Below are 57,671 nucleotides of genomic sequence, written 5' to 3' on the forward strand. Positions count from 1 at the left end.
CGCTTACCAATGCTAAAGATTGTAAAGCCCTTGGTCCCATTCCTTTTAAAAGCAGCAATTCTTCAAAATCTTCCGGTTTATTTTCGTGAGTAGTCCAAAGCATGGCGCCCAGTCTTTTCATATTGACATCTTCCATTCTCACATCATGATGCGTGGCCATAGAAAGATGCTGCATTTCTTTTATGATTTTAACGGGCGATTCTTTTACCAATTCTAAAATTCCTTCTCGAGATTTTGTCGCCGCATTGGCAGTAAGATTTAAAATAGTGCCTTGGTTTTCGCCATAAATAAATGTATGAGGTTCGTTTATAAAAGATTTTAAATCTTGCGAATGCCAATGGTATCTTCTCGCAGTTCGAGAATCAGGATTCATTCCTTGCTGAATAACAGCCCATTGTCCCTTATTATCCACAATAAAATTATGTTGATACAATTGAAATCCGTCCTGAATGGCGGTGTTATCTACTTTTGCGGTAAGTCGGCTGCAGCTCGCAAGATTAATTCCATCAAGACCTGTTTTTTCGCCAACAAACAGAAGTTCCTGTGGCGTTGCCATAGAATGCTTTCCTTTGCCTCCGCAAATATAAATTCCCAGTTCTTTTGAATGCGGATTAACCGATTTTTTTAAAGCTCCAAGCACCGAAGTGGTAATTCCAGACGAATGCCAGTCCATTCCCATAACTGCTCCAAAACTTTGAAACCAAAACGGATTACTTAATTTGCTGATAACTTCAGCAGTAGAAAATTCCATGGCAATGGTTTCAACAATAGCAAAACCAAGTTTAGACATTCGTTCAGCAAGCCATAACGGAACATGTCCATAATGTAGAGGAAGATCTGCCGTGCCTGAACGTTTCATTTGCGAGGAATTATAATCCTGCAAAAATACTTCTTTTAATTGTTAATTGTAAATGGTGAATTGTTAATTCAAGTGTAAAATGTGAAATGTGAAAAGTAAAAGGTACTCTCATTTCACATTTCACATTTCACAATTAACCATCAACAATTAACCATCAACAATTAACCATTTACAATTAACAATTAACAATTAACTAATCTCAATATCTTCTGCTGGTTCTGCAACGGGTTCTGCATTGTCGTCTAGCCAAGCAATAAACAGTTTATACCCTATTGAAAATACGATTGGACCAACAAACAGACCGATAAAACCAGACATGATAAAACCTCCAATTACACCTAAAAAAATGACAAGCATTGGCACAAGAGCACCTTTTCCTAGTAGTAGTGGTTTTAAAACGTTATCTGATAATCCGCTAATGATGAAGAATACCGTCCAGAAAAGAGCATAACCAGAATCTCCGGTTGAGAAAAGATAAATAATAACTCCGATATTAATGATAATAGGGCCAATCTGTAAAATAGAAAATATGAGGCAGATTAAAGTCAAGATTCCCGCGTACGGAATATCAGCACAAAACAATCCGATTGCCTGAATAAGGGTCTGAATAACCGCAACACCCAATATTCCTTTTACGACTTGATAAATGGTAGAAACCGAAATCGTCATAATTTCTTCTGCTTCATTTCCTGCAATTTTTTTAAGGAATTTCATGAAAAATGCTTTTGAACTTGGAGATACCAATAAAATACCCGCAATAATAATTGACAAGATAAACTGTAGAAATGCGGCACCCGAACTCAAAATACTGCCCATAATTTTAGTGGTCAATTCTTTTATCTGATCTTGGTATTTCACAACGCCTTGTTCTAAATCTGTCGACATCGAAAGTAAAAACTCGTAAAGCGGTTTACCAATTATTGGCCATTCTTTTATGGAAGGCCCAGGAGGGCTAATCTTTAAAGTCCCTGCCTCAAAACTCTCTTTCAATTCTAAGAAATTCCCCGTTGCCGCTTTCAAGAAATAAATCAGCGGAACTAGCATTATAGCGATAATCAATATGGTAATAACCACCGAAGCTAATGCTTTACGCCCTTTTAATATTTTCTGCAAGGAATTAAACAGCGGATAAAATACCACCGACAGAATCACAGCCCAAAGAATAGGCATAAAGAAAGGCAACAGCAGTTTAAGGCAAAATCCAACAATGAGAAAAATAAAAAATAACTGTAAAATCGTTTCAAAGAGCTCTTTTCGCTTATTCGAAGTAGTTGTTGTTTTCATGGTTATATATTTTAATTGTGAATGTTTTTTTTAATTGTGAATTGTTAATGGTAAATTGTTAATTATCAAAGTTTACTTTACACTCTTGCTTCTTTCTTCTTTCTTCTCACTTCTCACTTCTTACCAGTCCCAAAATTCGCATCCGAGACTAGTCTTCCAATCAAGATAACAGGATATAGAACACCCGTAAGCACTTCAATCTGAACAAGAGAACGCGCCAAAGGATGCAGAGGCACTATTTCTCCAAACCCTGTTGAAGTCATGCTGATATAGCTGAAATAAATAAAACTAGCCTGATTGCTATTACTGGCAAATTTTGACTCGGCAATCTGAAAAGAACCCTCAATATGTTCGTACACAAATAGATAAAGCGTTGACCAAAAATGAACTAAAAGCATGTATACGACAATTGACCCGATAATGCGATAGGTTGTTACTGGACCTGGCTCTAAAACTTTGACTAAAACCAAAGTAATGAGAAGCAGCATAATCGCAACCGAAAAAATAAGATCGGCAAATAGAATAAAGACATTATGATTTAAATAATTGATCCATTGCACGATAAGAAATAAAACAGGAATTATGGAAAGACTAACAGCCTGCTTTTTATGTTTGGATAATGCTAAAATCCCCGCAAAGAGAAAAAGCATCCAAAATATATTGACCGCCACCATAAAATGAGATTTGCTTCCAAAAAACGGAATAGCAATAAAATGCATAATACAAAGCAGTATTAACATGCCGCTAAGTCCTTTTTCTTGAGTCCAAAAGCGATATAAAAAACGGTCTTTTTTTGCTATCATAATTTTTAAATTCCAAAAATTAAAAAATTCCAAAAACTAAATTCCAAATTCCAATCTCGAAGCCTAAAAGGCAAATTCCAAAAAACCAAATCCCAAATTCCAATCCGAAAGCCTGAAGGCAAATTCCAAAAACCAAATCCCAAATTCCAATCCGAAAGCCTGAAGGCAAATTCCAAAAGCTAAATTCCAAATTCCAATCCCAAAGCCTGAAGGCAAATTCCAAATATTAAACTCCAAATTCCAATTCCGAAACCAAAAGGGCAAATTCCAAATTCCAATCTGGAAGCCTCAGAAAAAATTCTACATTCTTTAATCTTGCCTCTTACTTCTTACTTCTTACTTCTTACTTCTTTCTTCTTACTTCTTTCTTCTTACTTCTTTCTTCTTACTTCTTTCTTCTTACTTCTTTCTTCTTACTTCTCTAATCTCAAATCGGTATCGGCTCCACTTCTACTCTTCCTATTGGTCTACGCCAAAGTTTGAAAAGCAGAATAATCAAAATGGGCAGAAAACAAATTGCCGACATGACGAGATAAATATCTTTGTACGCCAATAAAATAGAGGCTTGAGAAGTTTGATTGGAAAGGCTTTTTTCTGCTTTTTTCTGCGCCTCTGCATCGGATAAACCCATAAACAAAAACTTCTTTTTTGAATTTTCCAGCTGATTTTCGGCTTGCTTGTTTATGGCGCTTAACTGCTGACTTAAACCTGTTTTATGCTGTACATTCATATTCGAAATAAAAGTTCCTAAAATGGCTCCACCCAATAAAGAAGCAAAAATGGCCTGAGCAATAATTCCGGTCATCATGCGTGAAGTACTTAATTGCGGAGGGACACCTTCTGAGATATAAAGCAGTGAGACAGGAAAAATAAATCCCATTCCTAATCCTTTAAAAATTAAGGGCAGATAAAAATCAGAAGCATCAATTCCTGGATAAAATCTGAAAAAGAGCGTAATATGATAAATTCCATAACAGGCAAAACCAATCACCCAAATCGTGGCCAGATAAATGCGTTTGTATAAAAGGTAAGTTGAAAGCGGAATCGAAATACACAATCCAATCAGCAATGAAAGATGTGTTACTGCTCCAAGAACGGGATCAAAGCCTAAAACATTTGTCATATAACCTGTAACCACGCTTCCCGTACCGTTCATGATTCCGATATAAAACATTAAAAAAGCGCCTGCAATAACGTTTTTAAACTTATAAACATCTGGATTAATTAAGGGTTCTGCCGTAAAACGAACATGAAGCATATAAATTCCTGCCGTAATAAATAAAAATGCGAAAGCCAGATTTATTTTAGGATCGTTAAACCAATTTCTAGTCTGTCCTTCTGCACATAAAAAGAGAATGATCGTAAAAAATAAAATCAGGATCATCCAACCTCTCCAATCAAACTGAAATTTGGTTTTAAGAGGCGCAACATCGGCTTTATAAAAATACCAAGCCAGAATAATGCAGATTAAAAAATTGGCATTTAAGAAATAAACTCCGAACGTCCAGTTATGAAAACTCACAAAATGTGCTCCCAAATATTGATACAAATGCTGACTCCCTTTTTGTATAAACTGAAAAATGCCATACATCAAAGCCATATTTAATGCTGGATTGTATTTTAATAAAATAGGCACCATCGAAGCAAATATTCCAATAATCGAAACAATTGCCAAAAGAGAGCGGCACAAAACAAACCATGCGATAGTAGGCGCAAACAATGAAGCGGTATTAAATAGCAATGATAAAAATGAAACCGATAAAATCATGGTGCGCACTTTGATTTGTTTTCCTAATTTTAATCCTAAAGGCAAAAAAGCCAACATTGCAAAAATGGGAATGTAAACGGCATAACTAAAAGCAGTTGTAGAAGGTCCGAAATGGCCTAAAATCTGCGAGTTATCATAAGTCGTAACATTGAGCCCGTTAAAAAAAGGAATCGTCAGGATATACAATCCTGTTAGGGTAAAAAGACTCCTTTTTTTTCCTGCAAACATCTTTTATTTTTTTACTTCAACTGTTACATTCATTCCTGGCCGTACTTCCTGAAGCTCTTTTGACGGAGTTTCAAATTCAATTTTAACGGGAATGCGCTGTGTGATTTTTACAAAATTCCCTGTTGAGTTATCTGGCTCCACCATAGAAAATTTGGCTCCCGTAGCAGGAGAAAAACCAGCTACTTTTCCTTTAAACTCTTTTCCGTCCAAAGCATCGATGGTAATGGTCACTTCTTGTCCTTGTTTGATTTTTTCGATTTGGGTTTCTTTAAAATTGGCCGAAATCCACAACTTTTCAGTCAAAACCATTGTAGCAATAGTCTGGTTGGCATTAATTAATTCGCCAATAGACAAATTTCGTTCGCCAACAAAACCATCTGCAGGTGCCAGAATTGCGGTATAAGAGAGCTGCAATTTTGCCGCGTCTAAATCTGCTTTCTTTCTAGCAACCGTTGCTGTGGCTGCTTCTAGATTAATCGAACTTTGTTTGGTAATCGAACTGCTGGCTTCCAAGCCTTTTCTTCCCGCATTTACATAAGCTTCTTCCGATTTCAATTTAGAAATAACCTGATCGTACTGATTTCGTGTTACGGCCGAATCGGCATACATATTCTTGAAACGCTGGTAATCTTTTTGAGCTTTTTCTAAACTTGCCAAATCTCCCGCCAGTCTTTCTTTTCCCGAAGCCTGATTAGAAACCGATGTGGTGATGTTTTGCTGCAGCGAATGCAGATTTCCTTCGGCAATGGCCAAATCTGCTTCTGCTTGTTTTACTTTAATGCGATATTCTTCATCGTCTAAAACAACCAATGTGTCACCTTTGCGGACATGCTGATTAGACTCAAATCGTATTTCCTTGATATGTCCCGTAGCTCTTGCGGCGATATTGTTTAGATAAGCTTCTACTTGAGCATTATTTGTAGTTTCATAAGAACTAAAATCAAAGAATAAACTTAAAATCCACAATCCGCCTGCAATTAAAAAAACAAAAGACAGTATGGTGAGAACGCTGTTTCTCCTTTTTTCACTTTTCTGAATGGCTCCGTTTTGTGTATCTGCTTCGCTCATAACAAGATATATTAAAGTTTTCCCATTGCGTATTGAAGGGAGTAATATTGAATAATCAAATCTAAATTGGCATTTACCAGTGAAATTCGGGAGTTATTCAATTGTAATTCTGCATCGACAATTTCGCTGATTAAAGCAAAATCGTTGTCATAACGGCTTTTTACAATTTTATAATTGCTCATAGAGAGCTCGACATCTTTTTTGTAGGTTTTGATGTTTTCTTTGCTTTCAGCATATCGCACATAAGCGTTTTTAACCTCTGTAGAAATCTGATCTTTGGTAACTTCTAGGGCGATATTGCTCTTATCAATTTCTAGTTTATCGCCACTTATGCGATGCTTTAAAGTATAGAAACTAGAAATATCCCAATTAAGAGAAAGCCCTGCCGCCCAGTAATTCAATACATTCACATAATTAGGCCATTGTGCCGGATATTCGGTGTTCAGAATAAGATTTGCATTTAGATTGGGTTTAAATCCGCTTTTGGTCAAGCTCAATGACGATTCAGACAACTTGATTTTTACAGCCGCACGTTTTATCTCTTCTCGGTTCTGAAAAGCTTCTTCCAGACTTTGCTGCAGATTCATGTTTTCTGTCGGAATCATACTTTCTGCCACTTCTGGTTTCAGAATCGTATTATTTGGAAAACCGATTAAGATATCAAGATAATTGCTGATGAGCTCAATAGTATTGGTGCTTCTAAAAACCGAAACCTTAAAATTGGACTGCTGCAATTCGGTTCTTAAAAGGTCGCTCGTCAAGTTTTGGCCATTCTTTACACGAGATTTCAATTGATTGATTCGTATATCGGTATTTATAATATTCTGTTTGGTAACCTCAATCTGACGGTATAGTTTTTCGAGCGTGAAATATTGTTCTGTTATGGCGTTTTTAACGTCAGCTTCAGTCATTTTTACAGCAGATTCCTGCATCTGATGAATTAATTCCTGTTGATTAATTCTGGTGTTAATGGCATTTCCTGTATAAATAGGGAGAGACGAAATGATATTGGCAAATGCTTGATGGTTGTAATAATCGACCGTAATCTGGTTTTTATAAAATCCTTCATACAGTTTAGGATCGCCGATGTAATTGTATCCGCCATTTAAACCAATTCTTGGCATTTTTGCAATTTTAGCCTGATCGACATTTTCATTGGCAATAGCCAAATCGGCATTAGCCAGTTTCAATTGCCGGTTGTTTTTAATGCCCAATAAAATTGCCTCGTCGAGCCTTATTTTTTTTGCAGAAGACAGACTGACGGTATCTTGCTGCGAAAAGCTTAAGTTACCGCTACAGCATAATAAAATTAGAGCTAAATATTTTACATTTAAAACTCTACATTGCCAATAACTCATTCGATTATATTGATTTAATTTTGCTTTTTTGGGAACTTGTAATCAATATTGTTTAGCAAATATTTCAGGGAAATTTTAAAATTCACCTGCTTAAAAGTATCGGTATGGCTTTGAAATTTGCTTTAAGGCAGTTATTTAAGAATTAAATTTAAACAATTATTAACCAACATTTTAAGGTATAAATACTCAAAGTGGTTTCATTTTATAAAATGAAACCACTTTGAGACGTTTTTAAGAATATCCTAAGACAAAAAAAATTGCAACAATCCTAAAGTTCATTGCAATTTTCAATTAAATCAAAATCTAACTATCGGCGTATAATTCTATTTTTCCGTTTTTGCATCTAGTAAAATAGCCAACTGAATACACGGTGTATTTGACCGATTGCTCCAAGCATGATTAGTTCCGCGCTGAATTACAATATCTCCAGCTTTCAGGAGCGTTTCTTCTTCCTCAACAATCAGATAAATTTCGCCCGAAATGATGATGATATAATCTAAAGTATCAGTCTGATGCATTAAAGGATGTGGTTCTCCTTCTGGAGCTATCACTCCTAAATCTTTATCGGGCGGAATCTGCACATAGCGAAAATAACTTCCGCTTTTGGGCGTATTTGGAAATGCGGTATTTTCAATAATTTTTTCTTCAAATTTTGCTGGTGTTGAATCTGTCGACCAGATATCTGAGATAATCAGTCCCGGAAAATGCTCTGAAACATTCGTCACAATTTCATCTTGCTCTATAATAGATTTTCCGTTTCGTAAGCCTGTTACAATTCTTCTCGGTATCGTTCTCATTCTTTATCAATCTGCATTATTAATTTTCTGCCATTGGTTTTGTTTTCTCTCAAGATAGAAAGCGCCTTATCAACCGTTTCTTTATTTAATTCGCCAACTACCGAAATATTTGGCGGACTAATTGTTTCGTTTTCTAGCAAATGGCTCAATTCTGTCAATCCATTTTTATAGTAATCGTATTGTTTTTCAATTCCATACGCATAATTTGAAATATTATAAATGGAAGCTCCTCTCGAAAAAAGAATTCCACGAGATTCTGGAGTTGAAAAATTCGTGACATCAATATAAATTCCGTTTACTTTCAACAGTTTTGCTGCAATTTCAACAACCTTATTTCCAACCAAATCAACTGCAATATCAAATTTTTGATTTTCGTTTAAAGAAAGTGCTGTTTCATAAATATCGTCTTTTTTGTAATTGATGATTTGTTCTGGTTTTACTCCGAGATTTGTCAAAGAAATTATACTTTCTTCGTTTCCAGCTGTAACTACAAAATTGGTAAAACCTTTAGCGACAAGCAGTTTAACAAAAATGCTTCCCACTCCGCCAGCCGCGCCTGTAATCAATATCGAATCGGTCAAAGAAGCATTCATTCGTTTAAAAACCTGCAAAGCAGTAAGTCCAGCCGATGGAATTCCGGCTGCTGCTTCAAAAGAAATATTCTGAGGTTTCTTAACTGCAATGTCTTCTGGAACACAAATATATTCGGCATACGTTCCGTTCGAACCCATACTCCCCGATCCGCAGAAAACGGCATCTCCAATTTTCAATTGGGTTACCTCAGCGCCAACTGCTGTAATTATTCCCGAAAATTCACGGCCTAGAATCGGCGAATGAATGAGCTTTCTTTCAGAGCCGTTTTCGGTCATTTGATAATCTATCGGATTAAAACCTGAAGCCATAATCCGTACCTGAATCTGATGGGCTTCGGGCAATGGAATTTCTACTGTTTCCAATCTAAATTCTCGATTTTCCTGTAATACTATTGCTTTCATTTTTATCATTTTAGTTTACAAAAGTATCGCCGTAATATTTTATTTTTGTTATGGGTTAACCCAAGGTAACCGGTTACCAAAGAGAAACTAGTATGGCAAAAATTAATGATAATGGAGTGCTTCGCGAAGCCAATTGCTCTGAAGAACTAATGGCAATGCGTGACAGCCTTGATGTTTTAGGCGGAAAATGGAAATTGATGATTCTAAGGTTTTTAACCAATAGAACGCATCAGGTTATTCATTTTAAAAAAATGCAGCGCGAAATTGACGGCATTTCGGCTAAAATGCTCAGCAAAGAACTTAAAGAATTAGAAACCAACTTACTTATCTCCAGAACCGAGCAAGATACTAAACCAGCGACCGTAATTTATGCTATTACCGAATATGGCAAATCTGTTCTTCCAGTTACAGAAACTTTAGTCAATTGGGGATTGACCCACCGAGAAAAAATTATAGAATCGCATAAATAATGGGATTTTAAAATTGAATTTCATTTTATATTTAGTGTCACTACTTGCTATTCTACAAAAAGCCTTACACTGCTTAACATTCTTGTAATTCCCTAAAGCTCCATTCATTACCAAAAAAATCAATTCTTAAAAATAATTACACAATCGGTTGTTTAATTTACTTTAATTGTTAAATTAGCAGTAAAAAACTTACTCATAGTGAGTAAGCATATTTACTAACTAGTTAAAACCATTTAAGTTATGAAAAGATTTCAAAAATTATTTTTTCTTTTTTTAGTGCTTATTCCCTTTACGCAATTGTTTGCGTGGCCAGGAATGCCATTGCCTCCTCTGCATATAGAAGGCAAAAATTTAAAGGATCCGTGCGGAAAAAACGTTCTACTGCATGGTGTTGCCATAACTCCTAGTCCTTGGTTTAATGGCTGTTCGTACAACCAATGCCGTTGGGACAATTACAATGTTCAAGGCTGTCTAAATTACAATAATGCTGTTATGGACGCGCTTACCAACACAAGTAACGGATGGAAATTAAATTATATAAGGCTTCATATTGATCCTTATTGGACCAATACGCCAGGCTGTTCGGCAGGAGAAAACGACATTTCGTGCTTTGATTACAATAGATTGGTAACGTATGTAAATCAGGTTATAATTCCTTTAATTGATCATGCTAGAAGCAGAGGACTTTATGTTGTGCTTCGCCCTCCTGGAGTATGCCCTAATCGAATTGCTTATGGAGACAATTACCATAATTATTTAAGAACGGTTTGGCAATATTTATCGAACCATCCTAGTTTAAAAAATGTAGATAATGTAATGTTTGAATTAGCCAATGAGCCTGTAGAAATACTGGGAACAAATGGAAATTGGGGCGCTACTGGCGATGAGCATTTTGCCGCTTTACATAATTTCTTTCAAGATTTAGTAAATAAAATTAGAGCCAATGGCGCAAATAATGTTTGCTGGATACCAGGAACAGGATATCAATCTAATTACCAAGGATATCCAAATCATTTGATAACAGGAGGCAGTATAGGCTATGCTGTTCATGTTTATCCAGGATATTGGGGAGCTAATGCAGAAAATACCACTAGTTTTAATAATGCCTGGAATGCTAACGTGCAACCAATTGCTAACGTAGCACCTATTTTGATAACAGAAACAGATTGGTCTCCTAATGGTGTCGGAACATGGGCTACTGGCACAACAAGTGGTTTTGGTGTTAATCTAAAAGGCAGAATTGATGCTACTGGAAATTGCGGTTGGAATTTACTTAAACCAGAAGAGTTAATAACTAACGGGGATCCATATAATGTTACAACTGCTTTCAACAACAATTGGGAGGCTTGCGCTGCGCCAGCTAAACAGTGGTTTTCTGAATATGCCAATAGCAATATTCCATCTCTAAGCTGCAACACCTTAACAAACAATACCGTTTATGAAATTGAGTTTAAAACAAACTCTAGCAAAGTATTAGATCTTAAGTATGGAACTAACGCAAATGGCACAGTGATTCGTCCTTGGGATAGATTAGGCGGAACACCACAGCAATGGATTGCTGTTGATGCTGGAAACGGCTATTGGCGTTTTAAATCGAATGCAAGTTCTACAGGACGTGTAATCGATCTTGAGAGCGCAGATGCAACAAATGGAAAATCGATAAGACTTTGGGATGATTATAGCAACGATGCACAAAAATGGCTGGTAACCGATGTTGGAAATGGCTATTATAGCATTAAATCGGCTGTAAATACATCAAAAGGTTGGGACACTGCCAATTGTAATATGGACGGCACAGCAAATCTTCAGCTTTGGGATTATTACGGGACTTCATGCCAATTATTTAAGTTCAATAAAGTAGGAACTACTGCAAAAAGTGCCATTGAGCAAAACATTGCAGCAAATGATAATCAAACCGTTACTGATGTTCAAGTATATCCAAATCCATCTAGAGGCGGAGAATTTAATATTTATGTTCCTTCGCAATCAGAAGAAAATTATTCTCTAGTGGTATACTCAAGTACTGGTGAGGTATTATACGAAACAAAAAATCTAAAATCGAATACTAATCAAGCCGTTAAAACTAGACTTCCTAAAGGGGTTTATTTGGCTAAGATTTCTCAAAATTCGACCGCAACAACCAAAAAGATCGTAATTGAATAGCCTATTCTAAAAACAATACCTATAGATTTGAGATTAACTTTATAATCTTATTCAACAAATAATGTTGAATACAAAAACCACTATTTTAATCTTAAATTAAAATAGTGGTTTTACTTTTCTAACTAATGTACTTTCGATGCGAGAGCAAGTCATACTATTGGCTTATGATTTCTTTTCTGAAATGACTGCCCCAGCTAATCAATTCGTCTAACATTTTTCTCATAGACATTCCTAATGGCGTTAGAGAATATTCAACCGTTATTGGCATACTGTCATAGAGGGTACGCGTAATTATTTTATTCATTTCTAAGGCTTTTAATTCCTGTGATAACATTTTTGGAGAAATATCAGATATATCTCTTTGTATTTCACCAAATCTTTTATTCCCACCTATTAATGAAATAATAATTGGCAACCGCCATTTTCCTTGGATTATTTCTAATGCATCTCTCGAAACCATTAACTTAAACTGGCAAACTTCTTCCTTTTGACTCATATCCATCTGATTTACAACACACTTTCCTGAATGTAACTACTTACCAATAGGTAACTGCTATCTTATAGATAGTAAAACTAATTAATTTTGTGTAATAAATAAAATTATAAAAAATGGAAAATTCAAAATCTTGGGTTATAGACCCTTTGCACTCTGAAGTGCTTTTCAAAATTAAGCATTTGGCTATTTCAACTGTTACTGGTTCTTTCAGAACATTTGAAGGAACTATCGTTACTGAGAAATCCGATTTTAACAACGCCAAAGTATTCTTCACAATTGATGTTAAAAGTATTGATACTAATCAATCGCAACGAGATGAGCACTTACAAAATGATGACTTCTTCTCTTCTGATTTATATCCGAAAATAAATTTTGAATCCACTTCATTTATAAATACTAATGGAAATAATTATAAAATGAGCGGTGATTTAACAATGAAAGGCATCACTAAAAATGTAGAATTAAATGTAGAATACGGTGGCTCAGAATATAGTGCCCAAGGGCAATTAAAGCATGGTTTCGAAATTACTGGAGTTATCGATCGAAAAGAGTTTGGAATAGCTTGGAACATTCCTATAAGATCAGGAGTTTTGGGGCTGGGAGAAGACATCAAACTGGCAGCAAACATTCAAGTCTCTGAATTAGCGTAATCGGAAATTAATTAAATTACTTGAAAACAGTGAGCCTTTGTAAAAGCAAAAAATCACGAAAGGATTTTTCCAAGCATAAAAAAAGCCTGAGAATATGGATTCTCAGGCTTTTTAGATTAACTCAAACTAACTTAAACCATTCATTTACTTCTTTTTCGATAGTATCTTCAATTTTCGGATTTTCAAATTCATTTGAAACGGGATTATATTCATAATCTTTTTTCCATTCTTTATAATTCAAAGCCACTTTTTCAATGGCATCGCAGATATAAAAAAGCTCTTCATTACTCATGATCGGATGCAATGATAAACGAACCCATCCTGGCTTATTAGTCTGATTACGCTTTAGTAATTCAGTTGTAATTTCTGCCGATTTCTCTTCGCTGATGTTGAACAGATAGTGCGCATAAGTGCTTGCGCAAGACCAGCCTCCGCGAACTTGAATGCCAAAACGGTCATTCAAAAGTCTAACGATCAAATTATAATGAATATCTTCAATTACAAAAGAAACGCAGCCTATTCGCTCTGTGGTTAAATCTCCCAAAATAGACAATCCTTTTATTTTTTGAAGTCTCGAAAAACAAAGATCAAGGAGTTCGTTTTCTCTTTTTTTGATATTCTCCACTCCCATTTGTTCTTTTAATTCTAAAGCCAGTGCGGTTCTAATAACTTGCAAAAAACCAGGAGTTCCTCCATCTTCTCTCACTTCTATCACATCGCTGTAACAATATTTTCCTAGCGGATTGGTCCATTTTACATTTCCTCCGCCTGGATTATCAGGAAAATCAGATCGGTATAATTTTTCATTGAAAACCAAAATGCCACAAGTTCCAGGGCCACCCAAAAATTTATGAGGCGAAAAGAAAATCGCATCCAATTGTTCTTCTGGGTCTTTTGGATGCATATCGATTTTGACATAAGGCGCCGAAGCGGCAAAATCAACAAAACAAAGTCCGCCGTTTTGGTGCATTATTTTGGCTAATTCATGATAAGGCGTAATAATTCCCGTAACATTCGAACAGGCTGTAAACGAACCTATTTTTAAACTTCTATCAGCATATTTTTTAATTTCATTTGAAAGAACTTTTGGATCGACTAAATTGTTTTCGTCGGGAGAAAGAATCACAACATCTGCATTAATTTCATACCATGGAACTTGATTGGAATGATGCTCCATGTGGGTGATAAAAACGACTGGTTTATCGGTTTCTGATTCGTAATTTTTTCTTACTCCAATAATACGCTGCAATTTGGATAAAGCTGCCGTCATTCCGCTTCCCGTTGTCACCAAAACATCCGATTCGCTGGCATTAACCGATTTTTTAATAATTTCTCTCGAATGCTGATAAGCATAAGTAGACGTTTTTCCTGTCTGACTTGAAAGAGAATGCGTATTGGCAATCATTGGACCAATTTTGTTGAGCATAATTTCTTCGATTGGGGCGTATAATCTTCCGCTGGCAACCCAGTCTGCATATACTAGATTTTGTTCTCCGTAAACCGATTCGAAAGTATGATCAATTCCTACTGTATTTTCTCTAAATTTAGAAAAGTAACACTCAGGCTCTGTTGGTTTTGTTGTTGGCTCAATAGCATTCATATCCTTATCATTTTTTAATTAACTAAATTGTATTGTTGTATTCTTCTTCTAGGGCTGTCTTAAATTTTATTCTCCAAAAGATTCTTTAATGTCGATTGCAATTCCTCGCCATGAAGGTTTTTGGCAACGATTACTCCTTTAGGATCAATTAGATAATTGCCAGGAATTGCTCTCACGCCGTATAATTTGGCAACCGCGCTATTCCAGAAAAGCAAATCAGAAACATGTGTCCAGGTCAAATTATCGTCTTTAATTCCTTTAACCCAGTTTTCTTTCTTTTTGTCTAAAGAGATTGCCACAATGTTGAATCCTTTATCATGAAATTCTTTGTAAGCAGCTACAATATTCGGATTCTCTTTTCGGCATGGCCCGCACCAAGAAGCCCAAAAATCAACCAAAGTATACCCTTTTAAATTGTCATAAAGTCGAACTGGTTTTCCATCAGGATCTTTGGCAGTAAAATCAGGGGCTTTTTTACCGACCGCTAATCCGTCTAAAACGGTAACCAGTTCTTTTAATTCTTTCACGTAAGTGATGTTTTGAAGGCTTTTATCTAATAGGGCAATATTTTGTGTAATCTGTTCAGGAGTTAATCTATACGACCAGTTTCGGTACAGCACATAAGCAGAAACAATAGATTTTGGATTTTCTGTTATGAATTTGCTGATTTCTACATCTTTGGTCTTTTTATAGGTTTCAAACAAATTCTGAGAAGCCGAACCTTCGACCACAGAAGCAGTATAATATTTCTTTGGACTTAGTTTTACCGTAATGGGATCTTTTTCAAGGAAAATATATAATGGCGAACTTTCAGTATTCACGCTTAATCCGTATAATTCTGGCGTTTTTACTTTCGTTTTAAAACTAAAATTTCCATCTTTTACTTTTACCGAATCAATTGTGGTAAACATTTTATTATGAAACTTCTGCAAGTAAACGTATTGCGCCACGGTATCGACAACAGTTCCTTTTAATTGCAAATTATTTTCCTGAGCTTGAGTTTGAAAAGCTCCAAGGAACAAAGCAAAACCTAATAGTATTTTTTTCATTTTATTTTTAGTTTTAGAATTAGACAAAAGATTTTCAGGCCAATGTCAAAAGCCATTAGCGTAATTGTTATTTTATAAAAGGAATCTGGGATAACTAGTGTTTTCGCATTCAGAAAAAGGCAAAGCTGTTTTCTTCAAAAATGGAATTCAAAAGTTCATAACCGGCGTACAAAATGGATTCTGCTTTCATAATAAAAATTTTAAATTGGATGATCTTAAACAGATTTACGGAGAAATCTTTCTTATCTGCCCGCCTATAGCGGAAGGATTTAGCACCTTATTCGGCAACAGGTTGCTAAGACTTCAATGGGCCTATTCCCTCAGTCTTTCTGGATAAGTATCATTATATAAATTTTCTTCGATACAAATATATATTAATTCTACCGAATTAGTCAAGTTTAAAATGTGTTTTTTTAAAATATTTTATTCCGTTGTATTTAAATCGCTATAAAACAATACAAATCAATGCATTAAAACAGAAAAGTATTTTAGCTTCTTTTTCATTTTATAAAAGAAATTCACACTTTTTAGAATTTAAAGAAGAAGTATCATTTTTGTTCTTAAAGAAAAACGTGCAGGTATTTATTTTTTTCCAGATTTGGAAGAGTCACTTTTAGTCCGTTTTCTAGATTTGAGGCAAATAATTGCAGTACTTGTTTTAGGTCGTTAAAATTATTGGGTTTCACAAAATAACATAATGCACCAAGATTGGCGGCTTTGTCCATATCATTTTTGTGTGAAGAAGTAGAGATCATAATTACAGGAATCTCTTTGTAGCGCGCATCCAATTTTAGCTCTTTCAGACATTCCCACCCATTCATTATGGGCATATTTAAATCTAAAAAAATAACCTCTGGAATTTTATCTTGCTTTTTCAGTGTTTTCAGCGCTTCACTTCCATTTTCTGCACAATGGCAAATAATATTTTGGTCTATATCAGCCAATGCTTCACAAAACATTTCTGCATCGTCTCTATCATCGTCAGCTAATAAAATTATCTTTTTCATTCTAATTAAATGTCTTCTATATTTTGTTCAAATGGCAATGTTATAATAAAAACAGCGCCTTTATTTGAAATTCCGGTTGCTCTAATAGTTCCTCCGTGGCGTTCGGCTATTTTTTTACAGAGTGACAAGCCTAAACCTGTTCCTTCATAACGATCTTTAGAATTTAAACGGGTAAACGTTTCGAAAATGCGTCCTGTTTGGTCAAGATCAAAACCAATTCCGTTATCTTCTACCGTAATTCTGGCAATTCTGTTTCCATTTTCTATTTCTTCTGTTGCTGTAATGCTAATTTGTGGCGGAGTATCTTCTTTAGCAAATTTAATAGAATTATTAATCAGGTTATAAAACAGCTGATACAGCAATACAGAAGCTCCTTCTATAATTGGGAGTTCTTCAAAGTGAATTGTGCCTTTTGCTTCTTGGAGCGCAATTTCAAGGTCGTTTTGTATATTTTTAATAACCTCATTTAAATCGACGATTGTTGTTTTTTGCGAATCGGCATTCATTTTAGAATAAGCCAAAACGCCATCAATCATATTAAACATTCGATCTGCCGCAACATGAATTCGCTCAATATATTTTGATGAAGATTCGTCAAGCTGATTCGCCATATGATCTTCTAGTCGGCTTAAAAATGTTTTTATTTTTCGAACAGGTTCTTTTAGATCGTGCGAAGCAACATGTGCAAATTGCTGCAAGTCGTCATTAGATCTCTGCAATTCTTTGGTACGTTCTGCTACTAAAATTTCGAGTTTTTCGGTTATCGATTTTTGTTCATGAATATCGGTGCACGTGCCAAACCAATTGATAATTACACCTTCTTTATCTCTAATAGGAACTGCTTTGCTTAAAAACCAGCGGTATTCTCCAGTGTTGGCATTTCTTAAACGAAATTCAAGCTGATAGGAAAGTCCTGCATGTACACTTTCGTACCAAGTTTTTGACACTAGATAAACATCATCGGCATGCAATTTTGAAATCCAGCTTAAATCTCCAAATTCGCGTTCTTCAAGACCTGTATATTCATACCAACGACTGTTGTAATAATCAACAAAACCGTCTGAATTGGCTGTCCAAATAATTTGAGGAACCAAATCTGCTAGCTGTCTAAATCTTTCTTCACTTTCTGCTATAACGTTTTGAAGTTCTTTCTGCGAAGTAATATCACTCGATGCTCCAAACCATTCAATTATCTTTTCTTGATCGTCTAATATCGGCACCACTCTGGAGAAAACCCATTTGAGGGTATCATCCTTAAAAATCCGATGCTCCATTTCAAAAATAGATTTTTCTACTATAGATTTAGAAATAAGATGAACTGCCATCTGCAAATCGCTGGCATGAATAAATTTATCCAACCAATTGATGCCTCGTTCTCCTGAATTAGACAAGCGTCCGTCTCCTTCTAGATTTTGCATAATCATCCAGTCGGCATCGAGTCGGTAAACCAAATCAGATGACGCGTTGACTAAAGCTCGAAAACGGCTTTCGCTTTCTTCCATTTTCTGGCGTGCCAGAACCTGCTGTGTAACCTCAACTGCTACTTGTATCATTCCGGTTATCTGTCCGTCTTCAATCAACGGGCGATAAGCCAAATTGTAATAATAGTTTTTTAATTTTCCTGTACGATTATGCGGAACCAAAACCTCGCTTTGGTCAAAAGGAATTCCTTCGTTATACACCTTTAGAACCTGCTCCCAAACATATTGTCCTTCAAGTTCTGGCAATACATCAATCATTCTCATGCCAATAACTTCTTCTCCGCGACCTATCATTTGCAGCATGTGTTTGTTGATCTGTTCAATGACAAGATCATCACCTTTAAGGACTAATGTTGGCGCTGGGGTTTGATGAATCATTTTACGGAAACGATTCTCGCTTTGCTGTAATCTTTCTTCTGCCTGCTTGCTTTCGGTTATATCTCTTGTAGTTCCGGCGACAAGCTCCACTTCTCCTCTTTCATTAAAAACTGGAACTAAAATATAATCGTAGATTCGTCGTCCAAGTTCAGCATGCGGAAAAGAAACTGTTCCCCTAATCGTTTTTTTTTCGGAAACAACCGTATCTATTTCACGTTCGTGCATTTCGGCGTGCCATTCTTCATAACCATTTTCTCTTAATCCTCGTCCGATAGCCTCTTCTCCCGATTTGCCCCACATGGTCAATAAAGCTTTATTGGCATAAGTAAATCTATAATCGAGATCAAATACATAAACCAGGTCGGGAGTTCCGTTTATTATAGAATTGTATAATCTTTTTTGTTTTTCTGCAGCTATCAATGCATTGTTTAGTGCGGTTTCGGCCTGCTTCTTTTCGGTGATATCTTCCATTGTTATCACCAATACTTCATCTTGTTTTACAGCTGTAAATCTAAAACAGTATTTTCTCTTTTCATTTTCATACCACTCTTCAAAGTTGACTGCAATTCCAGTTTCTGCAGCTTCAATAAACTGTTCTAGAATATTTGTTTCTTTAATTTTAGAAAAAACCTTGCTAAGCGGTTTGCCTTTGTAATCTCTGTTATTGATCCAGTTTATAATGTAGTCATTAAATAACAATACTGAAAAATCTTCTACCTTATTTTTAGTATTGTATAAAGATTTTAAAACTGCAATACCATTTGGCGCAGCGTTAAAAACGGTTTGAAAAAGGCCCAAATTATTTATTAGCTCCATTCTAGTTGTGAGTGAAAATAATTTCTAATTGATATAATGCGGTAGAAGGCATCGAAATTTGCTCAATTCTTTCTCAAATATAGAGAAAAACGAAGTTACTTTTAACATTTTTTTAAGTGAATTTAAATTAATCAAATGCTCTTTAAGTTCTCTATTTCGTTTCTGAGCATCAAAAAAGCCGAATCTTTGCGATTCAGCTTTTTTGCCAATTTAATTAGAAATAATTATTTTGCAATAGTATCTGTTTTAACTGTTGCTGTTGTATCAATATTTACAGTATCTACTTCTGGCCCAACTGTATCTATAGTATTTCGAATACTATCATTTTCGTATGAATCTCTTGTAGTGTTTTCGTTCTTTTTACAAGAAAATGCTAATCCTGCCAGAAGAATTAAGAAAGCTGCTTTAGTTTTTATTTGCGTTTTCATAATTATATATTTTTAAATGAATATTTCTTTTTTAATACTTATAAAATTACTCCTTTTAGAAATGTAGCTATTACACAATTTTTAAAACTTATTACATAATGAGTTAACGTTTTTTACCTTTTACACTATCTTTTTTAAGTTTCACACTGTCTTTTTGCACACCAGATTCGCTTGTATAGGTTGCGCCATCAACGGCGCTTGCGCTAGGTCCACTTCCTTGTCCTGCAGTACTTTTCGAGGCATTACGGTCAGATTGCTGTACTCCTGGATTTTGTGTATTTGAGCTAGGATCAACTGGCGTATTGGTGCTGTCTTTTGCTTTACTGGTAGAATCAAGCGGTGTTTGATTTGTTTCTATCTCGTCGCTATAACCATCATTGTTGTTTTTACACGAGGTTATTATTCCCATAAAAAGTATGAGAATGGCAATTTTTAGTGTTTTCATAATAATTCGTTTTTACAATTTCAAACAAGGAACTACTATTCAGCAAATTACGTTTACAGTATTTCTTCTGATTCTTACATAAAATCGTACTGGAAATCCTATAAAATTTCTAAATCAAAGCTGTAAGCCATCTCTGCTTTTTAGGTAGTAGCTTTGAAATGAATGTTTTATACATCATATAAAGAATAAAAAAATGGAAAACTCAACTCAAAATATAAACGAAGGAAGCCTAACTTCTGGCGATAATGTTTCTTTCTGGATTGATTCTACAGATATAATTGCCTTCGAAAAGCCAAATCAAGATATTCATACGGAAGTTCTGATTATCGGAGGCGGTATTGCCGGACTTACTACTGCTTACAAACTTTTGAAAGCAGGAAAAAAAGTAGTTCTGGTTGAAGATGGTTTTATAGGTAGCGGAGAAACAGGCAGAACTACAGCACACTTAACATGTGCATTAGACGATCGATACTATTATCTTCAGAATACTTTTGGAAAAGACAACGCAAGACTTGCTGCCGAAAGTCATTCTGCCGCAATTGATGAAATCGAAAGAATTGTCAATGAATTACAGATCGATTGCGATTTTGAAAGAGTAAACGGGTATTTGTTTCTTCACCCAAATGATAAAGAAAAAAATCTCGATAAAGAATTTGAAGCGACTCAAAATGCAGGATTAGACACTGCTCTTTTAAATCATACTCCTTCTTTGGCAGAAGCGCAAGACCAAAGATGTCTTGCTTTTAAAAATCAGGCACAGTTTCATGTTTTGCATTATTTAAAAGCTCTTGCTAAAGCCGTTACAGATTTGGGCGGAACGATTTATACCGAAGCTCATGCAGAAAATATTACCGAAAAAGGAGCCACTGTAAATGGTTTTAATTTTGGAGCCGAATATATTGTAGTCGCAACCAATACGCCAATTAACGATGTATTGACTATGCATACCAAACAGCACGCTTATAGAACGTATGTTATTGCAGGAAAAATTCCGAAAGACAGTCTGCCACATGCTTTGTGGTGGGATACGGGTGATCCAGAATCGAAATGGGTTTCGCAACCGTATCATTATGTGCGAGTGCAAAATTTTGATGACGAATACGATCTGCTAATTGTTGGCGGTGAAGATCATAAAACAGGTCAAGCAGATGAGGAAGGCGTTTCTGCATTTTCTCGTTACGAAAAATTAGAAATCTGGGCCAAAAAATATTTTCCTTTATTAGACGAAATCAGTTATAAGTGGTCGGGACAAGTGATGGAACCTTTTGATTCTTTAGGCTTTTTAGGAAGAAATCCAGGAGATCATAATGTGTTTATTATAACGGGAGATTCTGGAAACGGAATGACGCATACTACTATTGGAGCCATGATTATTTCTGATATGATTCAAGGAATTGAGAATAAATGGCAAGATTTATATAGTCCGTCGCGAATTACTTTTAAAGCAATTGGCGATTATATGAAAGAAGCCGGAAATATGGCCTCGCAATACCTGGATTGGATTACAGGATCTGATCTTACTAATACTGCCGATCTCGAAATTGGAGAAGGCGGAATTCTCTCTTTCGGATTGCGGAAAATTGCAGTTTATAGAGATTACGATAAAACATTGCATGCCTTTTCTGCTGTTTGTCCGCATTTGGGTTGTATCGTGCAATGGAATCCAGACGAAAAATCGTTTGACTGTCCTTGCCACGGTTCAAGATTTGCAGCCGACGGCACTGTCATGAATGGTCCTGCCGAAACCAATTTAAACCCCATCGAAATCAAATAATTTGCAGTAAAAATTACATTTTGTTACAATCTCAAATAAATACAGTATGGAAATCTTATCAAACTATTTCAGCGATAATATCTGCCACAAAAAAATTGTTATTACAGGCGGTACAACAGGAATCGGAAAAGCTATTGCAGATCTGCTGGTTTCTCTAGGCGGTCGAGTGCTTATTTTTGGAAGAGACGAAACCGACTTTTATCATGCTATGGATGATATTAAAGCAAAATCATCTAAAGGAGAAATCTTTGGCGAAACGGCAGACATCACCAAAAAAGAAGACATTACCCGAATTTGGGAAAGAGTAGACAATGTTCTTGGTGGCGTAGATATTTTAATTAATAATGCTGCTTTGCCTGCACGTGGTATTATTGAAGGCGAATACGAAGATTGGAAGTACATTTTAGAAACTAATATTCTGGGATATATTGCTTTTACGAAAGAAGCCGTCAACAGAATGAAAGAACAGCAATCTGGGCATATCGTAAATATTGGTTCAATGAGTGCAGAAGTAAAAGAAAAAACAGGCGTTATTTATGTAGCAACAAAAAGTGCCATAAGAGGTTTTAGCACTGCGCTTCGTAAAGAAATTAATCCGTTAGGGATTAAAGTTTCACACGTAGAGCCTGGCGCGGTCACCAGCGATATGCAGCCAGCACCAAAAGAAGTTCAAAAACAAAAAATAAAAGAAATGGAAATGCTCGAAGCAAAAGATATTGCCATGAGTGTTTTATTCTGTTTATGTCAACCCAAACGCTGCGATATTGTAAGCATGCAGGTAAGACCTCATCTTCAGATCATTTAAAAAACACCCTCTCACTACTTTTTCATTTTTTTAATTGGAAAACATCTGTACAGTTATCTGTACAGATGTTTGTTTCATAATTCAAGAAGCAAAAGTTTTAGATTCAGCATAAAAAAAGAGCGGGTAATTCCGCTCTTTGTTTTAATCTGTTTTAGTAGCATCATTTTCTGCAATATCTCTTCTAAAATTATTTTTATGTCTCAATTCTTCATAATCGGCATCATCTCCCCAATCTCCAGTATTTTGTGTTGGCGTAAGATTGTCCTTTTCGTCTAAATGCTGATCCTTATTTTCATCATTCGGAAAGTACATATGATACCCCAAAATAGGATCCCAATTTGCTTCTTGCGTACGATCTATACCTTTTTGGAATAAATCGTTTTGTTGATTTCTTGTATCCATTTGTTTACTTTTTGTATACGATCAGAAACAGAAGAAACTGAAAGTATGATTATTACCTTGTTTTCATAGATCCGTAAAATTCAACAAATTAAGCCAAGTAGTTGTTACATCATTTTCGAGAATGTTTATATGATTCTTTTGCAGCGTTTTTAATTTTGTTTTTCCATTTTAATCTGTATTGATCTGCAGAATGTTTGGAAGACCAGTATTCAATAATGGTTTGCACTGCATTTTTAAATTTTTCGTCACTATAAGGTGTTATAAAATAACTTTTAGAAGGCGCTGCATAAGTATCTATCAAAAACGAACTAGTAAATAGAATGGAGTAAAAAATACAGGGGCATTTCATTTTCAGCAGAATTCCTTTTTTATAATTAGACTGCCTGTCATCTTCATTAAACTGCAACACATTTGAAAAGAGCAAAAAAGGCATGTTTTTTTGAGAAGCTAAATGGGCTAAAGCTTCTGCAAAAGTATTGAAGAAAAGAAGATCACCCTGTAATTCCAAATCTGAAATAATGTCCTGAAATAGCTGGCGATTTTCTTTGTTTTCTTCTATTAAAATAATGTTTCCTTTTATATTCATAGTACAATCTTTTGGGGTTAGACATTCTGAATATTTACTATTTTTCAAAGTTCTTGTTTTAAAAATCTTCTGTTTATATAATTTTCTTCCGCATTTATATAATTCCCATATTCAAATTTGTAAATGCATGATTTTCAAACCAATTAACTTGATATAAGAAATGCGAATTATATAACTATCCCAAACAATTATATAAGTGCCAGCAAATCGATCGATTTACTTTTCGAAAAGAATTAATCATAAAAACCCCATCCACATGAACAGTTTTTCTACAAAAATTTTAGGAGTCATTATTTTAATAAGCTTAAATTATAGCTGTGATGCACTTTGTAATGACGAAGATACCAATCGCAATCAGAAAGAAGCAGCAGTGCATCAGAAAACAGACAGCTTAAATGTTTCTACAATGGATTAAAAAAATAAAAACGCCTCGTAAAAGGCGTTTTCTATTTTAATCTAGTCCGATTTGTTTTTTTGGCGGATATTTTTTCAATACTTCCAAGTATCTTAAATATTCTGCCTGAAGCGGAATTCCCATAGGGATATGTCTAATTCCTATTGTTTCATCTTCTTGAGGATTTGTATAAAGATTAAACATATTTGAACCTGCAGATTGCTGTACCGTACCGCTAAAACCTCCAATATGTCCTGCTTGAACTACTGAGTTTAAGATTTGAGGAAGTGCTACAAATTTAAATTCGTCAACGCGAACAGCAGCAACTTTTTCATTCCAGCAGTAGAAAACGCTTCTACGATTAGAAACTCCATTTGGATCAAGCAAGAAAGAAGCCTGGTCAATACCATCTATATAAGTGCTTGCTGGAACTAATTTAGCTAAATCGGCACCTGGTTTTCCTGCAAGTGATAAACTTGTATTGAAAAGATCTGAAAAATCAAAAAGTCCATCAGATTTGCGAGGTTCAATTACCCCTTTCCAATAAACAAAAGCAGGACTTCTAACTCCGCCTTCCCAAGTCGATCCTTTAGCACCTCGGAAAGGCGTACGCCCATGCGGCGCAACTTCTGCTTCTGGTCCGTTGTCTGAAAGGAAGAAAACAATTGTATTTTCTGCTTCTCCAGTTTCTTCTATAGTTTTCATTAGATTATTAAAAATATCATTCATTTCAACTATACAATCGCTATACGAGGTTCTGGCTGCAGATCTTCCTTTATAATAATCATTTGGATAATTGTCAAAGTGGCATCCTCTTGTACCGTAGTAAAGAAAAAACGGCTTTTTGCTGCCTTTTTGCTTTTTAAGAAACTCAACTCCATACTGCATCCATTTCTGGTCTAGATCTTGAATATTATCAGTGGTAATCTCATAGAGGTTTTCTACTTTTCCGCCTTTCACCGCATGAACATCCGATTTATTAAAAGGCAGTTTATTGATATAATCGTAACGTTCTGGACTCAAGACAACTTCAGGATTAAAAGCTTCATCTCTCCATTCGGTATACATGTCTGATACAGAAAGAAATCCTCTAAAATCATCAAATCCTACATTCTGAGGCTGTGATCCGTCATTTTCTCCAATATGCCATTTTCCGATAGCTTGAGTAGTGTAACCTTGGCCAGACAATAATTTGGCTATGCTGGTTAATCCTTCTAAACCTCCTGGCTGTCCATACATTGGAGGAGATTGAATCCCGTGATGAATTTGATTTTGCCCTGTCATAATAGTCGCTCTTGTTGGAGAACAGCTTGGCTGAGAATAAGCCGAACTTAATATTAAACCATTATTAGCGTAACGATCAATTGCTGGAGTTGCATTTCCAACAGCAGTTCCGCCTCCATTAAAACCAAAATCAAGGTAGCCAACATCATCTAAAAGAAAAATTACAATGTTAGGTTTCTTACCATATTTTTTCTCCAGATCAGCAAGTTTTTTCTTCACATTGCTATTCTGTTGCTCGTTTACCATTACCGGTTCCATATTAGGTGCAAGAACAGTACTCTTTTTTACCAAATACTGATTTGGCTGATCGTATCCTTTTTTTCCGGTGACTTTTACAGGTTCTTGCGCTTGCAGGAAACCAGTAAAACAAATTCCGCAAATAAATGTAATCCAATTTGTAGTTTTCATAAGCATACTAATTATAATTTCCTACAAATCTATAGGTTACATAACGCCAAGCCGAATAAAATGCCTTGTTTTATGTTTCATATTGCAAAATGAAACCTTTTTAATTTGCAACATCCATAAGAAATCTTGATTATAAAATCCCCAAAATGGTAAGGGTTACGCAGAGGTCACCAAGATTTTTTTTAGACTATATTGATAAAGCGCAAAGTCCGCAAAGCCATACACAATAAGCTTAGCGACCTTTTTAGTCATAAATCAACAAAAAAATATTCTTAGCGAACTCCGCGTAAACCTTTGCGACCTTTGCGGTTAAAAAAAATAAACTTAAAAAAAAAACCTGCAAGCAAAAAGCTCACAGGTTTTTAAACAATCTAAAAATATCTAAAAAAAAATCTCTTTAAAAAGTAACTAACTTCACTCCCAATGTAAACCATCTTGAAGGCAACGGAACTGCTCCTACTTCATAATAAGTGGCATTGAATATATTTTGTCCGTCCAAGAAAATGGTAAACTTATTAATCGTCTGACTTACTCTAAAATCATTCACCCAATAAGATGGTCCTGTAATTCTCTCATTAAAACGAGTGGCAAACATTACAGATAAATTTTTAAACTGATAATCTATGGTATTAGTAATTTGATGTTTTAGCGAAGAAATGGCATATTTTGAATACGTTTCTGTACGGTCAGTTTTGAATTCAGAATCTAAATACGTGTATCCTAAAAGAATGTTCAATCTAGAATCTTTAGAGAAATCAAATCGGTAAGTTCCACGTAAATTAATTCCGTTGGTGTTCAAATCTCCCTTATTTTGGCTTTGCCAAGGCTGCGTTGTAAGATTACGCATCCAGTCGATATAATTGTCAATTTTTCTGTAGAAATAATTCGCATTAAAGCTCAAAGCTCTTTTGTTGTATTTAAATCCAATTTCGCTCTGAAAAGCATTTTCTGACTCTAAATCCGGATTTCCGATATTTCCTGTCTGTTTCAAATACAAATCTGTAAACGATGGAATTCTTTGGCTTGTTCCCACATTTCCGATAATTTTAAAAGCATCGGTAATTGCATAACTGGCATCGATTCCTGGATAAATCTGCCATTTATAATCGGAGTTGTAGTTTAAATACGTCCCGATGTTTACATCTAATTTTTCTGTAAAACTTCTTCTGTATTCGGCGTAAAGACCAACATTTTCGCGGTCATGATCGCCAATGTTTGAAGAGTGAATATTTTCGTTTCTAAATTCGGCTCCAAAACCAATTTCTCCTTTAGATAATTTAACCGTAGAGTTCAATTCTCCTGCAATAGAATTGGTGTAATGCTGACTTCTTCCAACTGCGAGATTTGAATTTCCTAAATATCGGTAATCGTCATAATTGTATCGGTACGTCACTCTTGGCATAATTTTCCAACTATCTGTAATTTGGTGGTTAGATTGAATATTGGCAAAAGTTGTCTGAACAATTTCTGTAGAATTTTTATCTCCAGGAGCCGCGTAAAAACCGTTGGCTCCAAAACCGTTTTTGATGTAACCTGCAGAACCTTGAATTTCATTTTTATCATTGATCTGCACATTTCCTTGATAGAAAATTTTATTGTTTTCGAATGCTGTGTTGTAGCGGTAACCGTTGCTTTTATCGTGCGAAGCAAAGATTAAATGCTGCTGTTTTTCTTTTCCTAAAACCGCTCCTGCTTGAACTCCAGCTCCGTAAAAAGTATCTCCGGTGTCTTGTGTATCTTTTTCGAAATTAGAACCTGCGTAAGTGCTTACCAAGAATCCAGAATCAGTTGGCTTTTTTGTAATAATGTTAATAGCTCCTGTTAAACTGTTGATTCCGTAAATTCTTGCTGCTGGACCACGAACTACTTCAATTCTTTCAATTGCCTCAACCGGAAGAGGAAGATTCAGCATATTATGGGCAGTTTGCGAATCGATTACTTTTGCTCCGTTTAATAAAACTACAGTCTGCTCAAAACTTCCCCCATCAACGCTGATGTCAGCTTGAGTTCCAAAAGGCCCTCTTTGTCTAATATCTACTCCGTTGGCATATTGCAAAACTTCTTGTAAAGTTCTTCCTGGAAGTTTTTTTATGGTTTCGCTTGAGATAACATAAACATTTCTGTTTTGTTTAGAAATTGGCGTATTAAAACGTCCTTCGTTGATAATGACTTCATCCATTTGGTTAATGGAATCTTTTTTGGTCTGTGCGTAAAAATTGGTACAAATCACTGTAAAAACAGCAAAATAGATTTTTTTCATTTTGGTTTACTATTTTTTTTGGCAAAAGTAATGGCTTACCGTACCAACAAAGTATACCGGTTCAATAATTATAAGTGGTCCGGTTTGTTTTCTATTGTATTTGGTGTAAAATTAAATAAAACGAATAAAAACCTGAAAGATATTACTTATAAATCAAATATTTAGCTCGCATTTTTTTAAATTCAGCCAAACCTGTTTTCCAGCTGTTTCTAATTTCTTCTTCAGAAATTCCTGCTTCAATTTGCTGTTGCAGTTTTTCATTTCCAGCGCGAATGGCAAATTTTCTTTTGTCGAAGAACTTAGATTTATCCGATGTTGTCTGATAGGCTTTTATCAGCCATTTAATCTCTAATCTGTTTACTCTTGGAATAGATGACAAATCTTCTCCATTGCATTCTACGCCATTGTATAAAGGATCTTTGTCTCCAAAATTAGGTTTTGGAGTAAATGCAAAATTACTTTTTGGAAGATATGGCGAGCCATAAATTTGAAACTGCTTTTCCGTTCCGCGTCCCATACTCACGTTAGTCCCTTCAAAAAGACATAAACTCACATATAAATTGATTGCTTGGTCGTTTGGCAAATTGGGTGAAGGACGAACAGGCAAACTATACGAACTTTTTCTGGTATAATTTAAACACGGAATTACCGTCAGTTTACACTGAATTCCATCTTTTAGCCATTTTTGTCCGTTGATCATTTTAGCTTCTTCGCCCAAAGTCATTCCATGAAGCAAAGGCGTTGGATGCATACCGATGCCGCTTTTAAAAGCAATGTCCAAAACTGGACCGTCTACAATCGCAATATTCGGATTCGGACGATCCAGCACAATAAGTGGAACATTGTTCTCAGCGCACGCTTCCATAATGCGGTGCATGGTAGAAACGTACGTATATAATCGTGTTCCAACATCCTGCAAATCAAAAATCATAATGTCGATTCCTTTCAATTGCTCGGGAGTTGGTTTGTTGTTTTTTCCGTAAAGCGAAATAATAGGCAAGCCTGTTTTTGAATCTATTTCGTCAGATACATTTTCTCCTGCATCGGCCGTTCCTCTAAAACCGTGTTCTGGTGCAAAAATGCTTTTGATTTTTACTTTTTGTTCTACTAAAAAATCGACTAAATGTTTTTCTTTAGTAATAATTCCGGTTTGATTGGTTACGATTCCAATGGTTTTCCCTTTCAATAAAGGCAGATATTTCGTCGAATTTTCAGCTCCTGTTTTGATTTGCTGCGCAAAAGAAACCGCTGAAATCAGTATGCAGATTATTATATTTTTCATGGTATTCTTTTTTCTGCCACGAATTCACGAATTATTTTTTATAATCTGTGTGAAAAATTACGTGCTGAATTACACTAATTTATTTAAAATAATTCGTGAATTCGTGGCATATTATAGACAATGTATTGAAATTAAAAATTCGTGAATTCGTGGCTAATAAACCTTGTTAATCTGTCTCCAGATCTTTGCACTAAAATCATCTTTGTACATTAATCTGTTGGTTCTTGTTGGATTAACTCGATTGGTTAGAATAATTAAAAATCGGTTTGTGTTTTTATTCATAAAGAAAAACGTTCCTGTAAACCCCGTGTGTCCGAAATCGTCTTTGGTGAAAAACTCGTCTGGTTTTCTTTTGTCAAAACCTAAACCACGATAAATGCCGTTTTTCGCAAGTGGCGAGTCCGTAAACTCTTTTACAACATTGGCTTTTAAAATTTGTTTCTCTTTATAATTTCCGTTATTCATCAACATTTTACAGATTACAGCAATCGATTCTGCGTTGGCGAACAAACCTGCGTTTCCTGAAACACCTCCAAAAATCGCCGCCGCTTCATCGTGCACATAACCTTTAATCGTATCTTTTCTAAAAAAATTATCCACTTCTGTTGGCATTACATTATCAATCGAAGTCCATTTTAGCGGATTATAGCCAATTTTTGAAATGCCTAATTCGGTATAAATTTCATTTGTAAACTGATTTAATTTTTTCCCTGTTTTGGTTTCGATCATTTGTTTCACCAAAAGCAAGTTTAAATCACTGTACAAGTATTTGCCTCTCGGATTTGTATTTGCTTTCGCAATCCTATCATAAACTGACGGATAAAACTCTGGATTCAGCCACATGTTTTTATAAATCTGAACCCAATTTTCTTTTGGCTGAAAAACAATATATTTTGAATCGTAAACAATGTTTTTGTTCACATACATGTTATCAAATGGCTCAACATATTGCTCCGATTTTTGATTGCTCAACAAAGGCGAATTATCTGGTGTAGAAAGCAATGCCTGATAAAAAGTGATACTTGGCGTTAATCCAGAAGTATGTGTTAGCAATTCAAAAAGCGTCAAATCGGAAATTGCTGTGCTTTTATACATTGGAACAATTTCGCCTACTTGATCTGTCAATTTTAGTTTTCCATCTCCCACCAAACGCATGGTCACCAATGTTGCTCCCAAAACTTTTGACATCGAAGCCAAATCAAAAACATCTTCTGATTTTACAGCCTGTTTTTTATAGTAATCATGAAAACCGTAGTTTTTAGAAATCAGAATTTCATCTTTCGTTCCAACAATAATTTGCGCGCCAGGAAAAAATCCTTTTTCGAGTGCGTTGGTCATCATCGAATCAATGTACACTTCATTTCGTTTAACATCAAAAGACTTCTTAGAATTTTTCTGGGCATAACCATTTATCCCCAAAAAAATCAAGCCAACCACTAAAAACTTAGCCAAGATATTTTTCATATTGCTACGGATTAATTTTTAAGTCTTGTCCTGCCATTAAAGGCTCATTGTTTGTTCCTGTAATTTGAATTCGAACCGCTTTTACAGGCTGTTTCGGATAAATGGATGCATTTCCGTAATCAAAATCATCGCCTTTTATAAAATCAGTTCCATTGTATGAATACTCTACAAAACCGTTATTGATGATAAATCTTGGATGATGCGGAATTCCAGTCAAAATATCTATTTTAGAAGAAGTTACAGGATTCGTAAAGGTATACAAAATCCAATCGCCGTCTTTGCATGCCACATCGGTGCGTAAATACGTTTCTTCATTATAATCTTGCAGATTCGCAATTGGAAACTTCGGATTTTCTGCCATCGACGAAGTCACTTTCACTTCTGGTTCCTGATAAGGCGAACAATTGAATTTTACATTTGCAGCAGACTTTTTCTCTTCTTTATTTTCAACTGTAAAATCTAATCTATACGTATTTTTTTCGTTGTAATTGTCAATCACAAATCTCAACCTCGGTTTTGATTTCAACCCTTTTTCGTCTGAATACGTCTGCACTAATTTATCATTTTCAAAAAGGGAAACGTTTTTAATTATTCCATTTGCGCTATCATCCGTTGGATTAAAGCTCAAATACCAGATTCCCTTTTTATCCACATGTTCAGTGATATTTTCTGAAATGGTTAGAACTTCCGCTTTTGAAGTATTCCAATTGGCAACTGGCAATTTTTCTGCTTTCACCGCAGGGCTTGCCGAAGTTTCGTTAAAGAAAACCCTAAAACTATACTGCTCGTAATCTTTCGTCTGAATAGGTCCTGTGTACAATGGCGACTGCCTTGTCGGCTCATTTCCATCTTTGTCATAACGAACAATAGCATTATCGTAAGGTGGAGTTACGGTAATCGTTCCTTTTTTATAAATTGCTGTTGGAGGAAAATCTCTAAAGGCAACTCCCATATCGGCCAAACGCTGCAAATGGCTGCTGGTTAATCTTCCGTAAAAATCATCCCAATTTTTATCTTCTTTTTTAGACCAGCCAATTTCAGACAAAGCACAAATTCTTGGATAACTTTGGTATTCCATAATTCTTGCTGGACGATCTAAATATTCGCTCCACAAAGCGCCTTGAACTCCTATTATATTCTTTTGCTCTTCTGGCGTTAACTCAGCATCTGGAATTGGCTCAAACGAATAGGCTCTTTTTGTATCGGTAATTGCCGCCCAACGGTGACCTCGTTCTGTTTCAGATTGCGCCATATCGTAATATGTAAACTGACCTGGCATCATGATGGTTTTATACCCCTTTTTAGCCGATTCAATTCCGTAACTAATTCCCTGCCAAGCAGAAATCAGCGTATTTGGGTTGACTTCTCCGCCTTTCAGAATTTCATTCCAGCCGTCTGTTTTTTTATGGTATTTGTCTACAATTTTTTGAACTCTTTTAAAGAAATAATTCTGAAGCTGAAAACTATCCGTAAAACCTTCTTTCGCCATTAAAGCTTGACATTTTGGGCAATGTTCCCAATTGGCGCGATTCACTTCATCTCCTGCCACATGAATATATTCGAAAGGAAATAATCCCGAAACTTCTTTAATAATATTATCTAGAAGCTCATAATTTTCTTCACGCCCCACGCACCAAACATTTTTTACTTCGCCTTGAACGCTTTTGAGTTCCTGCGTTATCGCGCAACCCACTTCTGGATATGAGGCGGTTACAGCACGCGAATGTCCCGGAATTTCAATTTCTGGCATAACCGAGATTCCGCGATCAGCTGCATAAGCCACTACTTCTTTAATATCTTCTTGTGTATAAAAACCTCCGTAGCGTTTGTCTCCAGAACCATAAGATGCCAGTAAAACTTCTCCCGGACCTCTCCAAGCGCCTTTTAAAGTTAAATCTGGCAATGACTTGATTTCGATTCTCCAACCGTTATCATCGGTTAAATGCCAATGAAAAACATTCATTTTATGAGCAGCCAGCCAATCGATATAATTTTTTACGGTTTGCTTGTCGAAGAATTGTCTCGAACAATCCAGCATCATTCCGCGCCAATCAAAGCGAGGATAATCTTCAATTTTCACAAACGGAACAGTTCCTTTTTTAACTTCTTTGGCAGAACAAATTTGCAGGAAAGTCTGAAGTCCGTTTAAAACTCCGTTTGTTGTTTTTCCTTTTACGAAAACGCCACTTTCGTTTATTTCTAATTGATACGCTTCATTAGGAAGATCTAATTTTTTATCCACTAAAAATGAAATCGTATTTTTTCCGTGCTTTTTCCCAAGCGAAACAATCGGATTAATTCCTGTATTTTTTGAAATACTTGCCGTGATATAATTGGCACTATTTTTTAGCTTTTTGTCTACAACAATTTTTAACGGTGAAGGCAAAAGCAACTGTCCGGCGCTTTGTTGCACTGAAACTGGTTTTGGAATAATGTCTAATTTTTGGGCTTGTACAAAACTAAGCGAACTTAGGAATAGGGCTAATAGAAGAATACTTTTTCTCATTTCTTTATATTTTATTTTACTGAAAATTCTATCGGACTGCTTTCAGTCTGGGTCTGACTCAAAGCGGTGAGTGCATAAACGTAGTTTTCTAAATTGGCATTTGGAACTTCTAGTTTTAATGCTGTCGTTACATAATAGATGTTTTCAGGATTTGAGAAATCGGTTATTCTCCCTTTTGGAAATCTGTAAATGACATATTTTTTGTTGTTAAATGCAGCTTTCCAAGTCAGAACTGCATTGTTACCTTTTTTAGCAATTATTGCATTTGTTGGCGATTCTGGTTTTAATCTTGTAATTCTGTTTGCTTCGGGAGTCAGAGCAATGTATTTGTATTCTTTTTGAAGAAGTGGTTTTCTTAAAGTATCTCCTTTTTTTAGAAAAGTAGAAGCGGTAAAATGCATCGAGCCGTCAATTTGAGGCAGTTTACGAATCATTTCAATTTGTTTTACAATTTGATCAGGACTTCTCCATTCTGGCTCTTTAGCCGAAGTTGAAATTTTATAATCTCCATGACCTATATAAACATTTGCTCCATATTTGTGTTCTGCCCACCATTTTGCCAGAACTTCAAAATTAGCTCTGTCAAAACCAATATGCCAATACAATTGTGGTGTTACATAATCAATCCAGTTTTCTTTTTGCCATTTTAAGATATTGGCATACAAATCATCGTAGTTTGTAGCTCCTGCAACCGTATTAGAGCCTTGAGAATCTTTGGCAATATTTCTCCAAACCCCAAAAGGTGAAATTCCGAATTCAACTTCTGGCTTAATGGCAATAATAGTATCTCTGATTTGTTTGATGATTAAATCGACATTGTCTCTTCGCCAATCGTCTTTGTCTTTAAACTGACGCGGTTCTTTAGCGAAAGCTTTCTCATCTGGAAATTCTTGTCCCGCAATTTTATACGGATAAAAATAATCGTCCATATGAACGGCCTGAATATCGTATTTACGAACAATTTCACCTACAACAGAAGCAACGAAATTTCTTGTTTCTTGCAAACCTGGGTTAAAATATCTAGTTTTTCCATAAGTCAGAAAAAGGTCAGGTCTTTTAAAATATAAGTGATTTTTTGAAAGGACATCTCTAACTGTATCTTTTTGAACGCGATACGGATTCAGCCAAACGTGAACATTCATTCCGCGTTTTCCAGCTTCATCAATCATCATCTGCAACGGATCAAAACCTGGTGCAACGCCTTGTGTTCCGGTTATCCAATGCGAAGCAGGTTCTTTTGTCGATTTGTAATACGCATCGGCAGTTGGTCGAATCTGGAAAATGACGGTATTCATATTATACGAACGAAGATTATCCAAAATGGCAATCATTTCGTTTTTCATTTCCTTATCTGACAATCCTGGTTTAGACGGCCAGTCGATATTTTCTACTGTAGAAATCCACGCTGCTCTCATTTCTCTTTTTGGAGATTGCTGACTGAATATTTTGGTCTGTATCAGCAATACCAAAATCATAATTTTTACGCTTTTCATAATTATTATTTTGGGTTAGTTTGTATAGTTTTTGTCCAAAAATTTAACCGCAAAGAGCGCAAAGGTTTACGCAATGTTCGCTAAGTTTTATTTTTAATCTCGCAAAGTCGCGAAGGCGCAAAGTTTTCTTTTTTAAGTCTATTCTTTGCGACTTTGCGAGCAATTTTATTTATAAAGAAAAGATCATTCTAATTCTTTTAATCTATGGCTATTTTTTCCTCTCGCAGATCTAGCAGATTCAGCAAATTTAATTTGTGCGAATTCGCGTAATTTGCGGTAAAAAATCTTTCTAATCCTTTTAATCTGTGGCTAGTAATTTCTCTCGCAGATTTAGCCGATTTAATTCGTGAATTCGTGGCGAAAAAAAAATCTTTCTAATCCTTTATCCCGATAGCTATCGGGGCAAAATACCTAACAGGTTTTAAAAACCTGTTAGGATTTAGATAACCAACCAAAATTTGTGTATTCCGAATTATCGGTAGTTCGCAATACACATAACGTTATTTTGTTTTTACACTTTCGTTGAAGAAATCATGAAAAAACAAAAGCTGATATTTTAATGCGTTTTCCCAGTATTTGAGATTGTGTTCTCCTGGGCGCTCTATGTAATCATGATTTATTTTTTGGGCTAACATTTTTGTATGAAGTTCTCTGTTTACAGTCATGAAAAAATCATCTACTCCACAATCAATAATCAGTTTTAATTTATTGTCTTTTACCAAATCGAGCATATTGGTAACCGTGTTTTGATCCCAATTTTCTGGATGTTCTGTAATTGTTCCTAAACGTTTTTTGATATCCCAATTTTCAGGAAACGGACGAAAATCTACTCCACCGCTCATGCTTCCTGCTGCTCCAAATACATCTTGGTGTTTGAAAGACAAATACAAAGCCCCGTGTCCGCCCATACTCAAACCAGAAATAGCCCTTCCTGCGCGATCTGTAATGGTTCTGAATTGTTTATCAATAAAAGGAACCAATTCTTTTACCACATAAGTTTCGTATTTAAAACTCGGATCTATCGGACTATCAAAATACCAGCTTGAATAATTGCCATCTACACCAACCACGATAAATCCATATTGATCGACTTGTCTTCCAAGTTCCTTAAAATCTTTTGCCCAAGAACCATAATTGCCGCTATATCCGTGAAGCAAGTAAACCACAGGAAATGCCTTCTTGCTCTTTTTATAATTGTCTGGAACCATAACACAAGTCTTAATATTCTTCTGCATCGAAGCGCTAAAAACCTGTAAAGTATCAATCTTTGCTGCTCTGGCTGTAAAAATTAAAAAGGCGAACAAAAAGGTGTAAATTGTTTTTTTCATAACTGCTGTTTTTTTAAAAAATAATATTTCTGATAAACACAGGTAAAATACAAAAATTTATTTCAAACAATCCTTTAAAATAGTCACGGGATGCATGGCTTTCCTACTCGTTCCGTCAAAAATCTGATGGCGGCAGCTGGTTCCTGCAGCGGCAATTTCTGTTGTCGCTTCTGTTGCTCTAATTTTTGGAAACAAAGTATCTTCTCCCATTTTCATACTGATTTCGTAATGCTCTTTTTCGTAACCAAACGAACCCGCCATTCCGCAACAGCCCGAATTGTAAATCGTAACCGTATTATTTTTTGGAACATTCAGCATGGCAAAAGAAGCCTCAACACTACTCAATGATTTTTGATGGCAATGCCCGTGTATCTTTATGCTTTTTTCTTTTTCAGAAAATTGTCCTGCGTGAATTTTTCCGTTTGTAATTTCTCTTTTGAAAAATTCTTCAACAGTAAAAGTATTTTTGGCTACTTTTTCAGCACTTTCTTTATCTCCAGCCAAACGAAGATATTCATCTCTGAAAGTCAAAATAGCTGAAGGTTCAAGTCCGATTAAAGGCGTGTTTTCAGAAATTATATTTTTAAACGTATTGATGTTTTTATTCGCTATTTCTTGTGCTTCTTCCAAAAAACCTTTCGAAATAAAAGCTCTTCCGCTTTCTTCATGATTAATTACGAGTACTCGGTAACCCAATTTTGTCAGTAATTCGTAAGCATCGATTCCGACTGAAACATCATAATAATTGGTAAATTCATCGCAAAAAAGATAAACGCTTCCGTTTTCAAAAGAGTTCGCTTCGTGTAGCTTTTTGTTGGCTTGATACCATTTTCTAAACGTTTTTGGAGCCAATAATGGCACTTGTCTTTCAGGCGCAATTCCCATTCTTTTTTTAACGAATGAAAGATTCGAAGCCCAATTGGTAACAGACGGCGCAATGCTTCCCAATTCGTTCAGTTTTGAATTGAAGGCAAAAACTTTATTTCGGAAAGAAAAGCCGTTTGCCTTTTGATATTGGTATAAAAATTCGGCTTTTAAAGTTGCCACGTCTACATTGCTTGGACATTCGCTTGCACAGGCTTTACAGCTCACGCACAATTCGAAAACTTTATATAATTCTTCGTGATCGAATTTATTTTCTTTTTCAGAATTTGTCAGATATTCGCGTAAAGCGTTGGCACGAGCGCGTGTCGTGTCTTTCTCGTTTCTGGTCGCTCGATAACTCGGACATAAAGTTCCGCCTGCTGAAGGCATTTTTCGGCAATCGCCTGAACCATTGCATTTTTCGGCAGCACGCAAAATTCCTAAACTGTCTGAGAAATCCTGAATCGTTTTAATATCTGGTTCTACTCTTCCTGCTTCAAAACGAAGATTTTCATCCATTTTGGAAGCATTTACAATTTTCCCAACATTTAGAATCGTATCAGGATCAAATGCTTTTTTGATTCGTTTTAGGAGTTCGTAGTTTTTATCACCAATCATAAAAGGCAAAAACTCTCCGCGGAGGATTCCGTCGCCATGTTCGCCACTTAGCGAACCTCTATATTTCTTTACTAAATGAGCAACTTCGGTAGATATATTTCTAAATTGGTGTAACCCTTCTTTTGTTTTTAAATTGATTTTAGGACGCAAATGCAACTCTCCCGCTCCAGCATGTGCGTAATAAATCGCACTTTGTCCGTGGCTTTCCATCATGGCCGCAAATTCGGCGATATAATTGGGCAGATCGCTTAATTCAACTGCAGTATCTTCAATAGAATCGGCTGCTTTGTCGTCACCGACAATACTTCCTAAAAGTCCTAAACCTGCTTTTCGAACTTCATTTACTTTTTCAATATCTGCTCCATAAATTTTTGGCAATGCATATCCAAAACCATTTATTTGAAGATCTTTAATCAAAGCCTCTGCCTGCAATTCGGCATCTTCCATACTAATGTGCGAACCTACTTCGAGCATAATCACTGCTTTTGGTTCGCCCACAATAAAAAATCTATTTTTGGCTTGTTCCCTATTCGTTTTGGTACAATCTAAAATCGTATCATCCATCATTTCGCACGTATACAAATGATGTTTCATTGCCACCACAACCGCTTCTAAACTTTCTTGAATGGTGTGAAAATGTGCCACAACCATAATGTTATTCGTTGGCGGAAGATCGTCTACTTTTAAAGTAACTTCTGTTGTAAAGGCCAAAGTTCCTTCACTTCCGCAAAGCAATTTCCCTAAATTGATCGTGTTTTCTGTTCCCGAAAAAAGTTCCGATTTTAATAAAGCATCAATCGCATAACCTGTATTTCGTCTGTGAATTTCTGGTTTTGGAAATTCCCTTAAGATTTCTTCCTGATTATCTTTGTTTGAAAGTTCTTCGTAGATTGTTTTATAGATTTTATTTTCTAAAGAATCTCCTTTGGTTTTGGCAATAAATTCCTCTGAAGTTAAATCTTTAAATATTGCTGTGCTTCCGTCGCTTAAAACGGCTTTTATTTCTACAATTTTATCTCTAGTAACGCCGTAACGAATGGAAGTTGTTCCAGACGAATTGTTTCCTACCATTCCGCCAATCATACATCTATTGGTGGTTGATGTTGTGGGAGAAAAAAACAATCCGTGCGGTTTTAAATATAGATTCAGTTCATCGCGAATGACTCCGGGCTGAACGGTTATGGTTTTATTTTTAGGATCAAAAGCAACAATTTTATTGAAATGTTTTGAAACATCAACAATTATTCCGCTTCCAACGGTTTGCCCAGCAAGAGAAGTCCCTGCCGTTCTTGGCGTTATTGAAATTTTATTTTTTGAAGCAAAACGAATAATGTTTACAATATCATTTTCTGATTTAGGAATTGCCACAGCGAGTGGCATAATTCTGTAAGCAGAGGCATCTGTGGCGTATATTTTTTTATGAAGTTCATCATAAAAAAGGTTTCCTTCTAAGGAAGCTTCTAATTCTTGTAGTTGAAGAGAATCGGACATTTAGTTGGTTCTATTGCTTTTGGTTTTTTAATAAATGTTTCATTTTTACTTTCAGCCCAAAAAAGCTGTTTGGCAAAAACAATACAAATTCTAAATCGTATTAGAAATCTATATTTAGAAAAAAGCACCAATTTAAACATCTGGTCTTCTGTAAATTATCTTAAAAAATAATACAAAATGAAGCTTTGGCTTTTATAAATATATCTAACTAATTAGAGATTAGTTTTAACAAATATAGATACAAAAACGATATAAATACATTATTTTGCGTTTTTTAACATAATTAAATTACAAAAACGCAACAAAACGCAAAAATAAGTTGGTATAAGTTTATAATTATAAGATAAGAACTCCAGATTTTCTATATTCCTCTAGCTTTTCATCTTCAGGATCCAGTTCGGTTACAATGGTATCCAATTGTGTAAGATCACAAACGCCATGTGGCATTTTGGTATTTAATTTATTAGAAGCAAACATCGAAACTACTCTGTCAGAAGCTTCTATCATTGCTTTTTTGACAATAGAAATTTCATACCCGACTTCCGTAAGCCCTTGTTTTATATTAATGCTGCTGGCACCAATAAAGCAGATATCGGCTTTAATTTTAGATACCACTTGAATTACGTCCATACCAATTGTTACCATTGCGTTTTTCTGCATTTTTCCGCCAATAAAAATCAAATCGATATTGGGATGCTGAGACAATTGCATGGCGATCGGCAAACTGTACGTATATATAGTAGCTTTCAAATTAGCAGGAATTAACTTGGCAAAAACCAAATTGGTACTTCCTCCACTCATTATAATAACTTGATCGTCATGAAGTAAGGACAATGCTTTTGTGGCAATTTTCTTTTTTTGATCTTCTGCAGCTATAGGAATGTCAAAAACATTTGCAGGTTTCTCTTTAACTTGAACAGCACCGCCGTATACTTTCTCTAATAGCTTTTTACTATCCAATTCGTTCAAATCTCTCCTTATAGTATCTTCCGACAAATCGAGAGCCAAAGCTAAATCTGTTGTAACAACTTTTTGGTCTTCAATAAGCTTAGTCATTATGTATTTATGTCTTTCGGCTTTCAGCATGTTTTTATAAAAGTTAAAGTTCATCACAAATATATCAAATATTTCAATTTATACTAGAAAAGAGCGTTAAAACTGCAAAAACATGCATTTTGTAAATTTTAAAGATAAATCAAATAAATATTTTGAGGCAAATTCTGCATTATTTTGCGTTTTTTAAATTATTTTTCGAAAAAAAATCCAAAATAATGCATTTATATGCAATAAATAAATATATTTGCTCAACAACAACCATAAAAAACCAGATTAATCATGAAAAAGTTACTCTTTATTTCAGTGTTGGTTTTGTGCATTCAAACAGCATTTGGACAAGCAAAAACAGTTACTGGAACAGTAAAAAGCAAATCAGACGGAATTCCAATTCCTGGGGTCAGTGTCGTTATTCAAGGAACCAAAAATGGTACGACAACTGACTTTGATGGAAACTACAGCATTTCTGTAGCAGAGGGACGAACTCTAAGCTTTAGTTATATGGGCTATGAAACTCAATTAATTAAAGTAGAAAGCCAGCAGAAAATAAATGTTGGACTTGTAGAAAGTACTTCGAAACTAGACGAAGTAGTTGTTGTAGGTTTTGCTTCTCAGAAAAAAACGAACCTAACAGGAGCTGTTGCAAGCATTGATGTTAATAAAACAATCGGCAGTCGACCTTTAACTGATGTTAGTAAAGCTTTACAAGGTACTACACCAGGTGTTAATATCAATTTCAACTCAGGAAATATCAACCGTGCCGCAAAAATCAACATTCGTGGAGCGGGTACTGTTAATGGTTCTGATGATCCTTTAATATTAGTAGATGGTGTTCCGACAGACTTAGCATTGATCAATCCGAACGATATCGCAACGATGTCTGTACTTAAAGATGCCGCTTCTGCATCTATTTATGGTGCACGTGCTGCTTTTGGTGTTGTTTTGATTACTACAAAAGGAGGAAAAACAGGAGAAGGGAAAGTGAGATTTTCTTATTCTGCCAATACTGCTTTCACAAATCCAATTTCTACACTTAAATTCTTAGATCCAACAGAAGAGATTCCAGGATTAATTGCTGCTGGAACAAGAACTGATGGTTCAACACCAGAGATTTTTGGTCAAAACTACAGTATATTATTAGACGGAATTAAAAATTGGAAAGCAAAATACGCAAACAACCGTACTAGTAATGAAATGGTTTATGGAGAAGATTGGGAAATAAAAAACGGTACACCTTATTTCTACAGAGTTTGGGATGCTAACAAAGAACTGTATGCAAGCAATGCATTGCAAACAACACACAACATTTCTGCGCAAGGAAATTTAGGAAATAAAAGTTCATTCTTTGCTTCGTTCGGACTTACAAACCAAGATGGTATGTTGAGAGTAAATCAAGAAAAAAGACAAAGAATCAACATTAACTTAGGCTTTACTACCAAATTGGCAGATTGGCTTACAGGAGATTTCAAAGTAATGACTATTAATAGCCAATACGACCAGCCATTTAATTATTATGGAGGTTCTGGTACAGATGATACAGGATATGGAGGTTATTTTGGATATGCTCTGCGTTGGGGTCAATATTTCCCGAATTTCGGAACGTACAGAGGTTACAATTTCCGTACAGCTGGAGGGTATTTGTCTAATGCTTCTAGAAACGAAAACAATAAACGCAATGCTAGAGTAAGTGCTAAATTTACTGCAGACATTACTAAGGATTTAAATCTTATCACAGAAATAAGCAGTGTAAACGAATATTACAACAGAAAACAAAATGGAGGTAAATTCTTAGCTTGGGACAGCTGGTCTGCAATGCCTTATGATGCCACTACAATTCAGACTGCTACTCCAGCAACTCTTGAGATAGGAAACGATTTTGTTGGACAATCAAAATCGGAGTCTACTACAAATGTGGTGAATATTTATGGTAACTATAAAAAACAATTTGACAAACATAATTTCAAATTCTTGGCAGGTTTTAACTCAGAGTGGCAAAATTTCTCTCGTACTTACGCAAGAAGAAATACGCTTTTAGACAAAACTAAACCAGAATTTAACCTTGCAGTTGGTGAGCAATTTGTTTCTGGAGCTGCAAACACAGATTTAAACCCAACGGTAACAGAATATTCGATTGCAGGTTTCTTTGGCCGAATCAACTATGACTACAACGGAATTTATTTAGTAGAGCTTAATGCTCGTTATGACGGTTCTTCAAGATTTCCAACCAACGAGCAATGGGGATTCTTCCCTTCTGCTTCTGTAGGTTACAAAATTGTGAATGAGAAATTTATGGAAGGAACTCGCGGTTGGTTAAACGATCTTAAATTGCGTGGTTCTATTGGATCAATCGGAAATCAAAACGTTGGAAACAATGCTTTCTTATCTATCATGAGCGCTAAAAATCCTTCTTGGGTAAATAGCGGTACTACTATTCCTCCTTCTACAAATTTACCAACTAACGTAGATCCTGCCTTAACTTGGGAAAAAGTAATGACTAAAGATGTGGGTATCGATGTTAAAATATTTAATATGCTTGGTGCTTCTTTCGACTGGTACCAACGTGATACAAAAGGAATGCTTGCTCCTGGTATAACACTTCCAGGTTCATTTGGTCAATCTTCTGCACAGACTAACTCAGGAAACATGAGAACTAAAGGTTGGGAGCTTTCATTAAACTTTAATAAAGATTTGAGCGAGACTGCTTCTATTTTTGTGGATGTTGCTTTATCTGATTCAAAATCTGTTATTACAAAATGGAACAACTCTTCTAAATTATTAGCTTTAGTAACGCCTGGCACAACTCCGTACTACGATGGATTCGAAATTGGACAAATCTGGGGATTAACTAGTGACAGACTTCTTCAAGCTGATGACGTAATTACAAATAACGGAAAAACGGTAAATGGAGTTGACTACTCTAAAACAATGGGAGGTAACTTTAAATACGGTGCAGGAGATGTTCACTATGTAGATATCGACGGTGACGGAGCTATTACTCGTGGAGCTGGAACTGCTGATGATCATGGAGATTTGAAAAAAATTGGTAACTCAACACCTCGTTACAGATATGGTATCACATTAGGTGGAAAATTCCGCGGATTTGATATTTCTACTTTCTTCCAAGGGGTTGGAAAACGTGATTACTGGGCTGCTTCAGATGCTGTATTGCCTTTCTTCCGTGCGCCTCAGCAAATGTACGCCAACCAAGCAGATTACTGGACTCCACAAAACACAGATGCTTACTGGCCAAATCCATACTATGGTAACGAAGCAAATACTTTTGGTTCTGGTACTAGCGGACAAAATAACTTTGTTACTTCTACAAGATATTTATTAGACATGTCTTATTTCCGTCTTAAAAACTTTACTATCGGATATAATTTGCCAGCTGCTATTGTGAAAAAAGCAGGATTAGAAAAAGTAAGATTATATACTTCTGGTGAAAATATTGCGACTTGGGCAGACAAACGTCTTCCTGTTGATCCTGAAATTGACGAAACAGAAGTTTTCTGGGGAAGAGCTTATCCTTACACTAAAACTTGGTCAGTTGGTGTTGATATCGCTTTCTAATCTCTAACTATTCAAAACTTATACAATGAAAAAATACAATATAAAATCTAAGTTTCTGCTAATGTTTGCCACTGCTTTACTTGCAGGAAGTGCAGTTAGCTGTTCAGATTATCTTACAGACGATCCTGCAGATAAATTTACAAACGATAACTTTTGGCAGTCAGAAGACAACGTAAAAACCTTTTCATGGTTGAATTATGATACTTTTTATGGTTACGGAAATGGAACGACAATCGGACTTTCTTTTTTCTACTATCATGGAAGTGATTACAGAGTAGATGATAACTTGTCTGCCTTTACTTTTTATCAAATGCCAGTTACTGCGGCAACGACCAATATTTATTCTTGGAACGAATATTACACGCTTATCCGCCGTTGCAATTTGATGCTGGAAAAAATCCCGACAGTAAACATGTCGACAGAAAAAAAGAACCATTACATTGGAGTTGCTAAATTTTTTAGAGCTTATACGTATTTCCGTTTAGTGCAAAAATTTGGCGATGTACCTTACACTGATAAGTATCTAGCTCAAGATGATGCAGCAGTTTATGCTCCTGCAAAACCAAGAGCAGAGATTATGGACAAAGTAATTGCAGAACTTCAAGAAGCGGCAGATTTAATGCTGGTAAACGACGATAAAAACGTTACAGCAAATAAATATACAGCTTATGCAGCTTTAAGTAATGCCTGCCTCTATGAAGGAACTTACAGAAAATACCATTTAGGTCAAGACGGAAGTATTTATCTTAACAAAGCAAAAGCTGCTTCTTTGATGGTCATGAACAATCCGAGCTACAAATTAAATGCAGATTGGAAAGGACTTTACAACTCAGTTGAATTGCTTGGAAACTCAGAAGTGATATTGGCAAAACGTTACTTAACCAACGTATTGATGCACTCTCTTCAAAACTATACCAATACGTCAACAATTCAGTATGGTTTAACAAAATGGGCCGCTGACAGTTATGTAACTACAAACGGATTGCCAATTCAGCAAGCAGGAAACAGCCAATATACTGGTGATGATACTGCTGCTAAAACATTTGCTAACAGAGATCCACGCTTTGGAAAAACAGTTAATCCAGCAAACTACGGTTACAAAGGAAAACCTTTTGGTACAGCAGCTTTAGTTTCTATGTCTGGATATGTATTTGAATTGTATAACAACCCTGCTACAACAGGTCCAGATGTAACTACTGGAGGACGTAATTACACAGATGCTCCATTGTTTACTTTAAGCGAAGTTTATCTAAATTATGCTGAAGCATGTGCAGAATTAGGAAACGCAACCAACAGCGATCTTGATATGTCAATCAACAAAGTTCGTGCACGTGCTGGAATCGCCCCTTTAACTACTGACGGAATTAACGCTTCTGCAAATGGAGTACAAATTAATGACCCAAGAAGAACTTCGTCTTTAGAACAAATCTCGGGTATTGTGAGTCCATTAATATGGGAAGTTCGTCGTGAGCGTCAAATTGAATTCATGAGCTGGACCACTTTAAGACAAGCAGATATCTACCGTTGGAAAAAAGGAGATTATTTGGATACTAATAAAAATCCAGATGTAAACCTTGGTGCTAGAATTGGTTCGCCAGTTGGTTCTCAAACTGTAGTAGATGCAAACGGATACGTGAAAATTTATCCAGCAAGCACAAGAACATTTGAGCCAAAGCATTATTTAATGAACATTCCAACAAATGACATTGATTTATACAAAGCTCAAGGTGTAGAACTAAAACAAAATCCAGGCTGGTAATCTCAGTACAAATAAGATAAATTGCCCCACAATAATCTTAAACTGCCTCTGAAATGAGAATTTTAGAGGCAGTATTTTAAAATACTCTTTTTTAAAACACATTGTGACTGATAAAAAGATCAAATAAAATTACAACCTGATAAATTCAGGCTTTTACATCTTAGTTTTTAGATTCCCCAATCTACTTTAAACATTCATATACTCCGATAAAATCTTAATTTTATTAGTCCATTGTCTTTAACTAATAACTGTATTTAAAATGATAAAATTTATAGCAAAAAGTACTTTTGTTGCAGCATTTCTATTTTGTGCCCCAACCTATTCAGCAGAAAATCGATCAATTGAAGTCAATCATTCCGCAGATTTCAATTACGCTGTAATAAAAACCGGAGCCGACAATTACGAAAAATACCTTCCGCTTTTAAAAAATAAAAAAGTTGGAATTGTAACCAACCAAACTGGAATTTTAACCAACAAAACTCATGTGGTTGATTTTCTTTTGGAGAAAAAAATTGCGGTTCAGACTATTTTTGCCCCAGAACACGGATTTAGAGGAACAGCCGATGCAGGAGAACATGTTGTTGACGGAAAAGATCAAAAAACCGGTTTGCCCATCATTTCGCTTTATGGCGACAACAAAAAACCAAAACCAGCACAGTTAGCTAGTCTAGACGTCATGATTTTTGACCTTCAGGATGTAGGTGCGAGATTCTATACTTACATTTCTTCTTTACATTATGTAATGGAAGCCTGTGCAGAGAATAATATTCCGCTTATTGTTTTAGACCGACCAAATCCAAATGGTTCTATTGTAGACGGACCTCTTTTAGAAAAAGAATTTACAAGTTTTGTCGGTATGCACCCTATTCCACTCCTTCACGGAATGACAATTGGTGAATATGCACAAATGGTAAATGGAGAAAAATGGCTGAAAGACGGTATTCAATGCAAACTAACTGTAATTCCTTGTCTAGATTATAAAAGAACAATGCCTTATAGTTTATTGGTAAAACCTTCTCCAAATCTGCCTAACGATCAATCGATAAATTTATACGCCAGTTTATGCCTTTTTGAAGGAACCAATGTGAGCATGGGACGCGGAACCGAAAAACAATTCCAAATTTATGGTTCTCCGTATTTAGCCAACACCTCTTTCAGCTTTACTCCAAAACCTAACTTTGGTGCAAAAGATCCATTATACAACGGAAAAGAATGTTTTGGCGAAGACTTAACGGCTTATCCAAAACTAAAACAGCTAGAATTAAAATGGCTAATAAAAGCCTATCAAAACACGAGTGATAAGACTAAATTCTTCAACGGATTTTTTACCAAACTCGCAGGAACAAAAAAATTACAACAGCAAATTGAAAGTGGCGTTTCTGAAAGTGAGATCAGGAAAACATGGCAGAAAGACCTTGAAGCTTTCAAAAAAATGCGAACAAAATATCTGATTTATAAATAATATTTCTAATTCAATTCTCTTAGACTTAATTTTTTAAACAATAGAAACATAGACTTTGATAGACTTACAATAAAAGCGTTTCATTAGCATAAACACACACATATATATTGCTAAGTACATGAATGTATTTCTCTTTGGTTTGTTTTTTAAAGATTGGTTACCTTTTTAAACAAAAATCAAAACCTGTGTTTCTATGTTTTAAAATTAAATTCTATTCTAGATAAAAACAGCAAACTATTAATGTAAAAATAGCGAAACCAGAAAGTCGAAAAATTTTGGTTTCAAAAATCAAAAAAAAAGAAAAATGAAAAATAAAAATCCTGAAACTGAACAAGAATCTTTGTACAAAGACTTGGATCAAATGAGCGTGAAAGAACTTCTTACCAACATTAATACAGAAGACAAAAAAGTTCCGCATATTATAGAAGAACAGATTCCTAAAATAGAAAAACTGGTTAAGGCCATTGTAAAAAAAATGCAATTGGGCGGAAGACTTTTTTATATTGGAGCAGGAACTTCTGGACGAATCGGGATTTTAGACGCATCAGAATGCCCGCCTACTTTTGGCGTTTCGCATGATATGATTATTGGAATTATTGCCGGTGGAGACACAGCCATTAGAAAAGCAGTTGAAAATGCAGAAGACGATACAGAGCAAGCATGGAAAGATTTAGCCAAATTTGAAATTTCAAGCTTGGATATGATTATCGGAATCGCCGCTTCTGGAAACACGCCTTATGTTTTGGGTGCTCTTAAAAAAGCAAAAGAACACAATATCAAAACAGGAAGTATTTCTTGCATCAGCAACGGACTTATTGCGCAAGAAGCCGATTACCCTATCGAATTAATTGTAGGGCCAGAATTCTTAACCGGAAGCACAAGAATGAAAGCTGGAACGGCTCAAAAACTTACTTTGAACATGATTTCTACTTCGGTAATGATCAAATTGGGAAAAGTAAAAGGCAATAAAATGGTTGATATGCAATTGTCTAACGAAAAGTTGGTAAAACGCGCTATTAAAATGATCGTTGAAGAACTTGAAATCGAACATGACGAAGCAGAAGAATTGCTACATAAACATAAAAGCGTTAGAGCTGTTTTACTGGCGCACAGTAAAAACCAAAAATTATAAATCTCGCTATCAAAATCTTTTTATAGATTTATACAAATTCAAAAGCTGAATAAATTCATTTTTTGGAGTTTTTAACACCGACCTGATAGATTAAAATCCGTCAGGTCAATTAAAAAATCTTGATGTGAATTATTTATAAAAAACCAAAAAACTACCAAATTATAAAATGACACCAAGTACCATTCTTCTATTAATTATAATTTATTTCGGAACATTATTCTATATCTCGCACCGCGTGAGCAAGAAAGACAGCGGGAACGAAGCTTTTTTTACTGCCAATAAAAATTCAAAATGGTATTTAGTTGCTTTTGGAATGATCGGAACAGCACTTTCTGGAGTTACTTTTATATCGGTTCCAGGAGAAGTTGGTGCTGCCAGCGGAGAGCAATTCAAATACTTTCAGTTTGTTTTGGGTAATGCATTAGGTTTTATTGTCATTACCAAATTATTGTTGCCATTGTATTATAGAATGAATCTGACTTCGATTTATAGTTATATCGAACACAGAATGGGCGTTTTCAGCTATAAAACGGCGGCTTCTATTTTCTTAATTAGTAGAACAATTAGTTCGGCTTTTAGACTTTATTTGGTTGTTATTGTTTTACAGCGATTTGTATTCGATTTTTATCATATTCCGTTTGCGTTTACCGTTTTAATTTCGCTTTTGCTTATTTTCTCTTATACCTACAGAGGCGGACTAAAAACAATTATTATTACGGATACTTTGCAAACGTTCTTCTTGGTCACTTCTGTCTTTTTAACCATTTATTTCATTTGCGATCGAATGGATTTAAGTGCCATTGGCGCATTCGAAGAAGTAAAAAACAGCAATTATTCTAAGATCTTTTTCTTTGATGATTTTATGGGAAGTAAATTCCATTTTGTAAAACAAATTCTGGGCGGAATGTTTGTAACCATTGCCATGACGGGTCTAGATCAGGATTTAATGCAAAAAAACTTGAGCTGTAAAAACATTGGCGAAGCACAAAAAAACATGTTCACTTTTACAGGAATATTTGTGGTAATCAATATTTTCTTTTTGAGTGTTGGAGCTTTGTTATATATCTACGCTAACAAAAACGGGATCGCAATTCCGACCGATTTAGTGACAGGAAAACCAAGAACCGATTTGCTATTCCCCGAAATTGCTCTGAACCACTTAGCGCTTGTTCCTGCCATTGTATTTTTACTAGGAATTATTGCGGCAACTTTTGCTACGACAGATTCGGCTTTAACCGCTTTGACCACTTCTTTTTGCGTTGACTTTTTAGGAATGGACAAAGCAGAAAACAGCCATAAGAAAAACACCGTAAAAATTAGACATTTAGTGCATATCAGTTTTTCTGTTTTAGTATTTTTTATCATCCTAATTTTTAATGCTATAAACGATAGTTCTGTTGTCGGAATGATCTTCAAAGTAGCTTCTTATACTTACGGACCGTTATTAGGATTATACGCTTTTGGATTGTTCCAAAAATCAAGACATGTAAACGACAAACTGGTGCCTATCATCTGTTTATTGTCTCCATTTTTCACTTATTTAATTAATGAAAATTCGAAACTATTATTTGCAGGATATGTTTTTGATAACGAATTAATTGTATTAAACGGATTAATAACTTATTTAGGATTATATATCACAAGCTCTAAAACGAGCGACACTATAAGCTTCTAATCGGCTTATTAATATGGATTAATCAATTTGGGTTTAATGCGTTAAGTTTAAATTGATTTTAAAAAAAATCACATGAAAAATTCATTCATAAAAATTAGTTTATACGCCTCTTTTATATTTTTAATTACCAATTGCGCCACTAAAAAAAACAGCGTAACCGATACCAATAAGGATATTCCTTTGAAAGACACTGTTACTTACGTTCAAAAAAACAGTACTGAGAAAAAAACTTTCTTTAAAGATTCTGATCAAGAAACAGCTTGGGTTGACAGCATTTACAACAAAATGACGGTTCAGGAAAAAATCGGCCAATTGTTTATGGTTTCGGCTTACTCGAATAAAGATTCGGTGCACGTTAATCAGATCAGCAAGCTTATTACAGATTACAAAATCGGAAACGTCATTTTCTTTCAAGGCGGACCAGTTCGTCAGGCGAAATTGACCAATTTATATCAGTCAAAAGCAAAAGTGCCTTTAATGATCGGAATCGATGCCGAATGGGGATTAGCCATGCGTTTAGATTCTACTTATCGCTATCCTTGGAACATGACTTTGGGAGCGATTCAAGATTTAAATTTGATTGAAAAAGTAGGAAGAAATATGGCAGCCGAAAACAAAAGAATCGGTGTTCATTTTAACTTTGCTCCTGTTTTGGATATTAATACCAATCCGAAGAATCCAATTATCGGAAACCGCTCTTTTGGAGAAGATAAAGTCAATGTAACAGAAAAAGCTTTGGCTTTAATGAAAGGAATTCAAGGAAACGGTGTGTTCTGCACCGGAAAACACTTTCCTGGACACGGCGACACCTCAACCGATTCGCATCACGCCTTGCCTACCGTTAATTTTTCAAAAGAACGTCTTGAGTTAGTCGAACTATATCCATACAAAAAATTGTTCGACGAAGGTTTGGCTTCTGTAATGGTCGCACATCTTAATATTCCGAGTTTAGAATCACAGCCAAACTGTCCGTCTTCAGCTTCTTATAACGTTGTTACGAATTTGCTTCAAAAAGAACTAGGCTTCAACGGATTGATTTTCACTGATGGCTTAGCTATGAAAGGCGCAGCAAATTTTAAAGGTCCTGGAGATCTAGAAATCGCCGTGATTTTAGCAGGAAACGACATTTTACTTTGTCCAGATAATGTGCCTGTAGCTTGTCAAAAACTTGAAGCCGCTTATAATGAAAATATAATTACAGAAGAACGTTTAGCACATTCGGTTAAAAAAATATTACACTTCAAATACAAAGCGGGACTTAATAAATACAAACCAATTGATATAAATAATTTGGTTGAAGATTTGAATCCGACACAAAATGATGCTTTGCATTATAAATTGTATGAAAACGCGATTACGGTTTTAAAAAACGAAAAAGAAATTCTTCCGATAAAAGATTTAAGTGAAAAAATTGCCTACATCAAATTGGGTGAAGACACTAATAGCACTTTTGTTTCTACCTTAAAAAAATATACGAATATAACAGAAGTTAGAGATGTCAATCTTGACAGTTTGAACAAGGAATTGAAAAAATTTGACAAAGTTATTATCAGCTATCACAAAGTAAATAAAGCTTGGGAAAAACAAGAGTTCACGCTACAAGAAATGCTTTGGCTGAAAGAAATTGCAAAACACAACAAAGTCATTTTAGACATTTTTGCGAAACCATATTCGCTATTGTCAATCAAAGATTTTGATGATATTGAAGGATTGGTCGTTTCGTATCAAAACTCAGATATTAGCCAAGTCGTATCGGCAGAATTGCTTTTTGGAGCTATTGATGCCAAAGGAAAATTGCCTGTTTCGATTAATGATGCTTTTCATGTCAATGACGGTTTAACGACAGAAAAACTGAATCGTTTGGCTTTTACAGCTCCAGAAAATGTCAATATGAATCCCGCCATTTTATCTAAAATAGATGCTGTAGCACAAAAAGCAATTGATGGAAAAATGGCGCCAGGAATGCAGGTTTTGGTTGCGAGAAAAGGAAATGTCATTTTTCAGAAATCCTACGGAGCACAGACTTACGATAACGGAAAAAAAGTGGCCAATACAGATTTGTACGATGTCGCTTCGATTTCTAAAATGATTTCGACACTGCCAAATGTGATGCAATTGTACGATAAAAATAAAGTAGAATTGGACACCAAGCTAAAAGATATGTTGCCTTTTTTTGCCAAAACAAACAAAGAAAACATCACTTTCAAAGATTTACTAAACCATTATGCTGGACTTCAAGCTTGGATTCCGTTTTATAAAGCAACTTTAGACAGCAACAATCAGCCTTCTGAAAAATATTATAGTAAAGTAGCAGGTCCTGATTTTACAACAAAAGTGGCTGAGAACCTTTACATCCGAAATGATTATCACGATACAATTATGAAAATCATTGCCGAAAGTCCCGTATCTCCAAAAAAAGAATACAAATACAGTGACTTTACTTTTATCATTTTAAAAGAATATTTGGAAAGAAAAACGCATAAAAAATTAGAAGATTTAAGCAAAGAAAACTTCTACAGCACTTTAGGAATGACCAATACGCTTTACAATCCGTTAGAGCGATTTGATAAAAGCAGTATTGCTCCAACTGAAATCGATAATTATTTCAGACACCAAGTTATTCAAGGTTATGTACATGATATGGCGGCCGCAATGGAAGGCGGAATAGCTGGTCACGCAGGAATTTTTTCAAACAGTATGGATGTGGCCAAAATGATGCAACTGTTTTTGCAAAAAGGAAATTATGGCGGCATTCAATATTTCTCTCCAGAAACTTTTGATGCTTTTAATACTTGCTATTACAAAAATCAAGGTGTTCTGAGAGGTTTAGGATTTGACAAAAGAGTCCACAAAGGTGGACCAACTTGCGATTGCGTTTCAGAAGCAAGTTTCGGTCACACCGGTTTTACAGGAAACATGGCTTGGGCAGATCCAGAAACCGAAATTGTCTATGTTTTCCTTTCTAACAGAACTTATCCAGAGGTGGTTAATGACGAAAATAAATTAGCCAAAGGAAAAATCAGAGAAGAAATCCAACAGATCATTCAAGATGCAATTATCAAATAAATTCCAAATTTTAAATTCCAAATTCCAAACCATAAACTATAAACCAAAAACTATAAATTCAAAACCATCAACCATAAACTATCAACCATAAACTATAAAACCCCATGACAAAAGAACGTTTAACTTCACTCGATGTCTTTAGAGGATTTACCATTTTCTTAATGACGATTGTAAATAATCCGGGAAGCTGGTCTTCTATTTATCCGCCCCTAGAACACGCCGAATGGCATGGTTGCACGCCTACTGATCTAGTTTTCCCGTTTTTTGTTTTTATAATGGGAACTGCAATTCCGTTTGCAATGCCTGTAAAACATTTTGACGGAAGTGTTTTCAATAAAATCTTAGTACGTTCGCTTCGAATTTTCTGTTTAGGATTATTTTTAAGCGTCTTCAGCAGAATTTATCTATTTGGTTTAGAAGGAATTCCGTTGTTAGGAGTAAGATTGCTTATTGCTTTTGCGGTCGCTTATGCCCTTTTAGGAAACTTTTCAATGAAAGTGAAAACTATTCTTGCCATTGGAATCTTTATCACACTAATTTCTTTATCCTTCAGCGGATTAGAGCATTTTGAAGATACCCGAATTCCAGGCGTTTTACAGCGAATTGCCATTGTGTATTTCTTTACCTCAATTTTGTATTTAAAATCCAATTTAAAAACGCAACTTTTAGTTTTAGCCACACTTTTGATCGGATACTGGCTTTTAATGGCGTTTGTTCCCGTTCCTGGATTTGGACCTGCTAATTTCGATAAAGGAACTAATCTCGCGGCTTGGGCAGACAATACGCTTCTAAATGGGCATTTATGGGCATCTTCTAAAACTTGGGATCCAGAAGGAATCTTGAGCACATTGCCAGCCATCGGAACTGGAATTTTAGGAATGTACATCGGGCAGCTTTTAAACTTAAACGTTGATAAAATCGAAATCGTAAAAAAAACCGCTATTGCAGGCATTGTTTTAGTAATTGGCGGTTTAATTTGGAACATCTTCTTCCCGATCAACAAATCGCTTTGGACCAGTTCTTATGTTTTATACACCGCTGGAATTGCTACAATTTGTTTAACGCTTTTGTATTATATAATCGATATTAAAGGCTATAAAAAATGGACAAAATTATTCTTGATTTGGGGTGTAAATCCAATGATCGTGTTTTTCTTTTCTGGAGTAATTCCGAGAATTTTAAGTTCGATAAAAGTAGCTGATCCCGAAACTGCCGGAGAAGAAATCGGACTTCAGGCATATATTTATAATCATGGAATTGTGCCTTGTTTCGAAAATCCGTTGAATGCTTCATTGGCTTATGCTTTGTCTTATGCCGTTTTCTGGTCTCTCATTTTATGGATTTTCTACAAAAAGAAATTGATTTTTAAAGTGTAATTACAATTTATCAAAATAAAAATTCCGTTAGGAATGGTTTTTATATTGTAGCAACGGATTTTAATCCGTTGAATTAAAGTTGACGCATTTTTTTGGAAGTTCCGTAGGAACGATTCATATTGAAATTTATATATGCCGAACCTACGGTTCTTTTTTTCTGCGTATCAATCTTCAACCGGATTAAAATCCGGCTCTACAATATTTCCGAGCCGATGGCTCTTTTAATTGAGAAATAACCAATTAGGTGCAACATCATTTCTTTCATTTAAATAAAAAATAATTTCAGCCGGACTAACGTAATTGTTTGTTAGTTATAATTTCTGATGCTTGTATAAAATAGAGCTGCTTTTCTTTTTTCTAAAAATTTTGAGAAAAGCAGTATCTTGCCGTACTAATCAAAAGCATCAGATTTGAATTATGGATAGTCCGGTTGAAATTCCTTTTAAAAGCTTTATTCAGCTTAAACCTGAAGAAAGCACTGCCATTTACCTGCAGCTTGTTTTCGAGTTTATCAAAGCCATACAAACAGGCTTTCTTCCTGAAGGCACCAAACTTCCTGGTACTAGAATTTTGTGCAAAGTGCTCTCTGTTAACCGAAATACTTTAATCAAAGCTTTTCAAGATCTTGAATCGCAAGGCTGGATAGAAACGCTACCGAACAAAGGAACGTTTATTTTATCCCAGCAAAAACAAAAAAACAAAGCTGAATTTACGATTTCGAAAGAACAAAATTTAGCGGAAGAAAATATTGGATTTAGTTTTCAACGTTCGACCATTCTTGAAAGTCCAATAGAAAGCAGCAATCTTCCGCATCAGTTTAATGACGGAATGCCCGATTTACGATTGGTGCAAACCGATGTTTTGGCGAGATTGTATGTTTCCAAATTAAAACGCAGAAAAACATCTACAACCTACGAACAGATAGCATTGCGTTCGCATTCGAATTTTAAAACTCATTTTTCTAATTATCTCAATCTTACTCGCGGAATTCGTATTTCAACTTCAAATCTGCTTACCACCAGCAGTCACGAAATTGCTTTGTATTTGGTTACCAAAATATTGATTTCTCCAAATGATAAAGTCGTTGTCGCTTCACCAGGTTATTATATGTCGAATATGACGCTAACGAATACTGGGGCGCAGATTATTTCTATTCCTGTAAATGAAGACGGAATTGATACTAAAAGACTAAAAGAAATCTGCGAAACAACCAAAATTCGCGTTTTATACTTAACCTCCAATTATCATTATCCAACCACGATTTCGCTTAGCGCGAAAAAAAGAATCGAGGTTTTGGAGCTAGCCAATCAATACGGATTTGTGATTCTAGAAGACGATTACGATTTTGATTTTCATTACGACAACAATCCAGTTTTGCCTTTAGCAGCATTTGATTCTTATCAGAAAGTGGTTTATATTGGTTCTTTTGGAAGATCGCTCCCGTCTGGATTCAGTTATGGTTTTGTCGCCGCTCCTGCAGAATTTATTAAAGAACTCGAAAAACACCAGAACATTCTCGAACCTAGAATTGATGTTCTCAAAGAACAAGTTTTAACGGAATGGATTACGGAAGGCGAAGTGCACCGTCTCTCTAAAAAAAACAAAAAAATCTATAAAGAACGCCGCGATGATTTTGTTTTTCTTTTGAACGAAAAACTAAAAGGTAAAATCATATTTAAAGTTCCGCCTCGAGGATTGGCGATTTGGGTCGAATGGCTGGATCATTTTAATTTGATACAATTTCAAAAGGAATGTGCCAATCGAGGTTTGTTTCTGCCGAAAACCATTTTATATCAAACCAAAAATATTACTGCAACCCGCTTAGGATTTGGCCATTTAGAAAAAGAAGAAATGGAAAAAGCAGTTTCTATGTTGAGTGAAAGTTTAGAGATCATTCTTAATAGATGATTTTTTTTTAAACACATAGAAACATAGCCCAAGGTTTCAACCTTGGGAGACATGCGGAAGAAATCAATATTGCGTTTCTAAGGTTTAAACCTTAGTCTATGTCTGATTAAGATTATCATTATAAAGAAATTATCATACTGATAATTATATAATTACCAATTCTAATCGTATAAGTAAAAAAGCTATTCTGAAATTAACTTTGAGTAATAAGTTTAATTTCAAAAAGGCTGGCTATGATTTTATATACTATTGTACAATTGCTTTTAGTATCGTTTGCTGCTACTTCGGCTATGACCTGGTTTAGTTACGCGATGTCGGAAACTTTCAGGGAGTTGTACAAAGAACCTGTACTTTTAACTTACGTTGTAAAGAAATTAGATATCACGCTTTCCAAAAGATCTCAAAAAATTTGGGCTTGGCTGATACATTATATTATAGGACTCCTATTTGTTATAGGCTATCACATAGTATGGGTAAAAGATATAGTATCGATCTCACCGCTGACGGCGCTACTATTTGGAGCAATAAGCGGACTAATTGGTATTTTAGGCTGGGTGTTTTTATTTAAAATAACGCATCATCAACCCCCAATTGACTTTAGAGGTTATTATATCCAGCTGTTCTTTGCCCATATTATTTTTGCTATTGTGGCAACTGCATTCTATTACATTACACTAATCTTAATATCTAAAGCTTATGTCACTTTCTAAATACAACGAAAAAAGAGATTTTAAACAAACTCGAGAACCGAAAGGAAAGGTAGGAAAATCGGCAAGCGAACTGATTTTTGTAGTGCAGAAACATGCTGCCTCGCATCTTCATTATGATTTTAGGCTAGAAATGGGCGGCGTTTTAAAGAGTTGGGCAGTGCCAAAAGGTCCGTCGATGGATCCAGAAGTAAAACGTTTGGCCATGATGGTCGAAGATCATCCGTACAGTTATAAAGATTTTGAAGGTACAATTCCAGAAGGAAATTATGGCGCAGGAAATGTGATTGTTTGGGATAACGGAACGTATACGTCTGATGAAAAAACGGATTCTGATGAAAAGCAATTACTAAGTGATCTTGCAAAAGGACGTTTAAGCTTTGTTTTAAAAGGCAAAAAACTAAAAGGAGAATTTTCGTTAGTAAAACTTCACGGAAAACAAGAAAACGCTTGGCTTCTTATCAAAAAAGACGACAAATATGCTTCTGCTGAAGATATATTAGAAAAAAATAAATCGGTTATTTCTAAAAGAAGTTTGGAGCAATTGGAAGAGAAATCTAAAAAACTGACTTCTAAAACAGAAGAAAAGCCAGCCGAGAAAAAAACAGTAAAAAAAAAGTCCAATCCAAAAGTTGAAATAGCTAGATTCTTAAAACCAATGCTTGCCAGTGTGAGCGAAAAACCTTTTGATGATGATAAATGGATTTTCGAAAACAAATACGACGGCTACAGAACCATTGCCGTTATCAATGCACAGCAAGTTGATTTATTCAGCCGAAACGAAATTTCTTTTAATTCTAATTTCAAACCGATTGCCGAAGAGCTAAAACAAATTGATCACACGGTAGTTTTGGATGGCGA

General features: G+C 35.4%; 42 protein-coding genes and 1 riboswitch (2 of these 43 cut by a window edge). Of the genes, 16 read left to right on the forward strand and 26 right to left on the reverse strand.

Features of this window, described 5'->3' with window-relative positions:
- The 8 genes from J7574_RS07205 to J7574_RS07240 all read right to left on the reverse strand — a co-directional run.
- A protein-coding gene (locus J7574_RS07205; RefSeq protein WP_290966338.1) for a DUF763 domain-containing protein crosses the window boundary here: on the reverse strand, positions 1-859 show its 5' portion. The gene continues 362 nt to the left of window position 1, outside the view; only the first 859 of its 1,221 coding nucleotides appear in the window; its start codon is at positions 857-859; its stop codon lies beyond the left edge, outside the window.
- A 189-nt stretch (positions 860-1,048) separates the two neighbouring features.
- Positions 1,049-2,143 (reverse strand): AI-2E family transporter, encoded by a 1,095-nt coding sequence (locus J7574_RS07210; RefSeq protein ID WP_290966344.1) that lies wholly within the window; start codon positions 2,141-2,143, stop codon positions 1,049-1,051.
- 113 nt (positions 2,144-2,256) lie between these two features.
- Positions 2,257-2,946, reverse strand: a complete 690-nt coding sequence (locus tag J7574_RS07215; RefSeq protein ID WP_290966346.1) for an ion channel — start codon at positions 2,944-2,946, stop codon at positions 2,257-2,259.
- A gap of 427 nt (positions 2,947-3,373) precedes the next feature.
- Positions 3,374-4,942, reverse strand: a complete 1,569-nt coding sequence (locus J7574_RS07220; RefSeq protein WP_290966347.1) for an MFS transporter — start codon at positions 4,940-4,942, stop codon at positions 3,374-3,376.
- A gap of 3 nt (positions 4,943-4,945) precedes the next feature.
- Complete coding sequence (locus tag J7574_RS07225) at positions 4,946-6,010, reverse strand: HlyD family secretion protein (RefSeq protein WP_290966350.1); 1,065 nt, start codon at positions 6,008-6,010, stop codon at positions 4,946-4,948.
- A gap of 11 nt (positions 6,011-6,021) precedes the next feature.
- On the reverse strand, positions 6,022-7,368 hold the full coding sequence (locus J7574_RS07230) for a TolC family protein (RefSeq protein WP_290966351.1): 1,347 nt from the start codon (positions 7,366-7,368) through the stop codon (positions 6,022-6,024).
- Between the two features lie 323 nt (positions 7,369-7,691).
- Positions 7,692-8,165 (reverse strand): cupin domain-containing protein, encoded by a 474-nt coding sequence (locus J7574_RS07235; RefSeq protein WP_290966354.1) that lies wholly within the window; start codon positions 8,163-8,165, stop codon positions 7,692-7,694.
- A complete protein-coding gene (locus J7574_RS07240) occupies positions 8,162-9,160 on the reverse strand; it encodes an NADP-dependent oxidoreductase (RefSeq protein ID WP_290966357.1) in 999 nt (332 codons plus the stop codon). The genes J7574_RS07235 and J7574_RS07240 overlap by 4 nt, the downstream gene beginning before the upstream one ends.
- A 92-nt stretch (positions 9,161-9,252) precedes the next feature.
- Between J7574_RS07240 and J7574_RS07245 the strand changes: the two genes are divergently transcribed.
- Together J7574_RS07245 and J7574_RS07250 are read left to right on the forward strand one after the other, a co-directional pair.
- Positions 9,253-9,630 (forward strand): helix-turn-helix domain-containing protein, encoded by a 378-nt coding sequence (locus tag J7574_RS07245; RefSeq protein WP_290966361.1) that lies wholly within the window; start codon positions 9,253-9,255, stop codon positions 9,628-9,630.
- A gap of 240 nt (positions 9,631-9,870) precedes the next feature.
- Positions 9,871-11,793 (forward strand): RICIN domain-containing protein, encoded by a 1,923-nt coding sequence (locus tag J7574_RS07250; protein WP_290966364.1) that lies wholly within the window; start codon positions 9,871-9,873, stop codon positions 11,791-11,793.
- Between the two features lie 154 nt (positions 11,794-11,947).
- Here the strand turns inward: J7574_RS07250 and J7574_RS07255 are convergent, their stop codons facing one another.
- Positions 11,948-12,289, reverse strand: a complete 342-nt coding sequence (locus J7574_RS07255; RefSeq protein ID WP_290966366.1) for a helix-turn-helix domain-containing protein — start codon at positions 12,287-12,289, stop codon at positions 11,948-11,950.
- Between the two features lie 113 nt (positions 12,290-12,402).
- On the opposite strand from J7574_RS07255, the gene J7574_RS07260 reads away from it, so the two are divergent.
- Positions 12,403-12,939 (forward strand): YceI family protein, encoded by a 537-nt coding sequence (locus J7574_RS07260; RefSeq protein WP_290966369.1) that lies wholly within the window; start codon positions 12,403-12,405, stop codon positions 12,937-12,939.
- A 121-nt stretch (positions 12,940-13,060) separates the two neighbouring features.
- On the opposite strand, the gene J7574_RS07265 is transcribed toward J7574_RS07260, so the two are convergent.
- The 6 genes from J7574_RS07265 to J7574_RS07290 all read right to left on the reverse strand — a co-directional run bounded on the left by J7574_RS07265 (position 13,061) and on the right by J7574_RS07290 (position 20,143).
- A complete protein-coding gene (locus J7574_RS07265) occupies positions 13,061-14,539 on the reverse strand; it encodes an aminotransferase class V-fold PLP-dependent enzyme (protein ID WP_290966371.1) in 1,479 nt (492 codons plus the stop codon).
- Between the two features lie 59 nt (positions 14,540-14,598).
- Positions 14,599-15,588, reverse strand: coding sequence for a TlpA disulfide reductase family protein (locus J7574_RS07270; protein ID WP_290966373.1), 990 nt, complete (start codon positions 15,586-15,588; stop codon positions 14,599-14,601).
- Between the two features lie 239 nt (positions 15,589-15,827).
- A riboswitch (SAM riboswitch) is annotated at positions 15,828-15,928 on the reverse strand.
- A 220-nt stretch (positions 15,929-16,148) separates the two neighbouring features.
- On the reverse strand, positions 16,149-16,595 hold the full coding sequence (locus J7574_RS07275) for a response regulator (protein WP_290966374.1): 447 nt from the start codon (positions 16,593-16,595) through the stop codon (positions 16,149-16,151).
- 5 nt (positions 16,596-16,600) lie between these two features.
- Positions 16,601-19,270 carry a PAS domain S-box protein gene (locus J7574_RS07280; RefSeq protein WP_290966377.1) on the reverse strand — a complete coding sequence of 890 codons (2,670 nt, stop codon included), beginning with the start codon at positions 19,268-19,270 and terminating at the stop codon, positions 16,601-16,603.
- A gap of 224 nt (positions 19,271-19,494) precedes the next feature.
- The gene (locus J7574_RS07285; RefSeq protein ID WP_290966380.1) at positions 19,495-19,698 is read right to left on the reverse strand and encodes a hypothetical protein; all 204 of its coding nucleotides are present in this window, start codon (positions 19,696-19,698) and stop codon (positions 19,495-19,497) included.
- Positions 19,699-19,801: 103 nt separating this feature from the next.
- A complete protein-coding gene (locus J7574_RS07290) occupies positions 19,802-20,143 on the reverse strand; it encodes a hypothetical protein (protein WP_290966383.1) in 342 nt (113 codons plus the stop codon).
- A 193-nt stretch (positions 20,144-20,336) separates the two neighbouring features.
- Between J7574_RS07290 and J7574_RS07295 the strand changes: the two genes are divergently transcribed.
- On the forward strand, positions 20,337-21,917 hold the full coding sequence (locus J7574_RS07295) for an FAD-dependent oxidoreductase (protein WP_290966386.1): 1,581 nt from the start codon (positions 20,337-20,339) through the stop codon (positions 21,915-21,917).
- A 46-nt stretch (positions 21,918-21,963) separates the two neighbouring features.
- Positions 21,964-22,722 carry an SDR family oxidoreductase gene (locus J7574_RS07300; RefSeq protein WP_290966389.1) on the forward strand — a complete coding sequence of 253 codons (759 nt, stop codon included), beginning with the start codon at positions 21,964-21,966 and terminating at the stop codon, positions 22,720-22,722.
- Between the two features lie 141 nt (positions 22,723-22,863).
- Here J7574_RS07300 and J7574_RS07305 read toward each other — a convergent pair whose 3' ends face one another.
- Positions 22,864-23,124 (reverse strand): hypothetical protein, encoded by a 261-nt coding sequence (locus J7574_RS07305; protein WP_290966392.1) that lies wholly within the window; start codon positions 23,122-23,124, stop codon positions 22,864-22,866.
- Positions 23,125-23,233: 109 nt separating this feature from the next.
- On the reverse strand, positions 23,234-23,710 hold the full coding sequence (locus tag J7574_RS07310) for a hypothetical protein (protein ID WP_290966395.1): 477 nt from the start codon (positions 23,708-23,710) through the stop codon (positions 23,234-23,236).
- A gap of 256 nt (positions 23,711-23,966) precedes the next feature.
- Here J7574_RS07310 and J7574_RS07315 point away from each other — a divergent pair, with 256 nt between their 5' ends.
- Positions 23,967-24,125, forward strand: a complete 159-nt coding sequence (locus J7574_RS07315) for a hypothetical protein (RefSeq protein WP_290966398.1) — start codon at positions 23,967-23,969, stop codon at positions 24,123-24,125.
- A 36-nt stretch (positions 24,126-24,161) separates the two neighbouring features.
- Here the strand turns inward: J7574_RS07315 and J7574_RS07320 are convergent, their stop codons facing one another.
- The 9 genes from J7574_RS07320 to J7574_RS07360 form a co-directional block, all read right to left on the reverse strand.
- Positions 24,162-25,796 (reverse strand): sulfatase-like hydrolase/transferase, encoded by a 1,635-nt coding sequence (locus J7574_RS07320; protein ID WP_290966401.1) that lies wholly within the window; start codon positions 25,794-25,796, stop codon positions 24,162-24,164.
- A 397-nt stretch (positions 25,797-26,193) separates the two neighbouring features.
- The gene (locus J7574_RS07325) at positions 26,194-28,056 is read right to left on the reverse strand and encodes a TonB-dependent receptor (RefSeq protein ID WP_290966403.1); all 1,863 of its coding nucleotides are present in this window, start codon (positions 28,054-28,056) and stop codon (positions 26,194-26,196) included.
- 142 nt (positions 28,057-28,198) lie between these two features.
- Positions 28,199-29,338 carry a DUF1343 domain-containing protein gene (locus J7574_RS07330; RefSeq protein ID WP_290966406.1) on the reverse strand — a complete coding sequence of 380 codons (1,140 nt, stop codon included), beginning with the start codon at positions 29,336-29,338 and terminating at the stop codon, positions 28,199-28,201.
- 153 nt (positions 29,339-29,491) lie between these two features.
- Positions 29,492-30,802: a serine hydrolase gene (locus J7574_RS07335; protein WP_290966409.1), complete on the reverse strand. Its 1,311-nt coding sequence runs from the start codon at positions 30,800-30,802 to the stop codon at positions 29,492-29,494.
- Between the two features lie 4 nt (positions 30,803-30,806).
- Positions 30,807-33,308 carry a family 20 glycosylhydrolase gene (locus J7574_RS07340; RefSeq protein WP_290966411.1) on the reverse strand — a complete coding sequence of 834 codons (2,502 nt, stop codon included), beginning with the start codon at positions 33,306-33,308 and terminating at the stop codon, positions 30,807-30,809.
- Between the two features lie 11 nt (positions 33,309-33,319).
- Positions 33,320-34,801: a family 10 glycosylhydrolase gene (locus tag J7574_RS07345; protein ID WP_290966413.1), complete on the reverse strand. Its 1,482-nt coding sequence runs from the start codon at positions 34,799-34,801 to the stop codon at positions 33,320-33,322.
- A 500-nt stretch (positions 34,802-35,301) separates the two neighbouring features.
- Positions 35,302-36,129, reverse strand: coding sequence for an alpha/beta hydrolase family protein (locus tag J7574_RS07350; protein WP_290966416.1), 828 nt, complete (start codon positions 36,127-36,129; stop codon positions 35,302-35,304).
- Between the two features lie 57 nt (positions 36,130-36,186).
- Positions 36,187-39,102, reverse strand: a complete 2,916-nt coding sequence (locus J7574_RS07355) for an FAD-binding and (Fe-S)-binding domain-containing protein (RefSeq protein ID WP_290966419.1) — start codon at positions 39,100-39,102, stop codon at positions 36,187-36,189.
- 336 nt (positions 39,103-39,438) lie between these two features.
- Positions 39,439-40,212 carry a DeoR/GlpR family DNA-binding transcription regulator gene (locus J7574_RS07360; protein WP_367272550.1) on the reverse strand — a complete coding sequence of 258 codons (774 nt, stop codon included), beginning with the start codon at positions 40,210-40,212 and terminating at the stop codon, positions 39,439-39,441.
- A gap of 225 nt (positions 40,213-40,437) precedes the next feature.
- On the opposite strand from J7574_RS07360, the gene J7574_RS07365 reads away from it, so the two are divergent.
- From J7574_RS07365 to ligD, 10 genes are all read left to right on the forward strand, one after another.
- Complete coding sequence (locus tag J7574_RS07365; protein ID WP_290966421.1) at positions 40,438-43,725, forward strand: TonB-dependent receptor; 3,288 nt, start codon at positions 40,438-40,440, stop codon at positions 43,723-43,725.
- A gap of 25 nt (positions 43,726-43,750) precedes the next feature.
- Positions 43,751-45,484: a RagB/SusD family nutrient uptake outer membrane protein gene (locus J7574_RS07370; protein WP_290966424.1), complete on the forward strand. Its 1,734-nt coding sequence runs from the start codon at positions 43,751-43,753 to the stop codon at positions 45,482-45,484.
- A gap of 259 nt (positions 45,485-45,743) precedes the next feature.
- Positions 45,744-46,946 carry a DUF1343 domain-containing protein gene (locus J7574_RS07375; RefSeq protein ID WP_290966427.1) on the forward strand — a complete coding sequence of 401 codons (1,203 nt, stop codon included), beginning with the start codon at positions 45,744-45,746 and terminating at the stop codon, positions 46,944-46,946.
- 304 nt (positions 46,947-47,250) lie between these two features.
- On the forward strand, positions 47,251-48,078 hold the full coding sequence (gene murQ / locus J7574_RS07380; RefSeq protein ID WP_290966429.1) for an N-acetylmuramic acid 6-phosphate etherase: 828 nt from the start codon (positions 47,251-47,253) through the stop codon (positions 48,076-48,078).
- Positions 48,079-48,244: 166 nt separating this feature from the next.
- Entirely contained in the window at positions 48,245-49,753 is a 1,509-nt protein-coding gene (locus J7574_RS07385) for a sodium:solute symporter (protein ID WP_290966431.1), read from the forward strand.
- A 72-nt stretch (positions 49,754-49,825) separates the two neighbouring features.
- Positions 49,826-52,819, forward strand: coding sequence for a glycoside hydrolase family 3 N-terminal domain-containing protein (locus tag J7574_RS07390; protein ID WP_290966432.1), 2,994 nt, complete (start codon positions 49,826-49,828; stop codon positions 52,817-52,819).
- Positions 52,820-52,923: 104 nt separating this feature from the next.
- Positions 52,924-54,195, forward strand: a complete 1,272-nt coding sequence (locus J7574_RS07395; RefSeq protein WP_290966435.1) for a DUF5009 domain-containing protein — start codon at positions 52,924-52,926, stop codon at positions 54,193-54,195.
- 417 nt (positions 54,196-54,612) lie between these two features.
- Positions 54,613-56,103: a PLP-dependent aminotransferase family protein gene (locus tag J7574_RS07400; RefSeq protein WP_290966438.1), complete on the forward strand. Its 1,491-nt coding sequence runs from the start codon at positions 54,613-54,615 to the stop codon at positions 56,101-56,103.
- Positions 56,104-56,336: 233 nt separating this feature from the next.
- Positions 56,337-56,813: a hypothetical protein gene (locus J7574_RS07405; protein ID WP_290966441.1), complete on the forward strand. Its 477-nt coding sequence runs from the start codon at positions 56,337-56,339 to the stop codon at positions 56,811-56,813.
- Positions 56,800-57,671: the 5' portion of a DNA ligase D gene (ligD, locus tag J7574_RS07410; protein ID WP_290966442.1), read on the forward strand. It continues 1,690 nt past the right edge of the window; only the first 872 of its 2,562 coding nucleotides appear in the window; the start codon lies at positions 56,800-56,802; its stop codon lies beyond the right edge, outside the window. The genes J7574_RS07405 and ligD overlap by 14 nt, the downstream gene beginning before the upstream one ends.

The organism is Flavobacterium sp., from assembly GCF_017744675.1.
Lineage (GTDB): Bacteria > Bacteroidota > Bacteroidia > Flavobacteriales > Flavobacteriaceae > Flavobacterium.

Coding starts and splice junctions, on each gene's coding strand:
- J7574_RS07210 (WP_290966344.1), bottom strand. CDS start 2,143: ATGAAAACAACAACTACTTCGAATAAGCGAAAAGAGCTCTTTGAAACG.
- J7574_RS07215 (WP_290966346.1), bottom strand. CDS start 2,946: ATGATAGCAAAAAAAGACCGTTTTTTATATCGCTTTTGGACTCAAGAA.
- J7574_RS07220 (WP_290966347.1), bottom strand. CDS start 4,942: ATGTTTGCAGGAAAAAAAAGGAGTCTTTTTACCCTAACAGGATTGTAT.
- J7574_RS07225 (WP_290966350.1), bottom strand. CDS start 6,010: ATGAGCGAAGCAGATACACAAAACGGAGCCATTCAGAAAAGTGAAAAA.
- J7574_RS07230 (WP_290966351.1), bottom strand. CDS start 7,368: ATGAGTTATTGGCAATGTAGAGTTTTAAATGTAAAATATTTAGCTCTA.
- J7574_RS07235 (WP_290966354.1), bottom strand. CDS start 8,165: ATGAGAACGATACCGAGAAGAATTGTAACAGGCTTACGAAACGGAAAA.
- J7574_RS07240 (WP_290966357.1), bottom strand. CDS start 9,160: ATGAAAGCAATAGTATTACAGGAAAATCGAGAATTTAGATTGGAAACA.
- J7574_RS07245 (WP_290966361.1), top strand. CDS start 9,253: ATGGCAAAAATTAATGATAATGGAGTGCTTCGCGAAGCCAATTGCTCT.
- J7574_RS07250 (WP_290966364.1), top strand. CDS start 9,871: ATGAAAAGATTTCAAAAATTATTTTTTCTTTTTTTAGTGCTTATTCCC.
- J7574_RS07255 (WP_290966366.1), bottom strand. CDS start 12,289: ATGAGTCAAAAGGAAGAAGTTTGCCAGTTTAAGTTAATGGTTTCGAGA.
- J7574_RS07260 (WP_290966369.1), top strand. CDS start 12,403: ATGGAAAATTCAAAATCTTGGGTTATAGACCCTTTGCACTCTGAAGTG.
- J7574_RS07265 (WP_290966371.1), bottom strand. CDS start 14,539: ATGAATGCTATTGAGCCAACAACAAAACCAACAGAGCCTGAGTGTTAC.
- J7574_RS07270 (WP_290966373.1), bottom strand. CDS start 15,588: ATGAAAAAAATACTATTAGGTTTTGCTTTGTTCCTTGGAGCTTTTCAA.
- J7574_RS07275 (WP_290966374.1), bottom strand. CDS start 16,595: ATGAAAAAGATAATTTTATTAGCTGACGATGATAGAGACGATGCAGAA.
- J7574_RS07280 (WP_290966377.1), bottom strand. CDS start 19,270: ATGGAGCTAATAAATAATTTGGGCCTTTTTCAAACCGTTTTTAACGCT.
- J7574_RS07285 (WP_290966380.1), bottom strand. CDS start 19,698: ATGAAAACGCAAATAAAAACTAAAGCAGCTTTCTTAATTCTTCTGGCA.
- J7574_RS07290 (WP_290966383.1), bottom strand. CDS start 20,143: ATGAAAACACTAAAAATTGCCATTCTCATACTTTTTATGGGAATAATA.
- J7574_RS07295 (WP_290966386.1), top strand. CDS start 20,337: ATGGAAAACTCAACTCAAAATATAAACGAAGGAAGCCTAACTTCTGGC.
- J7574_RS07300 (WP_290966389.1), top strand. CDS start 21,964: ATGGAAATCTTATCAAACTATTTCAGCGATAATATCTGCCACAAAAAA.
- J7574_RS07305 (WP_290966392.1), bottom strand. CDS start 23,124: ATGGATACAAGAAATCAACAAAACGATTTATTCCAAAAAGGTATAGAT.
- J7574_RS07310 (WP_290966395.1), bottom strand. CDS start 23,710: ATGAATATAAAAGGAAACATTATTTTAATAGAAGAAAACAAAGAAAAT.
- J7574_RS07315 (WP_290966398.1), top strand. CDS start 23,967: ATGAACAGTTTTTCTACAAAAATTTTAGGAGTCATTATTTTAATAAGC.
- J7574_RS07320 (WP_290966401.1), bottom strand. CDS start 25,796: ATGAAAACTACAAATTGGATTACATTTATTTGCGGAATTTGTTTTACT.
- J7574_RS07325 (WP_290966403.1), bottom strand. CDS start 28,056: ATGAAAAAAATCTATTTTGCTGTTTTTACAGTGATTTGTACCAATTTT.
- J7574_RS07330 (WP_290966406.1), bottom strand. CDS start 29,338: ATGAAAAATATAATAATCTGCATACTGATTTCAGCGGTTTCTTTTGCG.
- J7574_RS07335 (WP_290966409.1), bottom strand. CDS start 30,802: ATGAAAAATATCTTGGCTAAGTTTTTAGTGGTTGGCTTGATTTTTTTG.
- J7574_RS07340 (WP_290966411.1), bottom strand. CDS start 33,308: ATGAGAAAAAGTATTCTTCTATTAGCCCTATTCCTAAGTTCGCTTAGT.
- J7574_RS07345 (WP_290966413.1), bottom strand. CDS start 34,801: ATGAAAAGCGTAAAAATTATGATTTTGGTATTGCTGATACAGACCAAA.
- J7574_RS07350 (WP_290966416.1), bottom strand. CDS start 36,129: ATGAAAAAAACAATTTACACCTTTTTGTTCGCCTTTTTAATTTTTACA.
- J7574_RS07355 (WP_290966419.1), bottom strand. CDS start 39,102: ATGTCCGATTCTCTTCAACTACAAGAATTAGAAGCTTCCTTAGAAGGA.
- J7574_RS07360 (WP_367272550.1), bottom strand. CDS start 40,212: ATGAACTTTAACTTTTATAAAAACATGCTGAAAGCCGAAAGACATAAA.
- J7574_RS07365 (WP_290966421.1), top strand. CDS start 40,438: ATGAAAAAGTTACTCTTTATTTCAGTGTTGGTTTTGTGCATTCAAACA.
- J7574_RS07370 (WP_290966424.1), top strand. CDS start 43,751: ATGAAAAAATACAATATAAAATCTAAGTTTCTGCTAATGTTTGCCACT.
- J7574_RS07375 (WP_290966427.1), top strand. CDS start 45,744: ATGATAAAATTTATAGCAAAAAGTACTTTTGTTGCAGCATTTCTATTT.
- murQ (WP_290966429.1), top strand. CDS start 47,251: ATGAAAAATAAAAATCCTGAAACTGAACAAGAATCTTTGTACAAAGAC.
- J7574_RS07385 (WP_290966431.1), top strand. CDS start 48,245: ATGACACCAAGTACCATTCTTCTATTAATTATAATTTATTTCGGAACA.
- J7574_RS07390 (WP_290966432.1), top strand. CDS start 49,826: ATGAAAAATTCATTCATAAAAATTAGTTTATACGCCTCTTTTATATTT.
- J7574_RS07395 (WP_290966435.1), top strand. CDS start 52,924: ATGACAAAAGAACGTTTAACTTCACTCGATGTCTTTAGAGGATTTACC.
- J7574_RS07400 (WP_290966438.1), top strand. CDS start 54,613: ATGGATAGTCCGGTTGAAATTCCTTTTAAAAGCTTTATTCAGCTTAAA.
- J7574_RS07405 (WP_290966441.1), top strand. CDS start 56,337: ATGATTTTATATACTATTGTACAATTGCTTTTAGTATCGTTTGCTGCT.